Origin of the sequence: Herbaspirillum aquaticum, assembly GCF_002213425.1 — a bacterium.
GTDB classification, from domain to species: domain Bacteria; phylum Pseudomonadota; class Gammaproteobacteria; order Burkholderiales; family Burkholderiaceae_D; genus Herbaspirillum; species Herbaspirillum aquaticum.
In genome coordinates this window covers 172249-229156 of record NZ_NJGV01000007.1, presented here as the reverse complement: position 1 = coordinate 229156, position 56908 = coordinate 172249, and the positions used below count along the sequence as shown (strand labels likewise).

Genomic DNA, 56908 nt, shown 5'->3' with positions numbered 1-56908 from the left:
GCGCTTGGCCAGGGCCAGTCCGCTCAGTTCGGTGAAGAAGGCCGAGCTGAAGCTGATCTCCGAGAGCCGCTGTCCGATGTCGTGGCTGGAGGTGGGCGTGCCGGCGCGGCGACTGGGATGCAGCAGCACCACCATCACGTCGCGCGCGGCACAGGAATGCAGGAGCGGGAAAATCGGCGGGTTGGCGGTCAGGCCGCCATCCCAATAGGCTTCGCCATCGATCTCGATGGGCCGGTGCAGCGAAGGCAGGCAGGCCGAGGCCAGCAGCACTTCCACCGACAGATCGGGGTTGCGGAAGATCTTCAACGTGCCGGTGCTGACCTGGGTGGCCGCAATGAACAATTTCAGTTCACGCTGGGTGCGCAAGCGTTCGAAATCGACCTGCTCCACCAGGATATCGCGCAGCGGATTGATATCCAGCGGATTCAATTGCGTGGGCGAGAAGAAGCGCGTCATCGCCAGCAGTGCCTGCATGCCGGGCAGTGGTGCGGGGTTGGCGATGACGGGCGCGCCTTCGGCCGTCACATGGTCCATCGGCACGCCATTGGAGAGCGCAGTCCAGAAGCGCTCCAGCGCGGCGCGGGCACCGTCGCGGCCATCCTGCACGTAACCCTGGGCCATCACCGCCGCATTCATGGCCCCGGCCGAGGCACCGCTGATGCCTTCCAGGTCCAGCCGGCCATCCTCCAGCAAACGATCCAGCACGCCCCAGGTGAAGGCGCCATGCGAGCCCCCGCCTTGCAGGGCCAGACTGACGATCTTGTTCGACATGATGTCCTTTATCTTCACGTGCCGCGTGACAGGCCCGCACGATGAGGCCGGGCGCAGGAGCAGTGGCGCTGTCACGCCGGCGTCACCACTTCGGCTTATGCTGCACTGCACTATCATGGTATAACAGGAAGACGGCTGGAGATAGTGGCAGCTTGGACAGACATGTTGATTCCAGGAGGAAACATCCTGCCATCCAGCTCAGCCATTGTAACCATGTACTGACGTAACGACGGACACAGCAGAGGACACATGAAATCGATTTGCGTATATTGCGGTTCTTCCCCCGGCGCTTCCCCGGCCTATGCCGAGGCGGCGCGCAAGCTGGCCCAGGAGATGGTGAAGAACAACATCGCCCTGGTTTATGGCGGCGGCAATGTGGGCCTGATGGGCATCATCGCCAGTGAAGTCATGAAGCTGGGCGGCGAAGCCACCGGCGTCATCCCCAAAGCCTTGCTGGACAAGGAGCTGGGCCACGATGGCCTGACCCGCCTGCACATCGTCAAGGACATGCACGAACGCAAGGCCATGATGGCCGAGCTGTCCGATGGCTTCGTGGCCATGCCCGGCGGCATGGGCACCCTGGAAGAACTGTTCGAAGTGCTGACCTGGGCCCAGCTGGGCTTCCACTACAAGCCGATCAGCCTGTACAACGTGGACGGCTTCTACAACAACCTGATCGCCTTCGTCGACCACCTGGTCTCGCAGCGCTTCGTCAGCAGCGACCAGTCCGGGCTGATGATGCATGAGGCCGATCCGGTCAAGCTGATCGAACGCTTCCAGACTTTCAAGCCGACCTACAAGACCAAGTGGGCCGATCGGGAAGCGGTGGCCAACCTGGTGCCCTGACACCGGTTTTTTACACAAGCGTTCACCTGGCAGCACCAAGAACAACGCCCGTCCCTCTTGCGAGGCGACGGGCGTGTCGTTTTCTTCACTTCGGCTTGAAACCAGCGTAGATCAGGCCTCCAGCGCCTGGCGGAAATCAGCCACCAGGTCATCGGTATCTTCCAAGCCCACGGAGACACGAATCAACGATTCGGCGATGCCCATGCTGGCGCGGCGCTCGGCGCCCATCTCGTAGAAGATGGTGTGCGCCACCGGGATCACCAGCGTGCGGGTGTCGCCCAGGTTGCTGGCCGCCACGGCCAGGTTCAGGCGGTTGAGGTAATCGAAGCAGTCGATCCTGTCCTTCAGCTCGAATGACATGAGGCTGCCGAAGGAGCGGAACAGCTGCTTGCACAGGGCGTGCTGCGGATGCGACTCCAGCCCCGGATAGTAGACCGCCGCCACGCGCGGATCGGCTTCCAGCATCTGGGCCAGCGCCAGCGCATTCTTGCATTCACGTTCCTGGCGCAGGGCCATGGTCTCGGCGCCGACGGCGATGTGGTGTGCTGCTTCCGGACCCAGCGTCGCGCCGAAGTCGCGCAGCGCCTTGGCGCGGATCTGCGCCATGCCCCATTGCGGGGCCGGGTTCTTCTTGTAGCTGTCGGCAATGTGCGGGTAGCGCGTCCAGTCGTATTCACCGGTATCGGTCAGGGCCCCACCCAGGGCATTGCCGTGGCCGCCGATGGACTTGGTCAGCGAATTGACCACCAGGCCGGCCCCGACCGTCTTGGGACGGAACAGGTAGGGCGAGGTCATGGTGTTGTCCACCACGTAGAGGATGCCGCGCTCGCGGCACAGTTCGCCGATGCGCTTCAAATCCGCCACCTGGGTGCGCGGGTTGGCGATGGTTTCCACGAAGACCAGGCGGGTCTGCGGCGTGATGGCCGCTTCCACATTTTTCACATCGGTAGCATCCACCATGGAGACCTTGGCACCCTGCGCGCCCACCGTCATCCACAGGCTATTGGTATTACCGAACAGGAAAGCCGACGACACCACATGATCGCCCTCGCGCAGCAAGCCCTGGACGATGGCACCAATGGCGGCCATGCCGGTGGCAAAACAGATGGTGGACTTGCCTTCTTCCATCTTGGTGATCTTGTCTTCCAGCGCCGACACCGTCGGGTTGCCCTGGCGGCCATAGCGATAGCCGGGCTGCTTGCCCTGGAACACTTCGGCCAGCTGGCGCGCATCTTCGTAGCCGAAGGTCACGGAGGTGTGGATGGGCTTGTGCAGCGAGCCGTGTTCGATGCCCTTCTGGCGGTCGCTGTGGAGGATGGTGGTGGTGAAGCCGTAGGTCTTTTTATCGTTCATCGCGTAGTCGGAAAGGCAGAAGAAATGAGCAAGGCCGGCGTAGGGCCAAAGGCAAAATGATAAGCCAGATTCCCGCCGGCTGGTTCGCACGGCACATCAACGCAAAACGCCGGTGCCGCCAAAGCGGCCACCGGCGTCCTGGTCCAGCCTGGGGTCAGGCGGCGAAGATCAGTCCACGCGCGCCAGGTTCAGGTTCAGCTGGGAACGCACCACATCTTCCAGCGCCGGCTTGGGGTTCTTGCGGGCGTATTCGATGCGGTCCAGGTATTCCTGGGTGATGTCGCCGGTAATGTAATGACCGTCGAAGCAGGAGGCCTCGAATTGCTTCAGGGCCGGGTTGGCGTCGGAGATGGCACGCTTCAGGGCTTCCACGTCCTGGTACACCAGGGCATCGGCGGTGATCTCGCGGCAAACCTCTTCGTCGCTGCGGCCGAAGGCGATCAGTTCGTCACGGGTCGGCATGTCGATGCCGTACACGTTGGGGAACTTCACCGGCGGCGCGGCCGACGCGAAGATCACGTTCTTGGCACCCGACTCGCGGGCCATCTGCACGATTTCACGGCTGGTGGTGCCGCGCACGATGGAATCATCCACCAGCAGCACGTTCTTGCCCTTGAACTCGCTGCCGATGGCGTTGAGCTTCTGGCGCACCGACTTCTTGCGCAGCGCCTGGCCCGGCATGATGAAGGTGCGGCCGATGTAGCGGTTCTTGATGAAGCCTTCACGGTACTCGATGCCCAGCTTCAGGGCCAGTTCCATGGCCGCCGGACGCGAGGAATCGGGAATCGGCATGACCACGTCGATCTCGCCATGCTTGAACTGGCTGCGGATCTTGTCGGCCAGGAACTCGCCCATCTTCAGGCGGGTGGCGTAGACCGAGGCGCCATCGATGATGGAGTCCGGACGGGCCAGGTAGACGTATTCGAAGGCACAGGGGTTCAGCGTCGGGTTTTCGGCGCATTGCTGGTTGTACAGCTTGCCGTCGTTGTCGATGAAGATCGCTTCACCCGGGTTGACGTCGCGCAGGAAGCGGAAGCCCATGCCTTCCAGGGCCACCGATTCGCTGGCCATCATGTATTCGATGCCCTTGTCGCTCTCGTTGAAGCCCAGGCACATCGGCCGGATGCCGTACGGATCGCGGAAGCCCAGGAGGCCATAACCGGCGATCTGCGCTACCACGGCGTAGGAGCCGCGCACGCGCTTGTGGACCATGGCCACGGCCTTGAAGAGCGCCGCCGGATCGAGCGAGTAGCCGGTGGTGGCTTGCTGGATCTCGTGGGCCAGCACGTTCAACAGCACTTCGGTATCGGAATCGGTGTTGATGTGGCGGCGATCGTTCTTGAACATCTCGATCTTCAACTGTTCCGCATTGGTCAGGTTGCCGTTGTGCGCCAGGATGATGCCGAAGGGGGCATTGACGTAGAAGGGCTGCGCTTCTTCTTCCGAGGACGAGCTGCCTGCGGTCGGATAGCGCACCTGGCCGATGCCGGTGTTGCCGGGCAGCGAGCGCATGTTGCGGGTACGGAACACGTCGCGCACCAGGCCATTGGCCTTGTGCATCGAGAAACCGTTGCTGTGGTTGGTTGCGATCCCCGCCGCATCCTGGCCGCGGTGCTGCAGCAGCAGCAGCGCGTCATACAGCATCTGGTTGACGGGACTATGAGAGACGATACCGACGATGCCACACATGGTGGACTCCTAACGAAAAACGAAAACGAAAATGAACCACGACTGCCACGCCACTCCCGCGATCCGGAGGTCCCCGCCACGGGGCCGTCCATCCGCTCACACCGGAGTGGAAAAACTCACATGCTCGGCCAGCTTGCCCGGCAGGTAAGGCAGCACCGCTTCGGCGGCCTGCTCGACCCAGGGGCTGAAGCGTGCCTGCTTCCAGAAATCCTGCTGCGGAATGGCCGTGGTACCGCACAGCAAGGCCACCGCGACCACCAGCAACACCCCGCGCGCCACGCCAAAAATGCTGCCCAGCGTGCGATCGAGGAAACCCAGGCCGGTCGCCTTGACCAGCTCGCCCAGCGTCTTGGCCACCAGCGCCATCAACAGGCGCGTACCGATGAACAGCGCAATGAAGGCCACGATCAAGCGCGTCAGTTCACCCGGCACCACATCGGGCAACATCGTCGACAGCGCCTCGCCATAAGTATTGGCCACCACCAGCGCGACGATCCAGCCGGCCAGGGACAACACCTCGCGCACCAGTCCGCGCAGGGTGCCGATGATCACTGAACAAACAAGGATCAGCAGCACCAGGTAGTCAAATATCGTCACGATGACAACAATATGCGGCTATCTGTAGCCAAATTCAAGCAGGAACAATCGTGGCATTCAGGCCCAGCTTCTTGATTCGGCCGCCCATGCGCTCGGCTTCCTCGCGGCTGGCGAAGGGGCCCACGCGAATGCGCGTGCGCTCTCCTGCCTCGGTTGCGATCTTTTGCGTATACGAATGGATGCCGGCGGCGCTGAGCTTGTTGCGCAATTCATTGACCTTATCCTGGGTGGCCAGCGCAGCCACCTGGATGACGAACTTGCCGCCAGCAGCGGCCGGTTTCTTCTCCGCCGGGGCCGCAGCCGCACTGGCCGGCTTGCCCTCCAGAATCGCCAGCGCTCGCGCCGCATCGTCGTCGGCGGTGTGCGCAGGGGCCTTGGGCTTGGCAGCTTCCTTCTTCGGTTCTTCCTTGTGCTCGGCCACGGCCGGCTTCTTTTCCTCGGCCTTGTGCACCGGCTTTTCAACGGGCTTCTCGACCGGCTTTTCGGTCGGTTTTTCGCTCGCCTTCTCCACCACCTTGGGCGCCACCGCGGCCACCGGCGGCGTCACCGGCTGGGCCGGGGCAGCCGGTGTGGCTGCAGCCGGTTCAGGGGCGATGCTGGACGGCTCGACGATCTCTTCCTTCTGGTCCAGCGAGGCTTGCTTGGCATCGCGGCCACCCGGCTGGGCCGCATCGGCAGCCGGCTGGTCCTTGGACGGGATCTGGATGGCGATGTCGTCGTTGAGCGGCTTGGGCTCGGAATCGAGGATCATCGGCAACACGATCACCACCGCCAGTGCCAACGCGACGGCGCCGATCAGGCGGCGGCGGGCGCGTTTCTTTTCTGGCAACAGCGGATCGGCGGCGGCATCCTTGCCCGCCTTGCTGCGGCTGCTGCGGCCGGTGCCAGCGGCGCCGTTGGCTGCACTGCGGCTGCTACGGCTGCGGATGACGGAAGATTGCTCCTCGGAACGTGAACGGAAGGACCCTTGGTCAGCAGAAGAATCCTGCTTGTTTTTACGGAAAAACGAGAACAAGCCCATGCGGAGTCGTCTTGAATTGATCTGGAAATCGTGGAAAACCTGCCTGGCCACTCAGGCCCTGGCACCGCCGGGCAAAGGCGGCCGGCTCCGGAACGCGGGTTCGGGATCAGTGCAGACCGGGGCGGCGCGCCTGCATGACGCCGGCTACGGTCAGGAAGGACCCGAAAACCACAATTCTATCATTCTCCCCTGCTCTGCTTAATGCATTTGCATACGCCTCGGCCGGTGTAGTGAAGGTTTCTACGCTGCGCGCCGCGTCCCGCCTGAATTCCGGCTGCACGCCGGCGCCCAGCAGGGCTTCCTTGAGCTGTTGCGCGCTGGCCGCGCGCGGCAGCGGCAGATCGGTCACGCACCAGTGGTCGATCTTGTCCTTGAGGTGGCCGATGACGCCTTCGATGTCCTTGTCCAGCATGGAGCCGAACACCGCATAGGTATAAGGGTGGAAGCCCATGTTGTCCAGGTTCTGCGCCAGCGTGGCGGCCGCATGCGGATTGTGCGCCACATCCAGGATCACCAGCGGCTGGCCCGGCAGCACCTGGAAGCGGCCCGGCAGCTCCACCGTGGCCAGGCCCGTACGCACTTCCTGGGCACCCACGGGCAGCACTTCACGCAGGGCTTCCAGCGCGGCCAAGGCGGCCGAGGCGTTCAAGATCTGGTTGGCGCCGCGCAGGCTGGGATAGGCCAGCGAATTGCGGCGCATACCACGTCCGCCGTAGGCCCATTGCTGTTTGTCGCCCTGGTAATTGAAATCACGGCCCATCAGCCACAGGTCGGCGCCAATCTTCTCGGCGTGGGCAATGAGCGACTTGGGCGGCACCGGGTCGCCGCACACGGCCACCTTGCCGGGACGGAAGATGCCGGCCTTCTCGAAACCGATCTCTTCGCGGGTCTCGCCCAGGTATTCGGTGTGGTCGATGTCGATGCTGGTGACGATGGCCACATCGGCATCGATCACGTTGACCGCATCCAGGCGCCCGCCCAGGCCGACTTCCAGGATCACCACATCCTGCTTGGCATCGGCCAGCAGCTTCATGATCGCCAGGGTGGTGAATTCGAAATAGGTCAGCGAGATGTCGCCGCGCTGCGCTTCCACCGCTTCGAAGGCGGCAATCAGCTGGGCATCGCTGGCCATGTCGCCGGACAGGCGGGCACGTTCATTGAAATGCAGGAAATGCGGCTTGATGTACAGGCCCACGCGGTAACCGGCGCGCAACAGGATCGATTCCAGCATGGCACAGGTAGAACCCTTGCCATTGGTGCCGGCCACCATGATGACGGGGCAGTCGAAGCGGATGTCGAGCTTTTCCTTCACGGCCTGCACGCGGTCCAGGCCCATGTCGATCTGCTTGAAATGGCGTTGTTCCAGCAGGGCCAGCCATTCATTGAGGGTGGCGGGAGTCGGGGAGGCTTGGGAAGTCATGGCGCGTCTCGGTCGGTGAAGCGGCTGCTCGAAAAACGGATTACGGATTACGGATTACGGCTTGCGGATGTCGAAAAGACAAAGCCCGGATTTGCACTTCTGCAAATCCGGGCCTGAAGTATAGCGGCTAATCAGGAAACCGTTTCGGCGGACTGATTTTGCAGCAGGGCCAGCAGATGGGCGATTTCCTCGCGCATCTTGCGGCGGTCGACGATCATGTCGATGGCGCCCTTGGTAACCAGGAATTCAGCACGCTGGAAGCCTTCTGGCAGCTTCTCGCGCACCGTGTTCTCGATCACGCGCGGGCCGGCAAAGCCGATCAGTGCCTTGGGTTCGGCCATCACCACGTCGCCCATGAAGGCGAAGGATGCCGAAACGCCGCCCATGGTCGGGTCGGTCAGCACGCTGATGAAGGGCCGCTTCTTTTCCGACAGCTTGGTCAGCATGGCGGTGGTCTTGGCCATCTGCATCAGCGACAGCAGGCCTTCCTGCATGCGCGCACCGCCCGTGGCGGTGATGCAGATGAAGGGGACCTTCTGTTCCAATGCCGCCTGGGCACCGCGCGCAAAGCGCTCGCCGACCACGGAGCCCATGGAACCGCCCATGAATTCGAACTCGAAGCAGGCCACCACGACCGGCAGGGTCATGATGGCGCCGCCCATGACCACCATCGCGTCGGTTTCGCCGGTGGATTCCATGGCGTCCTTGAGGCGATCAGGGTACTTCTTGCTGTCCTTGAACTTCAGGGTATCGACCGGCAGGGCTTCCTGGCCGATCTCATAGCGGCCGCCTTCGTCGAGCAGGGCATCGAGACGAGCGCGGGCGCGGATGCGCATGTGGTGGCTGCACTTGGGGCAGACATGCAGGTTCGATTCCAGGTCGGTACGGTACAGCACGGCCTCGCAGGAGGGGCACTTGACCCACAAACCTTCCGGGATGGCTTTGCGGCTGGTGGAGCCGCGTTGAATCTGGGGTGGCAATAACTTCTCGAGCCAGCTCATAGAGACCTCATAGATGTTTCCGGTGGCGCGCATTGTACCAGAGCCCACCGGCGGCGGACGTAAAGCACGGTCATGCTTTCCTGATGGCAATAAACTGCCCGCTGCCGGCTTGCGCCATATCAAAAAACAAAGCCCCCGGACGCTGCCGGAGGCTCCTCATTGCACTCCCCTGCCCTGCCAGGCCGGGGCGCTGCCGTTCAGGCGTCCAGCGCCTGGCGGATATCGGTGACGAAGGCTTGCACTGCTTCGCAGGCCTTGTCGTGCGGGGTATTTTCCAGCTCGGCGATGATGCGGCTGCCGATCACGACGCCATCGGCCACGCTGCCGACGGTGCGGGCGGTAGCGCCATCCCGGATGCCGAAGCCCACCGCGATGGGCAGCTTCACGTGCTGGCGGATGGCGGCGATGCGCTCGGCCACTTCGGCCGTGTCGATATGGCCGGCGCCGGTGACGCCCTTCAACGAAACGTAATAGCAGAAGCCGCTGCTGACGGCCGCCACCTGGCGGATACGCTCTTCCGAGGAGGTCGGGGCCAGCAGGAAGATCGGGTCCATGCCCTGGGCCTGCATCTTTTGGGAGAATTCTTCACATTCCTCGGGCGGATAGTCCACCACGATGGTGCCATCCACGCCCGCTTCGCTGGCTGCGGCGATGAAGGCATCCACGCCAAAGCGTTCGATGGGGTTGGCATAGCCCATCAGCACGATGGGGGTGTGGCTGTTGGTCTTGCGGAATTCACGCACATAGCCCAGCACGTCGTGGGTGCTGATGCCGAATTTCAGGGCGCGTTCGCAGGCGCGCTGGATCACCGGGCCTTCGGCCATGGGGTCGGAGAACGGCACACCCAGTTCGAGGATGTCGACGCCGCCGGCCACCAGCGCATGCAGCAGCGGCACGGTCAGCTCGGGAGCCGGGTCGCCGGCGGTAATGAAGGTAATGAGGGCCTTGCGCTTCTGCTCGGCCAGTTGGGAGAAGGTGGTCTGGATTCTGGACATGATGAGATGAATTGTTTTGTCGAAACCACCGGCCGGCCCCGCAGGACCGGCCGGCACGTGCGCGCCGGCCTGGGGTCAGGCCTGGTGCTGTTGCACGGTATGCATGTCCTTGTCTCCACGGCCGGACAGGTTGACCAGGACGATCTGATCCTTGGGCAAGGTGGCCGCCAGCTTGGCCGCATGGGCCAGGGCATGGCTGGACTCCAGCGCCGGGATGATGCCTTCGATGCGGCAGCAGTTGTGGAAGGCTTCCAGCGCTTCGGCATCGGTGATGCAGGCATAGCTGGCGCGGGCGCTGTCCTTGAGCCAGGCGTGTTCCGGACCCACGCCCGGATAATCCAGGCCGGCCGAGACCGAATGGGTCTCGATGATCTGGCCGTTGGCATCCTGCAGCAGGTAGGTACGGTTGCCGTGCAGCACACCGGGCGAGCCCAGCGTCAGCGAGGCCGAGTGGCGGCCGGTCTCCAGGCCATCGCCTGCCGCTTCCACGCCGACCAGCTTGACGTCCGGATAGTCGATGTAGGGATAGAAGATGCCCATGGCGTTGGAACCGCCACCGACGCAAGCCACCACGTAGTCCGGCTGGCGCGAGGCGATTTCCGGCATCTGCTGGATGCACTCGTTGCCGATCACCGACTGGAAGTCGCGCACCATCATCGGATAGGGGTGCGGACCGGCGACGGTACCGATGATGTAGAAAGTGGTCTCGACGTTGGTGACCCAGTCGCGCATGGCTTCATTGAGCGCATCCTTCAAGGTCTTGGAACCGGATTCCACCGGCACCACCTTGGCGCCCAGCAGGTTCATGCGGTAGACGTTCTGCAGCTGGCGCTTCACGTCTTCGCTGCCCATGTAGACGATGCATTCCATGCCGAAGCGCGCACAGATGGTGGCGGTCGCCACACCGTGCTGGCCGGCCCCGGTCTCGGCGATGATGCGCTTCTTGCCCATGCGCTTGGCCAGCAAGGCCTGGCCGATCACGTTGTTGATCTTGTGGGCGCCGGTGTGGTTCAGGTCTTCCCGCTTGAAGTAGATCTGCGCGCCGCCGGCGATCTCGGACCAGCGCTTGGCGTGATACACGGGGCTGGGGCGGCCGACGAAATGCTTCAGTTCGGTGTGGAATTCGGCCAGGAACTGCTCATCGTGCTGATATTTCGCATAAGCGTCGCGCAGCTCGTTCAAGGCCAGGGTCAGCGTCTCGGAGACGAAGCTGCCGCCGTAGGGACCGAAGTGGCCACGGGCGTCGGGCAGGTTGTAATGGGCCGTCTGGTGCAGGGCGGCGGCGGGAATGGCTTGACGCTCGGCGAAACCGCCGAGGGGATTCAATTCTTTCATGGTGTTCCTCTGAAACTCTTTGGGGGTGCGCTACACGGGGGTAGCATCGGCCAGACGCACGGCCTGGATGAAGGCCTCTATCCTGGCGGCATCCTTGATGCCCTTGGCGGCTTCGACGCCACTGCTGATGTCGACCGCGTACGGGCGAACGCCTGCCACCGCCTCAGTGACGTTGTGTACGCTCAAGCCACCACTCAAAACGGCCCGAGGCGCGAGTTCTTTTGGAATGAGAGACCAATCGAAAACCTTTCCGCTGCCGCCATACTCCTCGACCAGGGTGTCGAGCAGCAGTCCGGTGAAAAACGGACTGGCGGAGCGATATGCCTGCTCGTATTCTAACAAATCCGCGGGCTGCGTCGAACTTCCTATTCTGGCCGCGCGCATGAAGGGTCTGACAACAGCACGGGCGATGGCGGCGCACTGCTCGGGCGTTTCGTCGCCATGGAACTGCAGCACCGTCAGGGGGGCCTCGGCCAGCACCTGCTGCACCTCTTCCAGGGTCGGATTGACGAACAGGCCGACGATGCTCACGAAGGGCGGCACCGCACGGGCCAGCTCGCCGGCACGATGCGGCGTCACGTAGCGCGGGCTCTTGGGATAGAACACCAGGCCCAGCGCATCGGCGCCAGCGGCCACGGTGGCACGGACATCCTCTTCACGGGTCAGGCCACAGATCTTGATGCGGGTACGAAAGCTCATGGAGATTGCCTCATGGGTGAATACTTCGACTGGTCAGCCTGCTGACGCACTTACAGCCAGGGCCAGGAACGCGCCTCCTGCGGCAGCGCCCAGCTATCCGGATAGTCGACCCGCGCCAGGTACAGGCCGTCAGGCATGAAGGTCGGCGCGGCGCGGCTGCGGTCGCGCAGGGCCAGCACCTCCCCCATCCATTCCGGCCCCTGCTTGCCGCTGCCGACCACGATCAAGGAACCGACGATGTTGCGCACCATGTGGTGCAGGAAGGCATTGGCCTTGAGGGTGAAGACGACCATGTCGCCGTGGCGGCGCACGGCGATGCTCTCCATCTTGCGTACCGGAGACTTGGCCTGGCATTCCACGGCGCGAAAGCTGGTGAAGTCATGTTCACCGATCAGGTGTTGCGCGGCCTGGTGCATGCGGTCCGCGTCCAGCGGGCGGAAGGTCCAGCCAGCTTTGCCGGCCAGCAGCGGCGAGCGCACCGCGTGGTTGTAGAGCACGTAGTGATAGGTCCGGGCGATGGCCGAAAAACGCGCATGGAAACCGAACTGCGCCAGGCTCTCGGCCCCTTCCCGCTCGGCCCCGTGCAACTCGGCCGCCTGGGCGGCGGCACTGGCACCGGCAATGGCCGCATCATCGACCCACGGCAGTTCGCAGGCCCAACGCACCGCGATCGTGGGCGGTAAAAACGCATTGGTGCCACGCACCCAGGAAAAGCTGTCGCGGGCAATGGCCGTATCGAAATGCACCACCTGCTCCAGCGCATGGACGCCCGAATCGGTGCGGCCAGCGCAGGTGGTGGCAATCGGCGTCGTGCTGAAGCGCTGCAGGGCCGCTTCCAGCTGGTCCTGCACGGTCTGGCGGTGCGGCTGGGTCTGCCAGCCCTGCCAGCTGGCGCCGTCATATTGCACGCCCAGCACCACGCGGCGCAGCCCCTGGGACGGGGAAGAAAGTTCTGTCATGGATATTCACTGCTTGTCGCCAACGGCCGGGGTCCTGCGCGAGCCTGCAGAAAGCTTCATACAGCCCGCACACCACGGTCTGGCGGCACGATAAAAACGAACGGGCAGCTCATGCGAGCTGCCCGCGAGATGAAGCTATTGTAATCGCTCCCTAGGCCGGGATCAGCCGAGGGCGGCGATCATGGCCTTGGCGCGCGCCACCTGGGCGTCGTTGCCGCCGCGCATCACCTCTTCCAGCAATTCGCGGGCGCCTTCCTTGTCGCCGATTTCTTCATAGGCGGCGGCCAGGTCCAGCTTGGTGGTCATCTCCTGCTCGAAGGCCGATTCCTCGTCCTCTTCCAGGATGTTCGCCGCCGACGGGGCCGGGGTGTCTTCCGGCAGGCTCAGGTCCAGGTCGGCCAGGGTCGTGGCAGCCGGCGCATCGTCAAGACTGTCCAGCAGCATCGAGGCCGAAGCCGCGCCGCTGGAAGCCGGCAGGATGGGCTCGTCCGCATCCGGCTTGGCGCCGTTTTCCAGATCCAGGTCGAAGTCGATGTCCTTGCCCAGATCCATCGCGGCTGCCGGCGCCGGGTTGGCGTCCGGCTGCACCTCGGCGGCCTTGAAATCGGACAGGTCGAATTCCATGCCCGGGGCTTCTTCAGGCTCAGGCTCCGGCTCGGCAGGCGTACCGCCATAGAGCGGATTGGTCGGATCGATGGAGAGGCCCAGCGCTGCGGCCTTGACCCAGGTCTCGTTGAGGCCGCCGCTGAGGGCATGCAGGTTCAACGCCACGCGGTTGAAATTGTCGACGTCGCCGCGCTTGGCGTAGATCTCCAGCAGCTTGGCATGCAGGGCCTGGCGCTCGGGCTGGGCCTGCAAGGCCAGCTTGAGGATGTCCTCGGCCTGTTCGTCACGGCCGTAGGCGATGTACATGTCAGCCTCGGCGATCGGATCGACCGGGGCCTCCTCCACCACGGCCGCTTCGGCCGGTGCCGCCACGGGCTCCACCGCCGGTTCGGCTTCGGGCTCGGGCTCGGGTTCAGGCTCGGCCACCGGGACGGCGGCGGCGACGACAGGCTCGGGGGAAGGGGCAGGCTCAGGCTCGATGGCAGGTTCAGCCGGTCCGTCCTCGGACTTCTTCTTGCGGCGGCGCATGGCCAGCACGCCACCACCGGCAGCCAGCAGGGCCACCAGGAGACCTGCTCCGGCGAGAATGTAGGGATTCTCCTTGACCTTGTCCATGAAACCGCCGGACTTGGCGGCTTTGTCCGCCGGTGCGGCCGGGGCCGCAGCCGGGGTGGCCGGTGCAGCCACGGGGGCCGGTGCGGCAGCAGGCGCGGGCTTGTCCTCCGGCTTGGTCTCGCCACCCTCGGCCGGCTTGTCGGCGGCAGCCGCCGCCATGGCAGGCGCTGCTGCCGGCTTGGCGGCCTCGGCCTCCTTCTGTTGCTGGGCGGTCAGGTCGGCGATGGTCTTGTTCTTCAGCTCCAGCAGTTTCTGGAGATTGTCGACGTTCTTTTCCAGGTCCTTGACGCGGTCATTGGCTTCGGCCAGGGCGCGCTCGCTGGCCGCCTTGTCTTCGGCCGCAGCGCCGGCATTGCCGGTCTTGCCACGGGTCTTGCTGGCGCGCGACAGCTCCAGGCGATCACGCGCATCCTGGGTGCCGGAGCGCTCCTCCACCCGCGCGGTGATCTTGCCACCGCCGCTCTGGCGGTTGCTGCCAGCCTTGCCGGCAGGCGCGTTGGCCACCTGGCCGGCCAGCTTGTTGCGATAGGCGTTGAAGTCCTGGGCTTGCGCCACCACCATGCCGCGTGCTTCGTCACGGTCAACCGCCGCAGCGGTTGGCTGATCCGGGATCGCCAGGATCTTGCCGGCGCGCAGGCGATTGATGTTGTTGCCCTGGAAAGCATCCGGATTGGCGCGGTAAAGCGCGATCAGCATCTGGTCCAGCGAAACATTGGCTTGCTGGTTGCGGGCGGCGATACCGGCCAGGGTGTCACCCTGCTTGACGCGGTAATCACCGCTCTTGCCAGCGGCCGGGGCCGCCGCCGGGGCTGCCGGTGCCGAACCGCTGCCCGAGGCGGCGGGTGCGGCCGGGGCGGCGGCCATGGCCTCCGGGCTGGCCGAGGCCGGGGTGTTTTCAGGAGCGGCTTGCTGGCGGCGGATCAATTCTTCGGCCAGTGCGGAAGGGGCCGCACGCTGCACGATGCTGGTGGCAGGCTCTTCGCCGCTGACCGGAATCGGGGCGCTGGGGGCAGCCGCGGCTGCCGGTGCGGCCTGCGCGGCAGGCGCCGCGGGTTCAGCCGCCGGAGCCGCTGGCGTCGCCGGAGCCGCGGGAGCCGCCTGTGCGGCGGCCGGTGCCGCCGCAGACGCCGCAGCCGTTTCCGGCGCAGCCGGTGCGGGTGCAGCAGCCGCAGCAGCCGCAGCAGGCGCGGCAGGCGCAGCGCTGGCAGCCGCTGCCGGCGCATTGCCCGGCGTCAGCGGCGCGACCTGGGCATTACGCGGGGTCTTGCTGTCCGGCGGGTCGAGCAGGAAGGTGTATTCACGCAACTGGCGCGATTCGCCGGAGCCCAGTTCCAGCAGCAGGTCGACGAAGGGATCGCTGACCGGCTGGGAAGAACTGATGCGGATGAAATGACGCCCCTGGCGCTGTTCCAGCACGATGGACAAGGAGCTCAGGACCGGGTTGTAGTCCATGTTGGCGCGGCGGAAAGCCTCGGCCGGCGCCAGGCGTGCCGTCAGCTTGCCTGCTTCGGCTGCGGCGACCGAGGTCACCTCGATTTCGGCCCGCAGCGGCTGTCCCAGTGCCGACAGCACGGTCAGCTTGCCCAGGGCGGCGGCTTGCGCCCCCAGCGGCAAGGCCATGGCCAGCGCAAGGGCGGCGCTCAGGGTCTTCATCTGGGATCGGGCAAGCTTCTTGTTGGTATTTACAGGCATGTTTTGTTTGGCTTAGAGAAACGTTCCGCTTCAAACCCGTCACGCTGGCCTTGGACCCGGTGCTGGCCCGGGAATGCCGTACAACTCCGTGAATGGGGCAAGTGCCGCGCGGCCTCTGGAGCCGGCCCGCGCCACTCCGGTACTGGCTTGCTGTTATCGCGCCTCTTCTTGCAGGCCAGCGGACCGGAGCAGATCCATTTCATCAAATCCAGCAGGCGCTCAACGAGAGCGCTGCCACTTGTTGGCTTTCATGAAATAGATTGGCTTTTCAACTTATCATCAAGAACTTACACCCGCAAGTGTACTTACTTTCTCAAGATGAGAAAAACCCGCCAGCTTCCACAGGGGTGGAAGCTGGCGGGCTATTGTTGCAGACTGACAACGCGAAAGGCAAGCCTTATTCGCATTGCAGCATCGCCTGCGGCCTGCTGGCCGGGATCGCTCCCGGCCTGCGGCATCACTCCAGGTTGCCCAGGATGATGCGCAGCATGCGGCGCAGCGGTTCGGCCGCGCCCCACAGCAGCTGGTCGCCGATGACGAAGGCGGAGATGTATTCCGGACCCTGGTTGAGCTTGCGCACACGGCCCACACCGATTTCCAGGCCGCCGGTGATGGACGCCGGGGTCAGTTCCTTGACCGTGATGGCACGGTCATTGGGCACCCACTTCACCCACTGGTTGCCGGCACGGATGATGGACTCGATCTCGGCCAGGGGCAGGTCGCGCTTCAACTTGATGGTCAGCGCCAGGCTGTGGCAGCGCATCGCGCCGATACGCACGCACAGGCCGTCCACCGGGATGATCTGCTCGTTGCCCAGGATCTTGTTGACTTCCGCCTGGCCCTTCCACTCTTCCTTGGACTGGCCGTTTTCCAGCTGGGCGTCGATCCAGGGGATCAGGCCGCCGGCCAGGGGCGCGCCGAAGAATTCGGTCGGCACGTCTTCACGGATGGTCTTGGCGACCTTGCGGTCGATGTCCAGGATGGCCGAGGACGGGGTTGCCAGCTCGTCGGCCACGGCCGCGTTGATGACGCCCATGCCCTTCAGCAGCTCGCGCATGTGGTTGGCGCCGCCGCCGGAAGCGGCCTGGTAGGTCATGGAGCTGACCCACTCGACCAGGCCTTCCTTGAACAGGCCGCCCACGCCCATCAACAGGATGGAGTTGGTGCAGTTGCCGCCGATGTAGTTCTTCACACCCTTGGCCAGCGCATCCTTGATGACGTTGTTGTTCACCGGATCGAGCACGATCACGGCATCATCCTTCATCCGCAGCGAGGAAGCGGCGTCGATCCAGTAGCCATCCCAGCCAGCGGCGCGCAGCTTGGGGAAGATCTCATTGGTGTAGTCGCCGCCCTGTGCGGTGATGATGATGTCGCATTTTTTCAGCTCTTCAATGCTGTTGGCGTCTTTCAGGGTCGTTGCCGTTTTGGCAAACGACGGCGCCTTGCCGCCCGCATTCGAAGTCGAGAAAAACACCGGTTCGATGTGATCGAAATCACCTTCGTCCTGCATGCGTTGCATCAGGACCGAACCCACCATTCCACGCCAGCCAACCAAACCAACCAGTTTCATCATCTTTCCCTATTTAGAACTTCCATGGTGAACAAATCAGATTGAACACAATTGCGCCGGACCATCCGGCATTTCAAGCACCCGGCCGCACCATTTGGGGCACGGCCAGGCGACGTTGATCTCAGGCGAGGGCCTTGACCACGGCTTCACCCATCTGCTGGGTGTTGACCTTGGTGCAGCCTTCTTCATAAATATCGGCGGTGCGCAGACCTTGCGCAAGCACTTTCTTCACGGCGTTCTCGATGCGGTCGGCCTGCTCGGCACGGTTCAAGGAGAAGCGCAGCATCATCGCCGCCGACAGGATGGTCGCCAGCGGATTGGCGATACCCTTGCCGGCGATGTCAGGGGCCGAACCGTGCGAAGGTTCATACAGGCCCTTGTTGTTGGCATCCAGCGAGGCCGAGGGCAGCATGCCGATCGAACCGGTCAGCATGGCCGCCGCGTCCGAGAGGATGTCGCCGAACATGTTGCCGGTGACGATGACGTCGAAGTTCTTCGGCGCCTTCACCAGCTGCATGGCGGCGTTGTCCACGTACATGTGCGACAGCTCGACGTCCGGGTACTCCTTGCCGACTTCGGTGACGATGTCTTTCCAGAACTGGAAGGTTTCCAGCACGTTGGCCTTGTCCACGCTGCACAGGCGCTTGCCGCGCTTGGCGGCGGCCTGGAAGGCGACGTGGGCGATGCGGCGGATTTCCGGTTCCGAATAGCGCATGGTATCAAATCCTTCACGCGCCCCCTTGAAAGGACCGTCCGGCGCCTCGCGCATGCCGCGCGGCTGGCCGAAATAGATGTCGCCGTTCAGTTCGCGCACGATCAGGATATCCAGGTTGGCCACCAGCTCAGGCTTCAGCGAAGAAGCACCGGTCAGTTCCGGATAGCAGATCGCCGGACGGAAGTTGGCGAACAGCTGCAGGTGCTTGCGCAGGCCCAGGATGGCTTGCTCGGGGCGCAGGGCGCGCTCCAGCTTGTCGTACTTCCAGTCGCCCACGGCACCGAAGAGGATGGCATCAGCTTCCTTGGCCAGCTTCAGGGTGCCGTCCGGCAGCGGGTGGCCGTGGGCCTCATAGCCGGCGCCGCCGACCGGGGCGGTTTCCATTTCGAACTTCTCGTCCAGGGCGTTGAGCACGCGGACGGCTTCATCGACGATCTCGGGACCGATGCCGTCACCCGGCAGGATAGCAATCTTCATGGCTTCTCTTTCTCAGTGTTTCCAGCGTTCTTGGAATAGTAACGACAAGGGCGGCCATCTGACCGCCCTTAGCTGTTGTCTCGACGATCCTCTTCAGATCGTGTTGCTCAGCCAGGGCTGTTCGTGCAGGTGTTTCTCTTCGTAGGCACGAATGGTGTCGGCTTTGCGTAGGGTCAGGCCAATGTCGTCGAAACCGTTCAGCAGGCAGTACTTGCGGAATTCGCTGATGTCGAACGGATAGACTTCGCTGCCATTGGTGGTGCTGACGACCTGCTTTTCCAGGTCGATGACCAGGCGATAACCCGGGAAGGCTTTGACCTCATTGAACAGGTGATCGACCTGTTGTTCAGTCAGGACGATGGGCAGCAGCCCGTTCTTGTAGCAGTTGTTGAAGAAGATGTCGGCGAAGCTAGGCGCGATCACGGCACGGAAGCCGTACTGGTCCAGCGCCCACGGCGCGTGTTCGCGCGAGGAGCCGCAGCCGAAGTTCTTGCGCGACAGCAGGATGGACGAACCCTGGTAGCGCTCCTGGTTGAGCACGAAATCGGGATTGAGCGAACGCTTGCTGTTGTCCATGCCCGGCTCGCCATGGTCCAGGTAACGCCATTCGTCGAACAGGTTGGGGCCGAAGCCGCTGCGCTTGATCGACTTCAGGAACTGCTTGGGGATGATCGCATCGGTATCGACGTTGGCGCGATCGAGCGGCGCCACCAGTCCTTCATGCACGATAAATTTATTCATGAGCTTGACCTCGGGTCGGCGGGGCGATTGCTCTGCCCTACCCTTCCTGTTTCCTGTTCAAAAACTGAAGCTGCGGCACGCTGGCCGCAGCCTTGCACTGTCTGATCCTGCTAATTTCTGCTTATTTCTTGCTGGCGTCCTGCATCTTCTCGCCGACCTTTTCGACATCCTTGCCGAAACCATTGACGGTATTGCAACCGGCCAGTGCACCCAGGGTGACGGCCAGCAGAACCAGAGCGGAGATTTTTTTCATGGTTGTTTTCTCTCGAAAAGATTCACAAGCAAGCGCTTACAGCGAACGCACATCCACGAAGTGACCGGCGATACCGGCTGCCGCCGCCATGGCCGGGCTCACCAGGTGAGTACGGCCACCGGCACCCTGGCGGCCCTCGAAGTTGCGGTTCGAGGTCGAGGCGCAGCGCTCGCCCGGTTCCAGGCGGTCGGCGTTCATGGCCAGGCACATGGAGCAGCCCGGTTCACGCCATTCGAAACCGGCATCGCGGAAGATCTTGTCCAGGCCTTCACGTTCGGCCTGTTCCTTGACCAGCCCCGAACCCGGCACCACCATCGCCAGCTTGACGTTGGAGGCGCGGAACTTGCCACGCACCACCTTGGCCGCTTCGCGCAGGTCTTCGATGCGGGAATTGGTACAGGAACCGATGAAGACCTTGTCGATGCGGATGTCTTCGATGGGGGTATTGGGCTTCAGGGCCATGTAGGCCAGGGCCTTTTCCATGCCGTCGCGCTTGGTCGGGTCCTTTTCCTTGTCGGGATCGGGGACGCGGGCGTCGATCGACACCACCATCTCGGGCGAGGTGCCCCAGGTGACCTGCGGCTTGATCTCGGCGGCGTTCAGGGTCACGACCAGGTCGAACTTGGCGCCCTGGTCCGAATGCAGGGTGCGCCAATACGACACGGCGCGCTCCCAGTGCGGGCCGGAGGGCGAGAAGGGACGGCCCTTCAGGTATTCCAGGGTGACGTCGTCGAAAGCCACCATGCCGGCGCGGGCGCCTGCTTCGATGGCCATGTTGCAGACCGTCATGCGGCCTTCCATGGACAGCGAGCGGATCGTCGAGCCAGCGAATTCGATGGCGTAGCCGGTACCGCCGGCGGTACCGATCTTGCCGATCACGGCCAGCACGATGTCCTTGGCGGTAACGCCAGCCGGCAGCGCACCGTCGACCTGCACCAGCATGGCCTTGGACTTGCGCGCCAGCAGGGTCTGCGTGGCCAGCACGTGTTCGACTTCGGAGGTGCCGATGCCATGGGCCAGCGCGGCAAACGCGCCGTGGGTGGAGGTGTGCGAATCGCCGCAGACCACCGTCATGCCCGGCAGCGTGGCGCCCTGCTCAGGGCCGATCACGTGCACGATGCCTTGACGCTTGTCGTTCATGCCGAAGTACGTCAGGCTGAATTCTTTTGCATTGCCGTCCAGCGTTTCGACCTGCAGGCGCGAGATCGGGTCGGCGATGCCTTGGGCGCGGTCGGTGGTGGGGACGTTGTGGTCCGCCACCATCAGGTTGGCCGAGTTCCGCCAGGGTTGGCGACCGGCTAGCTTGAGGCCTTCGAAGGCTTGCGGGCTGGTCACTTCATGGAGCAGGTGGCGGTCGATATACAGGATGGCGGTACCGTCATCTTCCGTATGAACGACGTGCGACTCCCAGAGTTTGTCGTAGAGCGTCTTGAGCATGTTGCGGTCCGGCGGAAACGAGAAAGGGGTGCTGAACGGGAAAAATAGCTTTTGATTATGCCATAAAGCGACAGGTCTGACCTCCCCGCCGTGTTTTCCGCCGCGTTGCAACAACAGAGAATAATGCTGCAAGGCAGCAGAAAAAGCGCAGGACGTGCGGCGCGCATGAAAAAGCCGGCATTTCTTCCGTGGCGGAAGAAATGCCGGCTTGCTCTTTCTGAACTTGCTGGAATCAGCGCTTGCGGGTCTGCTGGTAAAGCGGTTCAACGCGCTGGGCGTAGACCGTCAGGTCGGCGATGCGCTCGCTGCTGGAGGGGTGGGTGGACATGAACTTCATCGGCTCGTCACCGCCCAGGCTGGCCATCTTCTGCCACAGGGTGACGGCGGCCTTGGGGTCATAGCCGCCACGCGCCGCCAGTTCCACGCCGATGCGGTCGGCTTCAGTTTCATTGGCGCGCGAATTGGGCAAGCCCATCAGGCCCATGTACAGGTATTGGCCGCCCTGCTTGCCCACGTCGCCCAGGCCCAGCAGCGCCGCACCGATGGAGATGGCCGAATTGGCCACCACCTGCTGCGAAGCGCGCTCGCGGGCGTGCTCACGCAGGGCGTGGGCAATCTCGTGGCCCATCACGGCGGCCAGTTCATCGTCGGTGATCTTGAGCTTGTCGATCAGGCCGGTATAGACCGCAATCTTGCCACCGGGCATGCACCAGGCATTGGTCTCATCAGAACTCAGCACGTTGACTTCCCAGTTCCACTTCAGCGCATCCGGACGGAATACGCCGGTCTGCGGGATCAGGCGATTGGCGATGGCCCGCACGCGCTGCGCCTGGGCGGCATTGCGATTGAGCAGGCCTTTGCTCTTGGCCTCGGCCAGCACCTGGGCGTATTCCTTGGCGGAAGACGCTTCCATCTCGGCCGAAGACACCAGCATCTGCTGCTTGCGGTCGATGCCGACGGCGCCGCCTTGGGTGGTCTGGACGGTTTCGCAAGCCACCAGGCCCACCAGGGCTGCGGCCAGCAGACTGTTCTTGATGATAGGGTTGAGCACCATGCCCGCCTCCATTTGAGTAATTGATATTGATCTCGGGTCCGGTCTGCTGGCGTGCTTGCTGCCGCCAGTCAGCCGTGAGCCGCTTCGACCCGGCTCTTTGCAAATTGTTTCAGGCAAGAAAAAACCGGCGACCGCATGCGCGATGGCCGGCTTGCTGGCAGGGCTTGCCGACCGCTCAGCGCAAGGCTGGCGTCTCAACCTTCACATCGCCGCATTGTGCGCGATGACGCAGGGCGTGATCCATCAGCACAAGGGCCAGCATGGCTTCGGCAATGGGGGTGGCGCGAATGCCCACGCAGGGATCGTGGCGGCCGAAGGTTTCCACCGAGATCGGCTGGCCGTTCTTGTCGATGGACGGGCGCGGCGTGCGGATGCTGGAGGTCGGCTTGATGGCAATGGAAGCCGTGATGTCCTGCCCGGTCGAGATGCCGCCCAGGATGCCGCCGGCGTTGTTGCCGACGAAGCCTTCCGGGGTCAGCGCGTCACCGTGCTCGGAACCCTTCTGCGCCACCGAGCGGAAACCGGCACCGATCTCCACGCCCTTGACCGCATTGATGCCCATGAGCGCATAGGCGATCTCGGCATCGAGCTTGTCATAGAGCGGCTCGCCCAAACCCACCGGGACGTTCTGCGCCACCACGTCGATGCGCGCGCCGATGGAGTCGCCGTCCTTGCGCAGGGCATCCATGTACTCTTCCAGGCGCCCGATGATGCTGGCGTTGGCTGCGAAGAAGGGATTGTTGGGGACGTGTTCCCAGGATTCAAAGGGAATGGCGATCTCGCCCAGCTGGCTCATGCAGCCCTTGAAGGTGGTGCCGTATTTCTCGAACAGCCACTTCTTGGCGATGGCCGCCGCACCCACTACGGGGGCCGTCAGGCGCGCGGAGGAACGGCCGCCACCGCGCGGGTCGCGGATGCCGTACTTGTGCCAGTAGGTGTAGTCGGCATGGCCGGGGCGGAAGGTATCGAGGATGTTGCCGTAATCCTTGCTGCGCTGGTCCTGGTTGCGGATCAAGAGCGCAATCGGGGTGCCGGTGGTCTTGCCTTCGTAGACGCCGGAGAGGATCTCCACCGTATCCGGCTCCTGGCGCTGGGTCACGTGGCGCGAGGTGCCGGGACGGCGGCGGTCCAGTTCGGGCTGGATGTCGGCTTCGGAGAGCGTCATGCCCGGGGGGCAGCCATCGATCACGCAGCCGATGGCCGGGCCGTGGGATTCGCCGAAGGTGGTGACGGTGAAGAGCGTGCCGAAGGTATTGCCGGACATGATGGAATTCGCGCAAAAATTGGGGGAAACCGCGATTCTACCAGCCTCGGCGGCCGCCGACGAGCCGCGCCGGACGGCGCGCTCGCCCCGGCCGGCTTATTTCCAGTCGCCGCGCAGCGCCCTGACCTGCTCCTGCAGGCCCTCCGGGCTGACCGCTGCGGGCGCGATCGGCTCGCCCACCGCCAGTTCCAGGCGCGAGAACAGCCCGCGCTTGAAGGTGCGCGCCACCGGATTGCTGGGGTCGCGCGAGAACAGGCTGCCCCACAGCCCGCGCAGGGCCATGGGCAAGACCGGCACCGGGCTGCGGTCGATGATCTTCTGCACGCCGCCCTTGAAGGGGTTGATCTCGCCATCGCGGGTCAACTTGCCCTCCGGGGAGATGCACACCAGTTCCCCCTCGTGCAGGGCCTGGGCGATATCGACGAAGGCCTTTTCGGTCAGCCACGGGTCTTCCTTGACCGGCGCAATCGGGATGGCCCGCACATTGCGGAACAGCCAGGACATCACCGGAATCCTGAAAATCTGGTGATCCATCACGAAGCGCACCGGGCGCGGGCTGGCGGCCATGATGGCAATCGCATCCAGGTAGCTGACGTGATTGCACACCAGCACAGCCGGTCCCTCCTCAGGAATGGCCTGGCCGTTGATGATGCGCACCCGATAGAAGGTATGGATCAGGATCCAGGCCAGGAAGCGGATCAGGAACTCCGGCACCAGCGAGAAGATGTAGACCGCCACCACGCCATTCATGATGGCCGTGGCCAGGAAAATCTGCGGGATCGTCAGCCCGGCCTTGAGCAAGACCATGGCCACCAGGGCCGAGACCACCATGAAGAGCGCATTCATGATGTTCATCCCGGCAATGGTGCGCGAGACATGGGCCGGGTCGCAGCGGGTCTGGATGAGCGCGAACAGCGGCACGATGTACAAGCCGCCGAACAGGCCGATGCCCAGGCAATCGAACAGGATGCGCCAGCTGCCGCCCTGCGCCAGGAAGCCGCCCAGGTCCAGCATGGCCGACGGTGTGACATAGGCCTGGCTGGCGAAATACAGCTCCAGCCCGAACACCGACAAACCGATCGAACCGAAGGGCACCAGCCCGATTTCCACCTTGTGCCCGGAGAGCCGTTCGCACAGCAGCGAACCGGCACCGATGCCGACCGAGAACACCGCCAGCAGCAGCACAAAGACGCTGTGATCGCCATGCAGGTAGTTCTTCGCGTAGACGGGGAATTGCGCCAGCATGATGGCGCCATAGAACCAGAACCAGGAATTGCCCAGGAGCGACAGGAACACCGGCCGGTTGCGGCGCGAATAGCCGAGGTTGCGCACGGTCTCGGTGAAGGGATTCCAGTTCACCTTCAGCTCCGGCACCGGGGCCGGCGAGAGCGGAATGCGCAGGCTGGCCAGCCAGCCCAGCACGGCGATGCCGATGGTGATGCCGGCCACCAGGTGCAAGCCCCAGGGCTTGTGCACCACCAGCACCGCCCCCAGGATTTCCCCCAGCAGGATGCCGACGAAGGTGCCCATCTCGATCAGGCCATTGCCGCCGACCAGTTCCTCGCGCTTCAACTGCTGCGGCAGGTAGGCGTATTTCACCGGTCCGAACAGGGTGGAATGGATGCCCATGCCGATCACGGCGGCGATCAGCAGCCACAGGTGATGGGTCATCCAGCCATAGGCGGCGATGCCCATGATGGCGATTTCCAGCAGCTTCACGAAACGCGCCACCCTGCCCTTTTCCAGCTTGTCGGCCAGTTGGCCGGAGGTGGCCGAGAACAGGAAAAACGGCAGGATGAACAAACCCGGAATGAGGTTGTTGAGCAGGCCCGGATCCATGTCCGTCCACGACAGGGCGTCATAGGTGAGGATGGTCAGCAGCGCCGTCTTGAACACGTTGTCGTTGAGGGCGCCGAGGAACTGGGTCCAGAAGAAGGGAGCGAAGCGCCGTTGGGAGAAGAGCTTGAACTGGCTGTTCTTTTGCATGGGCAGTCAGGTTGAGGGAGCAAGCGCGCAGCCTACGCTGCACGGGTCAGGATTGGCAACAATACCAAAGGGCAAGAAAAATCGGGCAATAAAAAACCGCTCCAGCAGGAACGGTCATGACAACGCCGCCTGCACCCGGCAGGCGGACCAGTTTGAACAGGCCAAGCGTCAGCTATTGCCTTCGCGCTCTTCTTCCTCGGCCGGCCAGTCGCGGATGTAGGCCTTGAGCATCTTGTTCTCGAAGCCCTGCGCATCCAGCACCGCCTTGGCCACGTCGTAGAAGGACATCACGCCCAGCACGGTACGGGCTTCCATCACCGGCACGTAGCGCGCGTGCTTTTCCAGCATGATGCGGCGCACTTCGTTGAGGTCGGTATCCGGGGTGACGGTGATGGGCGCATCGTTCATGTGCTTGCGCACGGTCGAGCCGCCCAGCTCGCCACCGTTCTTGTGCAGCGTCAGCAGCACTTCACGGAAGGTCAGCATGCCGACCAGGTCGCCGTATTCCATGACGACCAGCGAGCCGATGTCTTTCTCGGCCATGGCGGCCACGGCCTCCTGAATCGGGGTATCCGGCGTGACGGTGAAGAGGATGTTGCCTTTGACCTTGAGGATTTCAGAGACTTTCATGATGTCGTCCTGGTTTGGTTATATGAAGCTGTTTTGACTGTAGGCGATGACGCCGGGAAAATCCAATTCATGGGGGCAACAGGATAACTGATCCTGACCGCAGCCGCTCTGGATGCCTCCTCCACGCCTCCTTTGCAGGAAAGAAAACACATGGTACGGGCAAGGGCGACATTTGGGCAACCCGCAAAGACGCTGCTGCGCAGTATTTCCATGCAGAATTTGCGTTTGCTAGATGAAGCTTGCTTCAGCACAAGGATTGCAAAGAAGCGCTGCGCTGACTACCCTGAAGAGGTCAGGACTCTCCGGAGAAGACCATGGCCGCTACCCTGCCCGAACGGCATTACGCCAGTTTCAGCGAGTTCTATCCGACCTACCTGAGCGAGCACGCGCACCGGGTCAACCGGCAGCTGCACTTCCTCGGGTCGACGCTGGCATTGTTGAGCCTGTTGCTGCTGCTGATCACGCACCAGTGGTGGTGGCTGGCCGTGGCCCTGTTCTGCGGCTACGGATTTGCCTGGGCCGGGCATTTCATGGTGGAGAAGAACCAGCCGGCCACCTTCCGCCATCCGCTCTATTCCTTCATGGGCGATTGGGTGATGTACTGGCAAATGCTCACGGGACAGGTCTCGTTTTAGAAACCTTCATATCGGGTCTGAAACCGCCTGAGCCGGGCCACGTCGGTGGCGGCTCAGCGTTCCCACAGGCGCCGGCGCGCCTCCAGCGGCACGGCAGCGTGCGGCATGGCGGCCACGGTGGCCGCGACTTCTTCCCCGGCCACCCGCCCGGCCTGGCAATACTGCGCCAGCGACTGTGCCAGCTCGGCGTTGATGGCATCCTCGACCCGCGCCACCAGCGCTTCTTCCTCCCCGGCCTGGGCCAATACCGCCGGGTCGAACACGAACAGGCGATACACCCGTGCCAGCTGGATGGTGTCGGGATTGGCCACCAGGGCCCAGCGATCCATGTCATCGGTGATGCGGCGGTTCCAGCCGCGCCGGCTGCGGCTGCCCGCATCGGGCTTGACCGAGGCCACCCAGCCCTCTTCGCTCATGCGTGACAGCAATTGCTGCAGTTCTCCCAGGCCCAGCTTGGTGGCGCGCCGTACCTCGTCCATGCTCACCACGGCCGACTCCACGCCCACGCGCGCCGCGTGCAGGAATTTCAGGACCTTGACCGCATCGATGAATTCCGCGCCCGGCGAAGGCACGTGCCACCAGCGCTCATAGCGCACCACTGGCAATGCTGCTGTCAACAGCGCGCCGAAGAGCGTGATCATCCACATCATGTAGATCCACACCAGGAAGATCGGCAGCACCGCCACCGTGCCATAGACCATGGTGTAGGTCGGGAATTGCAGGATGTAGGCCGCGAAGAGCCGCTTGGCGATTTCCAGCCCGATGCCGGCCAGCAGGCCGCCGGCGGCCGCATCGCGCCAGTCGACGGTCTGGTTGGGTACGGTGCTGTAGAGCAGCGTATAGGCCAGCGTGGAAAGCATCAGGGAAACCAGCGTGTAGAAGCTCGCGCCCAGCCACGGCAGGCTCTTGACGGCGCCGCCGGTGGCGGTGGAGAGGTACGAGGTCACGCTGATGGAAACCCCGATCAAGAGCGGACCCAGCGTGATGATGGCCCAGTACACCAGCACCCGCTGCACCAGCGGGCGGGACTTCTTGACGCGCCAGATCTGGTTGAACACGCTCTCGATGGTGGACATGGTCAGCACCGAGGTCAGGATCAAGAGCACCCCGCCCACGGCCGAGATGCGCGCCGACTTGGCGGCGAACTGGTTGAGGTAGCCCAGGATGGTGTTGGCCACGCCCTTGGGCATGAGGTTCTCGACGAAGTAGGCTTCCAGCGAGGCGCGGAAGGTCGAGAACAGCGGGAAGGCCGTAAACAGCGCCAGCGCGATGGTCAGCATCGGCACCAGCGAGAGGATGGTGGTGAAGGTCAGGCTGCCGGCCACTTGCGGCAGGCGGTCCTCGCGCAGTCGCCGGGCGGCGAAGCGCAACAGGTCGCTGAACTGCTCACGGGTCAGACCACGCATATGGGACAAGGAAAAACGCAAAGAAGACATCCGTTCGACTTCATCAGAGACGCGCATCCCGGGATGCATCGTCCCATCGGGGTTGAATCAGGCCGCCGCGCAGCAGGTGTGCCTGCAAGGCGCCGGACGGCAAGTTTGGCGATTATCGCCCAAGCGGGCGGCAAAATCCCGTAAAACTGCCCGACAGACCCAAAGTTTCTGCATCCTCTTGGGGCAGATGAAGAAAAAGCGGGGCCTCACCAGCTTTTCCTGCTGTCTGGGAGCAAAAAAACGGAAATATAATAAGTCACATGACGACCTCTTCGACCGCAACTTCCGTGCAGACTTCCTCCAACGCCACCCTCCTGGTGCTCTACTATTCGCGCCACGGCGCCACCCGCAAGCTGGCCGAACTGATCGCCCAGGGCGTGGAAAGCGTACCCGGCTGCGATGCGCGCCTGCGCACGGTGCCGGCGGTCTCCACCGTCACCGAAGCCGTGGAACCGGACGTGCCAAGCTCCGGCGCCCCCTATGTGGAAGCCAGCGACCTGGCCGAGTGCGACGGCCTGGCCCTGGGTTCGCCCACGCGCTTTGGCAACATGGCAGCGGCCATGAAATATTTCTGGGACGGCACCTCGCCGCAGTGGCTCTCCGGCGCCCTGGCGGGCAAGCCGGCCTGCGTCTTCACTTCCACCGGCAGCCTGCATGGCGGCCAGGAATCGACGCTCCTGAGCATGATGCTGCCGCTGCTGCACCACGGCATGCTCATCGTGGGCCTGCCGTATTCGCATCCCGAACTGATGAACACCTCCAGCGGCGGTACGCCTTATGGCGCCAGCCACTGGGCGGGCGTCAACGGCAACCAGCCGCTGTCGGACGACTCGCGTACGCTGGCCATCGCGCTGGGCAAACGGCTGGCAGAAAACGCCATCAAATTACGGAGACCATCATGAACAGCAGTGCGCGCTACTTCCACCTCGGAGCCAGTTCCAGCCTGATCGCCCTGATCCTGCTCTGCCTGGCGTGGGAACTGGTGCTGGCGCCACTGCGACCGGGCGGTTCGTGGATGGTGTTGAAAGTGGTACCGCTGCTGCTACCCCTGCGCGGGGTGTTGAAGCGCGATGTCTATACGCTGCAATGGTCCTCCATGCTGATCCTGGCCTACCTGGCCGAGGGCCTGGTGCGCGCCACCAGCGATAGCGTGCATGCCTCGGTGCTGCTGGCCTGGGTGGAAGTGGCGCTGACCACGCTGTACTTCGTCTGCGCGCTCTCCTACCTGCATCCCTTCAAGAAGGCCGCCAAGGAAATCGCCCGCCAGGCGATCCAGAAGGCCTCCCAGTAATCACTCATCGTCCCCATCCCGACCGGGCGCGCCACTGCACGTGGCGCGTTTCACTTTCATGACCGACTTCCTCGCTGCCTGCCGCGCCGCCATTGGCGCCGCCCATGTCCTCACCGATGCCGCCGACACCGCCGGCTACCTGACCGACCAGCGTGGTCGCTACACCGGCCGCGCCCTGGCTGTATTGCGCCCGGCCGATGCCGCCGAAGTGGCCACGCTGGTGCAACTGTGCGCGCGCCATGCCATCCCGCTGGTGCCGCAAGGCGGCAATACCGGCCTGGTGCTGGGCAGCGTGCCCGACCAGCAGGGCAATGCCGTGGTGCTCTCGCTGCGGCGCCTCAACCGCATCCGCGCGGTTGACCCGGTCAACAATACGATGACGGTGGAAGCCGGCTGCGTGCTGCAGCACCTGCAGGAGCAGGCGGCCGCAGTGGAACGCCTGTTCCCCCTTTCGCTGGCGGCCGAAGGCAGCTGCACCATCGGCGGCAATCTCTCCACCAATGCCGGCGGCACCGGCGTGCTGCGCTATGGCAATACGCGCGAGCTGTGCCTGGGGTTGGAAGTGGTGACGGCCGAAGGCGAGATCATTAGCAGCCTCAAGGGCTTGCGCAAGGACAATACCGGCTATGACCTGCGCGACCTCTTCATCGGGGCCGAGGGCACGCTGGGCATCATCACTGCGGCGGTCGTCAAACTCTTCCCGCAGCCGCGCGCGCAACTGACCGCACTGGTGGCGCTGCAGACCCCGGCCCAGGCGCTGCAGCTGCTGCAGCAGGCGCAAGCGCGCTGTGGTTCGGCCTTGACCGGTTTCGAGCTGATGTCGGATTTCTGCCTGCAACTGGTCTGCAAGCACTTCCCCGACCAGCGCCTGCCCTTCGCCCACGCCCATCCGCAATACGTGCTGCTGGAACTGTCGGACAACGAATCCGAAGACCACGCCCGCACGATCTTCGAAACCCTCATCGGCCAGGCGCTGGAACAGGGGCTGGCGCAAGACGCCGTCATCGCCGCCTCGCTGGCCCAGTCCAGGGCACTGTGGCGACTGCGTGAAAGCATCTCGATGGCGCAGGCGCACGAGGGCAAGAACATCAAGCACGACATCTCGGTGCCGATCTCGCGCATCGCCGAATTCATGGAAGTGACCGATAGCCTGGTGCAGCAGGCCGCACCGGGTTGCCGCATGGTCAGTTTCGGCCACCTGGGCGATGGCAACCTGCACTACAACGTCTCGCCCCCGGTGGGCGTGGCCGATGCCGATTTCCTGGCGCGCCAGGGCGACATTAACCGCGTGGTGCATGACAGTGTGGACCGCTTCGGCGGATCGATCTCGGCCGAGCATGGATTGGGCGCACTCAAGCGCGAAGAGATCCTGCGCTACAAGTCGCCGGTGGAATTGCGTCTGATGCGCGCCATCAAGCAGGCACTGGACCCGCAGCAACTGATGAATCCGGGCAAGGTGCTGTGACGCCGGTTTGAAGCGCGATTCAACAAAAAGGGACGGACGGTGAACCGAGCCGTCCGCCCCAACCTCCCCCTCAGGAGCCTGCCTGAAACGCTGGTCTTGCTCGCGTTTCCCTATGTCGTGATCTTTGCATCAAGCGCGCTGCTCCAATCCAAGGAATAGCAGGCGATGCCACGGCCAATTTGTGGATTCAGGCCGCCGTTTTGTGCTGCGCGGACGGCGCCTTCCCATCCGGCTGCTCGCGCATGGTCTGCAGGAACAGGTCCGGCGCCATCGGCCGCCCCATCAGATAGCCCTGCAGGGCATCGCACCCCACCGCGTGCAGGAACTGCTGCTGGCCCTCGGTCTCCACCCCTTCGGCCACGATGCGCAGGTTCAGCGTGCGGCCCAGGGCCACGATGGCCGAGACGATGGCGGCATCCTCGGTACCCTCGCTCAAGTCCCGCACGAAACCGCGGTCGATCTTCAATTCATTGGCCGGCAGGCGCTTGAGGTACAGCAGGCTGGAGTAGCCGGTACCGAAATCGTCGATGGAAATCTCCACGCCCAGGTCGGCGATCTGCTGCAACGTCGCGAGGCTCTGCTCGGTGTTGCTCATGGCGGTCGACTCGGTGACCTCCAGGGTCAGGCAGGACGGCGGCAGCTGGTGTTTCTCCAGCGCAGCACGCACCACATCCAGCAAGTGCGGATCGGCAAACTGTACCGGCGAGAGATTGACCGCGATCTTCCAGTGGGCATAGCCCAGGCTGAGCCACTCATGCATCTGGCGGCAGGCCTCCTCCAGCACCCAGGCACCGATGGGGATGATCAGGCCGGATCGCTCGGCCAGGCCGATGAATTCATCCGGTCCCACCAGCCCGCGCTGCGGATGCTGCCAGCGCAGCAGCGCCTCCGCTCCCAGCACCGTGTCGTCCGAGAAGCTGAACTTGGGCTGATACACCAGCCGGAACTGATTGCGCTCAAGGGCCACCCGCAGGTCCTGCAGCCACTGCAGCTGCTGATGGGCATTGGCATTCATGGACGGCTCGAAGAAGTTGTAGCCGTTGCGGCCGGCGCGCTTGGTGTGATACATGGCGGCGTCGGCATTGATGACCAGGTCATGGCGCGTGGCCCCGTCTTCCGGATAGATGGCGATACCGACGCTGGCCGAGACGCGCAACTCCTGCCCGGCCAGGCGGAACGGCTGGTTGACCACCTCCACCAGTTTCTCGGCCACCGGCATGGCGTCTTCCGGTGCGACCAGGTCGACCAGGATCACGAATTCGTCCCCCCCCAGGCGCGCCACCGTGTCGTGCGCCCGCATGGCCCCGAGCAGGCGCTGCGCGACCTCCACCAGCAGGCGGTCGCCGACATGATGGCCCAGCGAGTCATTGATGGCCTTGAAGTCGTCCAGGTCCATGAACATCAACGCGAAATGCCCGCGGTGACGGGACGCCTTGTTGATGGACTGGGTCAGGCGGTCCTCCAGCAGGGTGCGATTGGGCAGCTTGGTGAGCTGGTCGTGCAGCACCATCTGGGTCAATTCTTCATTGGCTTCGGCCAGCGACCGTGCCAGCTTGGCGGTACGCGACTCCAGCCGGGCGTCCAGCACGGAAGTGAGCAAGGCGATGGTCAGCACCGCCAGCGTGACCACGATGATCAGGATCGCCAGCCAGCCGGTGCCCACGCCCTCGCGCGCCGACAGGCAGACCGAGCCATTGGGAAAGGTCGCCGCCGCCATGCCGGTGTAGTGCATGCCGACGATGGCCACGCCCATCACCACCGAGGCGCCGGCGCGTGCGGCTTTCACGTGCGGCGTGTTCTTGCGCAGGCTGAAGGCGATCCACAGCGCCGCCGCCGAGGCCGCCACGGCGATCAGGATCGAGGCCAGGAACAACACCAGGTCGTAATCAATGCCGGGCTGCATGCGCATGGCCGCCATGCCGGTGTAATGCATGCCGGCAATACCGGTTCCCATCAGCAACGCACTGCCGAAGAGCCGGCGCAGCGGCAATTCGCTGCGCGTGACGATCCACAGCGCGAAGCCCGAGGTGGCCATGGCGATGAGCAGCGAGAGCGAGGTGATCCAGACGTCGTAGCCCAGCGCAATGGGCAGGCGGAACGCCAGCATGCCGATGAAGTGCATCGACCAGATGCCCACCCCCATGGCCACCGCCCCGCCGGTCAGCCAGAAACGCGCTGCGCGCGACTGCTGGCGGCTGGTGGTATTGATGCGCTCGGCCATATCCAGCGCCGTGAAGGACGCAAGAATGGCTACCAGCAGGGAAACGACAACCAGCAGCTTGTCGTAGGAGGCAATGAGCATGGCAATAAGGACGGCTAAATGAGCAAAGCTTGCAAGAGAGCTGGCTGGCCCATGCGTTGGCGCATCGGCAAGTCCCGCCCCGGCTAACAACTTGGCAACATGGATGAGTTGTCATCAAGCTTAGGGGGCGCGAGATTGTCACACAATCAGGGAATACCCGTTGTCAGATTGATATCCATGGTCGAAAAAACCACAAATCCCGCGTCAAAGAAGCAACATTTCACTGCCAAATGTCCCCCGAAAGCATCATCAGGCCAGAATTGCCTCGGTCAACGCCGTTCAATGGGCAGAAGGACAGAACGACAGAAGATATCGATGCTGTGGCAACTTTATGCTGCGCCGCCGATCTGTTGTGACTGCAGTGCAGGCATGGCAGCCCGGCATGCACACGGCGCCCTCCCCGGATGCCCTTCCCTCTGCACTGCACGGAACTGACTGCAAGACGACAACAAAACACAACAAATCGACAACAAGGAACCTATGCTGAGCTTATCCCGACTCCGCCCGCCCACGGAAAAAGATGGCCTGCCCGCGCGCCGGCGCCTGTCGCGCCGCGTGGCACTGGCCCTGTGCGGCGTGGCCGCGCCGCTGTGGCTGGCCGCCCCGGCCCATGCCGGTATTTCGATGGTGCAGCCGCCCAAGCGCATCGACGCCACCAAGCCACTGGAACTGACCCTGCTGGTGTCCGAGGACGAGCAAGCCCAGCGCACCTACCGCTTGCCCGCCACCTTGCTGGTGGCGGCCTCGGCCGACATGATCCCGCCCCAGCAGATCGCCCTGCAGCGCGTGGATGGCGAGGACAGCCTGACCCTGAAGCAGGGTGAATTCCGCAAGGTGCGCTATCGCGGCGAGCTGCCGCGCCGCCTGCGCGGCATGGTGCGTATCGAACCGATCGGCATGGATGCCTCGCCGGTGCTGGTGGCGGTGGTGCGCCCGGATCCGTCGCTGGGGCCCCTGCCGGAATCACCCGACCTGATCAACACGCCGCTGGCCGACTCCAGCAGCACGGTCGCCCCGGTCGCGCCCTCGGCCACGGTCTTTACGCCCGGCACCAATGCATCGCCCGTCGACAGCGCACCGGCGGCTGAGGACATCCTCTCCAACAATCGCCGGCTCTCCTTCAATGAGCCGATGTATTTCACGGTGGGCCACAACAATGGCGACACCAATGCGCGCTTCCAGCTCAGTTTCAAGTTCCGCGTATTCGTGCCGGACGATCCGCGCTCGCGCGGCCTGCTGGACAATCTCTACCTGGGCTACACCCAGTTCTCGCTGTGGGACCTGTCGGCCCCCTCGGCGCCCTTCCGCGATACCAGCTATCGTCCCAGCCTGTATTACTCCCTGCCTGACGTGGGCATACAGAACCGCGTCTTCAGCCGCATCGGCATCGCCACCGGCCTGGAGCACGAATCCAATGGCCGCGACGGTACCGCCTCGCGCAGCATCAATACCTACTTCATCGAGCCGACCTTCAACTTCGGCAACCTCAACGACTATCACTTCAAGGTCGCCCCCAAGGTCTATGCCTATCTCGGCCCCACCCGCGACAATCCGGACATCGGCGACTACCGCGGCCACATGGACCTGAAGCTGGCCTACGGCAAGCCCGATGGCGTGGAAGTCGCCACGATGCTGCGCAAGGGCAAGCTGGGCGGCAAGTACAGCGCCCAGACCCAGGTCACCTACCCGCTCTCGCGCCTGCTGCCGGGCACGGCCGGCTACCTGATGGCCAGCTACTTCTATGGCTACGGCGAGAGCCTGCTGACCTACAACCAGAAGGATCATCCGCAACTGCGCATCGGCTATGCGCTGTGGCGATGAGCGCGTGGCGCGTCACATGAAGCAAAACGGGGATGCACATGCATCCCCGTTTTTTTGACTGCAGCCGGAAGATGCGGACTCAGGCCACCGGCGTGCGCATGGTCACGAACTCTTCGGCGGAGGTCGGATGGATGCCGATGGTGGTATCGAACTGCGCCTTGGTGGCTCCGCATTGCAGCGCCACCGCAAAGCCCTGGATCACCTCGCCCGCATCGCCGCCGACCATGTGCACCCCGAGCACCTTGTCGGTCTGTGCATCGACCACAAGCTTCATGAAGGTGCGCTCGGTGTTGCGCGAGAGGGTGTTCTTGAGCGGCTTGAAGTCGGTCTTGAAGATTTTTACTTCACCATGGGTCTTTCGCGCCTGTTCTTCGGTCAGTCCCACGGTGCCCACATTGGGATGACTGAATACGGCTGTCGGAATGTTCTGGTAGGACATCACGCGCTCGCCCTTGCCGAACAGGCGCGCCACCACCACCATCGCTTCGGCCAGCGCCACGGGCGTCAGGGCCACGCGGTCGATCACGTCGCCCACGGCGTGAATCGATGGCACGTTGCTCTCGAAGTTGTCATTGACCACCACGGCGCCATTTTCCTTCAAGACGACACCGGCCTTCTCCAGGCCCAGCCCGCGCGTATTCGGTGTACGTCCGGTGGCAAACAGCACGCACTCGGCCGCCACGGTTTCGCCGTTGGTCAGGCGCACCTGCTTGACGCTGTCTTCACCGGCATGGGGCGCTTCGATGGCAGCAATGCTGGCATCGAAGACCAGGCGGATACCCTTCTTGGCCATTTCATCGGCCAGGTGGATGCCCAGGTCGGCATCCATGTTGCGCAACAGGCGCTCGCGGCGATACACCAGCGTCACGTCGCTGCCCAGGCCATTGAGGATGGACGCCAGCTCCACCGCGATATAGCCACCGCCCAGCACCACCGCGCGTTTCGGCAGGCCCTTGAGGTGGAAGAAATCGTCCGAAGTGATGCCCAGCTCGCTGCCCGGAATCTGCGGCTTGTCGGGATGGCCGCCAGTGGCCACCAGGATGTGGCGGGCGGTGAAGCGCTTGCCGTCGACATTGACGGTATGCGCATCTTCCACCGTCGCAAAGCCGCGATGCAGGCTCACGTTGGCACCATCGAGCAGGCGCTGGTAGATGCCGTTCAGGTGCGTGATCTCGCGGTCCTTGTTGGCGATCAGGGCGGACCAGTCGAAGGTGGGTGCGCTGTGCAGGGTCCAGCCGTAACCGGCGGCGTCGGCGAAATCCTCGTGGAAATGGGCGCTGTAGGACATCAGCTTCTTGGGGATGCAGCCGACGTTGACGCAGGTGCCGCCCAGATCGCCCTTCTCGGCCAGCCCGACGCGGGCCCCGGCCTGGCCGGCGAAGCGCGCTGCGCGCACGCCACCGGAACCGCCGCCGATGGTGAAGAGGTCGTAATCGTATTGGCTCATGGTTTCTCCAGAGAGTGGCCGCAGCCCCCTGGCTACGCCCATTGTTGGTCTTTGCGTCTTTGCGTTATGCGGGCGGAAGCGCGCTTTGCAAGTCCGCACGGCGCCGGCCATCGAGCGCCCGCATCACCAGCAGTACCGGTGCCAGCCCCACCAGCACGATGGACAGCGCCGGCAAGGCTGCCTCGCCCAGGCGCTCGTCGCGCGCCAGGTTGTGCGCGATCACGGCCAGGGTATCGGTATCGAAGGGACGCAGCAGCAAGGTCGCCGGCAACTCCTTGACCACATCGACGAACACCATCAGTGCCGCCACCGCCAGCGACCGCCACAACAGCGGCATGTGCAGGCGCCAGGCAATGACTGCGCGCGAACTGCCGAGCGTGCGCGCCGCTTCATCGAGGCTGGCCGGAATGCGCGTGTAGCCGGACTCCACCGACTGCACCGCAACCGCCGTGAAGCGTACCAGATACGCATAGATCACGCCGAGCGAGCTGGCCGTGAGCAGCACGCCCAGGCCGGCAGCCGGCCACAGCGCCTGCAGCCAGGCCACCGGCAGCAGGATGCCGACTGCGATGACCGAGCCGGGAATGGCATAACCCATGCCCGCCAGCCGCGCGGTCAGGCGCAGCACCAGCCCCTGCAGGCGCGGCAGGTGCGCGCCGCGCAGCGCGAAGCACAGGCCCAGCGCCAGCACGATGGCCGCCAGCGCCGCCATGCCGCCGAAGCGGAAACTGTTCCACACCCAGCCGGCATAGCGGGCCAGGTCGAAGGCGGGCATGGCGGCGTCGCCGCTGCCCCACTGCCCGGCCCACAATTGCAGCAGGATCGCCACCGGCAGCACGAACCCCAGCAGCACCGGCAAGCCGCATACCGCCCAGGCCGCCAGCGTCTGCGCGCCGGACAAGTGCGGCAGGCGCGCCTCGGCGCCCTCGCTGCCGCGCGCACCGCGTGTGGCGGCAAAGCGCATGCGGCCCTGCTCGCGCCGCTCCAGCCACAGCAAGACCGACACGAAAAGCAGCAGCAGCGAAGCGTACTGGGCGGCGCCGATGCGGTCATCCAATACCACCCAGGCCTTGTAGATGCCGGTGGTGAAGGTGGTCAGGCCGAAGTAGGCCGAGACACCGTAATCGGCCAGCGTCTCCATGAGCGCCAGCGCCGCCCCGGCCGCCAGTGCCGGACGCGCCAGCGGCAAGGCCACGCGGCGGATGCGTTCGGACAGCGGCGTGCCCAGCATGCGCGCGGCCTCCATCAGGTGCATGCCGCGCTCGGAGAGCGCATTGCGCGCCAGCAGGTAGGCATAGGGGTAGAGCGTGAAGACGAACATGCACACCGCCCCCGGCAAGCCGCGCACATCCATGCGCCAACCCGGGAACCAGCCGCGCAGCGTGCTCTGCACGGCGCCCGCATATTGCAGGAAATCGGTATAGGCATAGGCCGACACGTAGGCCGGCATGGCCATCGGCAAGAGCAGCGCCCAGGACAGCCAGCGCCGTCCGCGAAACTCGAACAGGCTCACCGTCACCGCCGCCGCGCCGCCGACGAGGACCACGCCCAGCGGCACCATTAGCGCCAGCCAGCCGGAGGTGGCCAGGTAGCCGGGCAACACGGTCTGCATCTGCTGGCGCAGGTTGTCGATGCCGGCCGCATCCAGCCCGAACCAGGCAGCGAGGATGCCGAAGAGCGGCAAGGCGATCAGGACAGCGAGCAAACCGATGATGTGCATAAACAGGAACGGCCAAATAAAGAATTGCCAAGGGAAGTCAGCGGTCCATGCGCTACACTGCGCACTCCGAGACAAACGCGAATTGTAACCATTTCATCGAGCCTGCCCATGTTTCTGGAAGTCGATCACGTCAGTATCCGTTATCCCCGCAGCGCCCAAGCTGCCGTCGATGCCGTCTCGCTGCGCCTGCAGCCGGGCGAACTGGGCGCCCTGATCGGTCCCTCCGGCAGCGGCAAGACCAGCCTGCTGCGTGCCGTGGCCGGCCTGGAACCGGCGCAATCAGGCCGTATCCGGTTAGACGGAACATTGCTGGAAGGCGATGGCGTGCGCGTGCCGGCCGAGGCGCGGCGCATCGGGATGGTGTTCCAGGATTTCGCGCTGTTTCCGCATCTGGATGTGGCGGCCAATATCGGCTTCGGTCTGCGCGGCATGGCGCGTGCGCAGCGGGAACAGATCGTCACGCAGATGCTGGCCCTGGTCGGCCTGCCCGAAGCGGGCAGCAAATTCCCGCACCAGCTGTCCGGCGGCCAGCAGCAGCGCATTGCCCTGGCGCGCGCGCTGGCGCCGCAGCCGCGCCTGCTGTTGCTGGATGAACCGTTTTCCAGCCTGGACGTGGAACTGCGCGAACGCCTGGCGCACGACGTGCGCGACATCCTCAAACGCACCGGCACCACCGCCCTGATGGTCACCCACGATCAGCTGGAAGCCTTTGCGGTGGCCGATGTGGTGGGCGTGATGCGGCACGGCCGATTGGAACAGTGGGATACGCCTTACGCGCTCTACCATCGTCCAGCCACCCGCTTTGCGGCGGATTTCATCGGACATGGGGTGTTGCTGCGCGGCGAGGTGCAAGCGGAAGCGGAGGCAAAGGTTCAAGGTGAGATCACCGTCCAGACCGCAGCAGGACTGTTGCGCGGCCTGCCGGTATCAGGCGGGAAGGAGGCACAGGCGGCGCAGGTCGATGTCTTGCTGCGGGCCGACGACGTCATGCACGACGACGCGTCCCCCTTCAAGGCGAGGGTGGTGCGCAAATCATTCCGGGGCGCGGAATTCCTCTACACCCTCCAACTGGAGAACGGCCAGCAACTCCTGTCGCTGGTGCCCTCGCATCACGATCATGCGGTCGGGGAATGGATAGGGATCAGCCTGGATGTGACGCATTTGGTGACGTTTGCGAACATGGAATCGTCATTGGCAGCGGCACCCTCTGCTGCTGCAGGCAGCGCCCCCGGGGCCACCGGCAAGCCGGGCTGATCGACGCCGGCCGCCCTCCCCAGCGCATCCACCACCAACCAGTCAAGCGCACGCCGCATCAGCCGCGCGCCTTCGACAGCACCACCAGCCAGCGGCGCAACAACAGGATTTCCACGTGGCCGGGCTCGATGCCCGCGCTGCACTCGATCACCGGATTGACCCGGTAACGGCGCACGTAGGTATCACGGCAGATGAAGATTTCGCGGCGACCCAGGCGGATGGCCAGCGAAGACGGGGTGGACGATGCAACAGCGAAGCGAGCGTCGGAAGCAAGATCAAAGTGGGTCATGGCAGCGATTCCTCTTCTTGTCGATAGGAGGCTTCACTTTAGCATAGTACTGTATGAATACACAGTATTTTTTATACAGTACTGGTTGCGCCATGGCGAGCATACAACAGCCTCCACCAGCCTGCCCTTGCCAGCCCGCGAGCGTGTGGCGCTCAGGCCACACCGGCCGCCAGCCGGGCCCGCACGAAGCCGATATGCTCCCGCAGCACGTAGAACTGGTCGGCAAAGGCCAGCGGCATCTTCATGCGATTGACCGCAATCTCGATCTCATCCAGGCGCTTGAGCATCTCGGCCTGCTCCTCCGGCGACTCGCGCGAGAGCCCGCGTTCCAGCGCGATCAGCTCGCCATACCAGCGGTAGATGCGCGAACGCACCCGCCAGCCATAGAGCATCGGCACCAGGCGAATGCCCGGGATCAACAGCAGGATCACCGGCAGCACGATCACCACCGCGCGGTCCACCAGGCTGGCCATCCAGAACGGCAAGGTGCGGTAGAAGAAGGTCTTGCCGGACTTGTAGTAGCGCGCCGCATCATCGCTGATCGGATATTCATGCTCCAGCGGGGCCGGGAATTCCCCGGCCTTCTGCATCACGTTGGCCTTGCCGTGCACCTCGCGGGCCGCTGCGATGAGCAGGTCCGAGAGCGCCGGGTGCAGGTCCTCGCGCGCCACCAGCTCGGCCGTGGGCGCGATCAACTGCGTATCGCGCGCCGGCAGGTTATGCGCCAGGTCGAACACGCCCATGGGCATCTTGAGGGTATTGAGGTAGCGGAAGCGCCGCACGTAGGCATCGGCCTGCGAGAAATCCAGCAGCCGGATGCCGGGCGCGCGCAAGAGCTTGCCCATGGTCGCCACCGAGACCGAATCACCCATCAGGAAGGCGGCATCGATCTTGCCGCTGGTCAGCGCCTGCGCGGCCTCATCGCCACCGATGTTCAACAGCTCGGTTTTGCCGCCCGGCTCCACGCCATTGGCTTTCAAGAGCGTGGCGGCCAAGACGCTGGAGCCACTGCCCTGCCCGCCGATGGCAATACGCTTGCCCGCCAGCTCCGACAACTGGCGCAGTGGCGGCACCGGGCGACCATCCTCACGCGGCGGCGGGACCCGGTAATACACCGACACCGGCACATAGGAGATGCTGCCCAGCGACACCAGCGGGCCCAGGGATTCGGCCGGAACTGCACCGGCCAGGCCACCCTGCACGAAACCGACATCGACGTTCTGGTCCGGATCAGCCAGGCGCTTCAGGTTGTCCAGCGAGCCCCCGGTCTCGACGATATCCAGCCGGATGCCGTCGCGCGCCAGCAGCGCCTTGTAGCGTTCGGCCACGCGCCAGAAATTGCTGTCCTTGGGACCGGCGGCAATGGTGATGGAAGACGGCGGCGCCGGCCGGATCAGCCAGATCACCAGCCACGCGCCGATCAGGATCAGCAGGATGATGGGACCGAAGCTGACGGCGAGATCGCGCCACGAGATGGCCACGAAGCGCGCCCGGATGCGGGTGGCCGAGGGCGCATAGGCGGAGAGTTTCTTGTCTTTGAGCATGCGCGCTATTCTAGCCGCGCATTCCGCCTTTGCATCGCCGCGCTTGTAACCCGATGTGACTCAATAGGTCTTGTACGGCAGGAACTTGCCCGACAGCATCACGTTGACGCGATCGCCATTGGGATCGGCCTGGCGCTGGATATCCATCTTGAAGTCGATGGCGCTCATGATGCCGTCGCCAAACTCCTCGTGGATCAGCTCCTTGATGGTGCTGCCATAGACACTGACGATCTCGTACCAGCGATAGATCAGCGGATCGGTCGGCACCGGGGTCGGCAGCGAGCCCTTGTAGGGCACGATCTGCAGCCACAGCGTTTCTTCATCGGTCAGTTCGAACAGCTCCTGGGCCGCCGCGGCCTGCTTGGCGGTCAGGGTCATCTGGCCCAGCATGGCGGCGGTAGTCCACTCCTTGCTCTGGCCGACGCGTTCGGCGATCTGGGCCCAGGTCATCTTCTTGCTGACCTTGGCGGTGACGATCTTCTGGGTGACTTGGTTGCGGTCCATGCGCTCTCTCCTTGTGGTGGACGAAAAATGAAAACCGATGACACTGTGTAGTGCGCGTCATCGATCCTGACGAAACGATGCTGCAAAACGACGATATAAACTGACGAAATGGCAGCTCACCCTGCCCCTCGCCTTCAGGCGGCCGCCTGCTCCAGCCCCGGCATGACGATGCGGGTCGGCAGGCGTGCCGCACCGCTGGCCTGCGCCGCCTGGATCTGGCGCGAACGATGCACCAGGAAATCAACCAGGTGATTGCGAATGCGATAGAACTGCGGATCGTGGTGCATGCCTTCGCGCGTGCGGTTCTTGGGCAGGGTATTGATGACCACCTCGGCGATGCAGGCCTGCGGGCCGTTGGACATGAGGAAGATCTTGTCGGCCAGCAGGATCGCTTCATCCACATCGTGGGTAATCATGAACACGGTCTGGTGCGTGGCCGCGCAGATCTTCAGCAACTCGTCCTGCACCACGCCACGGGTCAAGGCATCGAGCGCACCGAAGGGCTCATCCATGAGCAGCATCTTGGGCTCGATGGAGAAGGCGCGCGCAATGCCCACGCGCTGCTTCATGCCGCCCGAGAGCTCGGAGGGCTTTTTATGTTCAGCGCCCTTCAAGCCGACCATCTCGATGAAGCGGCGCGCATGCTCCTCGGCCTTGGCAAGCGGCCAGTCGGGCCAGCGCGAGCGCACTGCGAACACCACATTGCCCAGCACGCTGAACCAGGGCATGAGGGCGTGGCTCTGGAACACCACGCCACGATCCAGGCTCGGCCCCTTGACCTCGCGCTGGTCCATGATGACCACGCCCTCGCTGGCCGCCTCCAGCCCGGCCAGCACGTTGAGGATGGTGGTCTTGCCACAGCCCGAGTGCCCGATGACGCAGACGAACTCGCCGCGATCGATACCGAAGGAGACCTGCTCGAACACCGGCGGCGCACCCGCTGCATAACGCTTGCCCAGGCCCTGCACGCTCAGGAAATTGTGATCCATGCTGCTGCTCCCTTCATTCGACATAGGTGACCCACTTCTGCAGCCGCGCGAAGATCAGGTCCAGCACCATGCCGGTCACACCGATGACCAGGATGGCGAAGATCACGCTGGTCAGCGACAGGTTGTTCCATTCATTCCAGACGAAGTAGCCGATGCCGGTCCCGCCCACCAGCATCTCGGCGGCCACGATCACCAGCCAGGCGATGCCCATGGAGATGCGCATGCCGGTCAGGATGGTCGGTGCCGCCGCCGGCAGGATCACCAGGAAGGCGCGCCGCAGCGGTGCCACCTCCAGGGTCTTGGCCACGTTCAACCAGTCGCGCCGCACCGAGGCCACGCCGAAGGCGGTGTTCATCAGCATCGGCCAGACCGAGCAGATGAAGATCACGAACACACCCGACACCGAAGAGTCCTTGATGGTGTAGAGCGCCAGCGGCATCCAGGCCAGCGGGGAAATGGGCTTCAAGATCTGGATGAAGGGATTGAGCGCCCGCTGCATCAGCGGCGACATCCCCAGCAGGAAGCCCAGCGGCACCGCCACCACCGCCGCAATCGCAAACCCCAGCCCGACCCGGCCCAGCGAATAGGCCAGCTGGATGCCGATGCCCTTGTCATTGGGACCGTTGTCGTAGAAGGGATTGCTCAGTTCCTTGCGGATGGTCTCGCCCATCTGCGCCAGGCCCGGGAAGCCATCCCGCTTGGCCGCGCCGCTGCTCTTGCCCATCAGCTTGGCGTATTCGTCCTGGGCGGCACTGGCGGCGCTCTCCTTGGGCAGCGTGGCCAGGTGCCACACCATCAGCAGTGCGGCCAGCAGCAGCAGGGAAATGAGCGCGGCGCGCCAGCCGAGATGCTGGGCCGGCATCACGCGCTCCTCTTGATGGCGAAGCTGTTCACGTAGGCGTCGGCCTTGTTGGCATCGAACTCCTTGCCCATGATGGAATACTTGCGGTAGGCCCCCTCCGGCACCGGCTGGCCCAGCTCCTTCATGTGCTTCTTGGCCTCAGTCAGCAGCAGTACCTTTTCGGCGATGGCCTTGTAGTCGAGGTCGCCCTTGATGTAGCCCCAGCGCTTCATCTGCGTGAGGATCCACACCCCCATCGAATCCCAGGGCACCGGATCGAAATCGGCACGGCCCGGCACGTTCTTGACGTTGCCCAGGCCATCGGCGAAGCGGCCGGTGAGCACCTGCTCCACCACCGTCTCCGGCTGGTTCAGATAGGCCGGCGGCGAGATCACCTTGGCTACCAGCGAGCGGTTGGCCGGATCGCGCGCCATGGCCGCCGCGGTCAGCACGGCACGGAACAGCGCGGCGAAGGTATTGGGATTCTGCTTGATGAACTCTTCGGAGGTGCCGAAGGCGCAGCACGGGTGTCCGTCCCAGATCTCCTTGGAGAGGATATGAATGAAACCGACTTCGTCATAGACCGCGCGCTGGTTGAACGGGTCCGGCCCGAGGAAACCGTCGATGTTGCCGGCACGCAGGTTGGCCACCATCTCCGGCGGCGGCGTCACGCGGATCTGCACGTCGCGGTCCGGGTCCAGTCCGTGCTCGGCCAGGTAGTAGCGCAGCAGGAAATTGTGCATCGAATATTCGAAGGGGACGGCGAACTTGAAGCCCTTCCATTGTTTGGGATCGCGCTTGTCCTTGTGCTTGGCATGCAGCGTGATGGCCTGGCCGTTGATGTTCTGGATGGTGGCCACGCGCATCTGCGTGGCATTGCTGCCCACGCCCATGGACATGGCCATCGGCATGGGCGAGAGGAAGTGCGAGGCGTCGTGTTCCTTGTTGATCATCTTGTCGCGGATCAGCGCCCAGCCGGCCGTCTTGTTGAGCGACACGTTCAAGCCCTGCTTGCGATAGAAGCCCAGCGGATCGGCCATGATGAGCGGCGCCGCACAGGTGATGGCGATGAAGCCGATCTTGAGGTCCTTCTTTTCCAGCGCGCCATTCTTTTCCTGCGCCATGGCCTGCAGCGAGCCCAGCGGCAACACGCTGGCAATGGCCGCCCGTGCCGCATTCTTGCCCACCGCCCGCAGGAAATCACGGCGTTCGGCCACGCGCGGGAAGAGCGAACGCATCAGCGTCTCTTCCACCACGTCATTGGTCAGGGTTTCCACATCGCGGCCGCGCTGCAGGCGCTGCTGCTCGGCCAGCACATCGGCCTCGTGCTGCTGCTGGCTGCCGTGGCGGCCGCAGGAACAGCCCTGCCCGGCGCGTTCGGCATCATAGGTGTGGAACAGATTGGTCTCTGGTGCGTCCGGCATAAATCCCCCGTTTGGTGAGTGTCAGGTGAGTTGCTGCGTTCACCTGCACTACCTGCAAGGGATTTGCCAGCCCGCTGCATTACGTCATGGACGCACGACATCTTGTAGTGCTGCCACTACAAGCAACGTCGATCACATCGTCAGAATGACGAAAACGCGCTGCAAAATGACGACACCAGGAGAGAAATGCTCACACCGGCAACAACTGGTGCCGCACCGCATACATGGCGATACCCACATCATTGGAAGCGCCGGTCTTCTCCAGGATGCGGCTGCGGTAAGTGCTCACCGTATTGGGGCTCAGCTCCAGCTGGTCGGCGATTTCCTTGACGCTGCGCCCGGCGGCGATCAACTGGAAGACCTGGTATTCGCGGTGCGACAGGCTCTCATGCGCGGCACGCTGCGGGGCCGTGGCGCGCTGGGCCAGGCCGGAGGCCAGCGTCTCGGCCATCTGCGCGCTCACGTAAAGGCCACCGCCAGCGGCCTTGCGGATGGCTTCCACCAGTTGCTCGGGGTCAGTACTCTTGTTGAGATAACCCGCTGCGCCCAGCTTGTAGCAGCGGGCCGCGTATTGTTTCTCGGGATAGGTGGACAGCATCAGCACCGGCAGGCGCGGCATCTCCTGCTTGATCTGGCGCAGCACGTCCAGCCCGTCCTGCTGGGGGATGGCGATGTCCAGCAGCACCAGGTCGATCGCCTCGACCCGCGCACTGTGCAGCACCTCGGGGCCGCTGGCGCATTCGGCGGCAACCTCGATGTCGGGCGTGTCGGCCAGGATCTGCTTCAAGCCCTCGCGCACGATGCGATGGTCGTCGCAGAGCAGGATGCGGATGTTGTCGCCGGGGCGGCTCACGAGGCCTCCCGGCTGGCGTGATGGGGCAGGCGCAGGCAGACCAGCGTCCCCGGCCTGCCGTGCCCTGGTGCAAACCGCGCACCAGCAATGCTCAGTGCGCCACCGAAGTGCAAGGCGCGCTCGCGCATGCCCATCACCCCATAAGACGTGGCCGCTTCCTGCGCGGCGCGGGGCGTGCCCACGCCATCGTCTTCCACTTCCATGCGCAGTTCTGCCGGGGTGAGGTGGACCGCGATACGCACCTGCGTGGCCTGCGCGTGGCGCGCCACGTTGGAGAGCATTTCCTGGAAGATGCGAAACGCCGCCGTGGCCTTGGCGCCATCCGGCACGAAGGCTTCCGGCGCGATATCGAACTCGACCTCGCAGGGCAATTCGGTGGCTTCGGAGAATTCCTGCACCTGCCATTCCAGCGCGGCGATCAGGCCCTGGTGATCGAGGATGCTGGGGCGCAGGTCGGTGATGATGCGTCCCACGTTGTCGACCGCCGTTTCGATCAGGCGGCTCATGGCCTCGCACTTGCGGGCCACCGGATCGAGATCCGTGACGCGCTTGGCCATCCAGTTCACGTCCAGTTTCAGCGCGACCAGCAGGCTGCCCAGTTCGTCGTGGATTTCGCGGGCGATGCGGGTGCGCTCATCCTCGCGCACCGAATGCGCATGCGCCGACAATTGCCGCACCTGGCGCAGCGCAGCCGACAGCTCGCGGGTGCGCTCGGCCACGCGCACCTCCAGTTCGGCCTTGGCGCGCTGCAACTGTTCCTCGGCCTGGCGCCGCTTGGAGATATCGCTGAAGGCAATCACCGCCCCGCGCACCTGGCCGCCATCGATGATCTGGTAGGAAGAATATTCGGTCGCAAAGCAGCTGCCATCGGCGCGCCAGAACACTTCCTGGTCGACGCGGCAGGACTCGCCCTTGCGGAAGGCCTTCAGGATCGGGCACTCGGCCTCGGGGTAATGGCCGCCGTGCTCATGGCTGTGATGCACCAGTTCGTGCATGTTGTGGCCCAGCACGTCTGCCGGCGCATAACCCAGCATCGCCGCACCGGCGCGGTTGATGAAGGTGCAGCGCCCCTCGAGGTCGATACCGTAGATGCCCTCGCCGGTGGAGTCCAGCAGCAGTGCCAGCTTGTCGCGCAGCAGGCCGCCTGGCGGGGCCAGGGCGGCAGAAGCGGAAACGGGCAGGAAAGGATCGTGGCGCATGATCCCTTCCTGCCCGCAAGAGCCATGCCAGAACCGGCAGGGCGCGGCCTCGCAGGTTACGGCATGTACTGGCCGCCGTTGACGTCGATGATCTGTCCGGTCACGTAGCCCGACATCTGGTCCGAGGCGAGGTAGAGGAAAGCGCCGCTGCATTCGTCCGGCTCGCCGATGCGGCCCATGGGGATGGTCTTGCGGAAGCCCTCCAGCTGTTCCGGGGTGGTGAAGCGTTCCTGGAACGGCGTCATGATCACGCCCGGTGCCACCGCGTTGACGCGGATCTTGTCGGCCAGCAATTCCTTGGCCATGCCGCGCGTGATGGTACTGACGAAGCCCTTGGACGCCGCGTAGATCAGCGCACCAGGGCCGCCGCCATGGCGTGCTGCCACCGAGGTCACGTTGATGATGTTGCCGCCGCCCTGGCCGCGCATGACGGGAATGACCGCACGCGTGAAGGCTACCACCGAGCGGGCGTTGATGTTGATGATCTCGTCGAAGAGTTCATCGGTGACCGATTCCAGCGGGGCCCGCTTGACCAGTGCGCCGGCGTTGTTGATGAGTACGTCGATGCGGCCCATCTGTTCCACGGCCTTGGTGATGGCGGCGTTGATGGCCGCCGTATCGCGCACATCCGCGCCGATGGTGACGGCCTTGCTGCCGGCGGCGCGCACTTCTGCGGCTACGGCCTCTGCCTCTTCCTTCGAACTGTTGTAGTGGACCACCACGTGCGCGCCACGTGCTGCGAAGGCGCGCGCGGCGGCCGCGCCGATACCGGTGCTCGCACCGCTGATGAAGACGACTTTACCTGCCAGATCCAGCATGCTGTTCTCCTGCAATCGATTGATAAGGAAAGATCCTGCCTGTCCGGCTTGTAGAAATGCTGCATCAACAGGCGGCCCTGTGCGCCTTGCCGGTATCGCTTCTTGTAAGGGGCGCCGCAGGCCATGCTGCGGCTGTGCTGCCACGCCACCGTTGTGGAATGCTGCGGGACCAGCCCGGCAGCAACGGCGGCGCTTCCTGCGTTGGATGGTACGGACAGACTCAGTCGTGGACCGATTCGTTCTGGCTGCGTCCGGCGCTGCGATAGGCATCGCGCACCCGCAGCAGGTGATTGCGCATGGCCTCGGAAGCCTGGTGCGGATTGCGCGCCTTCAGGGCAGCCAGGATGTCGCGGTGGTCCTGCAGGCTGCGTTCCAGCGTGGAGGGGATGCGCGAGGTGATGGAACGGCTCTTCTTGCCCAGCATGTAGAGACTGCCGGCGACGCTTTGCAGGAAGGGATTGTTGCAGGCCTCGATGATGGCCTCGTGGAATTCCACATCCGCTGCCGAGAAGGCGGCCGGGTCCGACAGCAGCCGCGCCTCATCCTCCACGTTGCGCGCCAAACGCGCCAGTTCGGCGTCCTCGATATGGGTGGCGGCCAGTGCGGCCACGCCGGTTTCGATGATGAGACGGGCATCGAACAGCGCCTCGAGCGTGCCGGGGTTGAGATCGATGATCATTTCCAGCGGCTCCAGCAGCTCGCGCGTTTCCAGCGAACTGACGAAGGTGCCCTCGCCCTGGCGGATGCGCAGCAGGCCCAGCAATGCCAGCCCGCGAATGGCCTCGCGCACGGCAGGACGGCCCACGCCCAGCATGGCCGCCAGCTCGCGCTCGGGCGGCAGTTGCTGGTCGGGTTTCAATAGACCGCTGCGGATCATGGTCAGCAGCCGCTGGGCTACCTGCTCGGAAATGGATTTCTGGACGATGGGGTCGAAGGACATGCTCTCTGGGTATTTGCCTGTAGGGTGAATCGCTGCCGTCGCGGCAGTGCCGGCCTGGCCCGCCAGCCCGGCGATTGCGGGCGACAAAAGGTAAGACCAATCGGGGGTGAGGATAGGTATGGGGGAGGATTGTGTCAAGCGGCGGGAAAATTGGTGCGGTGCGCAAGAAAATTCGGCATGGGTCGCCGTTTCCGAACAAGCGCATTGGCCTGCGGGCATCTGGTAGGCTACGCAGCGCATTGCGCCAAGCCATCCACTTCACCGCCGAGCACTCATGAACCTGCGTTTCGTCGAGGCCTTCCACTGGGCCGCCTCGCTCAAGAGCATCACCCGCGCCGCCGAAAAGCTCCACATCACGCAATCGACCATGTCCAGCCGCATCGCCTCGCTGGAAGAAGAACTGGGCGTGGTGCTGCTGGATCGCCGCGAGAAACAGTTTCGCCTCACCGTGGCCGGGCAGCGCTTCCAGCGGCTGGCCGTGAAACTGCTCGACATGCAGCGCCAGATCCGCCAGGAACTCGGCGGCAACAGCGCCGGCCCGCTGCTGCTGCGCATCGGCAGCATCGAGTCGGTGGTGCACAGCTGGCTGCCCGCCTGGCTGCAGGAAATCCGCAGCCGCTATCCCGATTTCGCGCTGGAACTCACCGTGGAAACCTCCCCAGTGCTGACCGAGCAGATCCGGCGCGGCGCCCAGGACCTGGTCTTCACCTCCACCGTGGGCAGCGACACGGCGGTGCGCTCACGCCTGATGACGCCGATGGAAATGGTCTTCGTGGGCCACCGCGAACGCTTCGGTACGCGTTCGCATACGCTGGATGAACTGGCCGCGCACGACCTCATCACCTTCCAGCGCGGCTCGCAGCCGCACCAGGGAGTGCTGCAGCTGTGCCAGGAATGGGGCGTGATCGAACCGCGCGTGCATGCCATCTCTTCCATCTCCGCCATGGTGCAGCTGGTCGAAGGCGGCTTCGGTGTGGCCACCCTGCCGCGCGCCTCGGTGCGCGAACTCACGCGTCGTCTTCCCTTGCGCATCCTGCGCTGCGAGGCCACGCTCCCACCCTTGCAGATCCACGCCAGCTATCGCGAAGACCCCAGTTCCAGCCTGGCCGAACTCGTGCTCGATTCGGCATTGGAGCATGCTCGCCGCACACAAGGCAAAGGCCGCGCCACCGAAAAATGAGCCACTGGCACGGAAATCGCTACAGTGAAATTTCCGTTGTCCTCATCGAAAAAATCGATAACAAAAGATATAAATTTTTTGTTGGACGCTGTCCCGGCACGCTCCTAACATCGGCTCCATTCCAAGAAGGAGACCGCCATGCCAGAGACTGCCACCGCCTTGCCCGCCGTACCGATCCATCCCGCACCAGCGCCTGCGCTGTCGGCTGCCTCCAGCGCGCTCGATGTGCGGCTGGCGGCCCGCAGCGGCGCCTTCACCGGCCACACCAGCGGTGTTGCCAGTGCCCATGTGCAGGTCAACCTGGCGATCCTGCCAGCCGCGCTGGCCGATGATTTTCTCACCTTCTGCGAACGCAATCCCATCCCCTGTCCCTTGCTGGCGGTCTCCACGCCGGGCTCGCCCGCCCTGCCTGCACTGGGCCTGGACCTGGACGTGCGCAGCGACGTGCCGCGCTATCACCTGTGGCGTGACGGCGAACGCGTGGCCGAGGTGAACGACCTGCGCGCGGTGTGGCGCGACGACCTGGTCACGTTTGCGCTGGGCTGTTCCTTCTCCTTCGAACATGCGCTGCTGGCCGCCGGCATCCCGCTGCGCCACGTGAGCGAGGGGCGCAACGTGGCCATGTACCGCACCAATATTCCCACGCAGCCGGTGGGCGTGTTCCAGGGACCGACAGTCGTCTCGATGCGGCCGCTCAAGGCCGCCGATGCCATCCGCGCCATCCAGATCACCGCGCGCACGCCGCAGGTGCATGGCGCACCGATCCACATCGGCGACCCGGCCCTGATCGGCATTGCCGATATCCGCCAGCCCGACTATGGCGAAGCGGTGGACATCCACGCCGATGAGCTGCCGGTGTTCTGGGCCTGCGGGGTCACGCCGCAAGCCGCCATCGTCGCCGCCCGGCCCGAATTCTGCATCACCCATGCACCTGGCTACATGCTGGTGACCGACAAGCTCAACAGCGAACTGCTGCTCGACGCGCAGGCCTAGCGCCTGCTGCCGCCCTACCGTTTTTTCATCGATGGCCGCATGCTTCTTGCACGCGACCAGCGATGCCGCACGTCAGTGATTTACATACATTCATTACGGGGATCATCATGTGGCTGCAAGAGACAACGACATCCGAGCGACGCACGCTCACGGCAACCTTTACCGGCTATGCGGTGGATGGTTTTGATTACATGATCTACACCTTCCTCATCCCCACGCTCTTGGCCGCGTGGAGCATGAGCAAGGCCGAAGCGGGCTACATCGCCACCGGCGCCCTGCTGACCTCGGCCATCGGCGGCTGGGCCGCAGGCGTGCTGGCCGACCGCTATGGGCGAGTGCGCGTGCTGCAATGGACGGTGCTGTGGTTTGCGCTCTTCACCTTCCTCTCGGGCTTCACCACTTCCTTTGCTGAACTGTTCTTTACCCGTGCGATGCAGGGCTTCGGCATGGGTGGCGAATGGGCCGTGGGCTCGGTGCTGATCGCCGAGACCATCTCGGCCCGCCATCGCGGAAAGGCTTCTGGCCTGGTGCAGAGCAGCTGGGCGGTGGGCTGGGCGGCTTCGGCGCTGGCGTTCTGGGGCGTCTATGCGGTGCTGCCGCCGGAGACGGCGTGGAAGGTGCTGTTCTGGATCGGCGTGCTGCCGGCCCTGCTGACGCTCTACATCCGCCGCGCCATCAGCGAACCGGAGGTCTATCTGGCGACCCAGGCCCGGCTGCGCGAGAGCGGCCAGCGCGGCAACTTCCTGCGCATTTTCCATCGCGACCTGCTGCGCACGACGCTGCTGGCCAGCCTCCTGGCGACCGGCATGCAGGGTGCGTATTACTCGGTGACGACCTGGCTGCCGACCTTCCTGAAGACCGAACGCCACCTGTCGGTGCTGGGCACGAGTACCTATCTGCTGGTGCTGATCGGCGGGTCCTTCTGTGGCTACCTGACCTCGGCCTGGCTGTCGGACACCATCGGCCGCCGCCGCTGTTTCATGCTGTTTGCGGCCATGGGGATCGTGCTGGTGCTGAGCTATACGCAGCTGATCATTACCGATGCGTGGATGCTGGCGCTGGGCTTCGTGCTGGGGTTTTTCCTGTCGGGGATTTTTTCGGGGATGGGAGCTTATCTATCTGAACTGTTTCCCAGCGATGTGCGCGGTTCGGGACAAGGATTCTGCTACAACTTCGGGCGTGCGGTCGGGGCGATCTGCCCGGCGCTGGTGGGCTATCTCAGCAACAGCCTGCCGCTGGGGCAGACCATCGGGTGGATTGCGGCGGGGTGTTATGGGCTGGTGATCGTGGCTTGCCTGATCTTGCCGGAGACCCGGGGCAAGGAGCTGGAGGCGGTGGTGGCGGCGTAGTGATCCACCACCGTCCCGTTGAACAACGCAATGCTCACTTCACGCCGGATTCGTTTTCCATGCCGGCGTGAGCGTTATCGGCCAGCTCGCGCAAGTAAATGACAGGCACGGAATCGGTCAGCCAGACAGCGTTATCGGCGATATGGAACACGCTTCCCGCTGCGGCCATCTTCCTTGCATCGACCACAAGCACGACCGGCTTGCCATGCCGGCTGCCGACTTGCCTTGCCACCTCAGGACTGGCGGACAGATGCACATGCTGGCGGGATCCTGCATGCAGTCCGCGGGCGTGAATGGATTCCAGAAAGCGCGTCGCCGTACCGTGATACAGCACGTCCGGCGGCACGCTGGGTGGCAGTCCAAGCGCAATCTCGACGGAATGGCCTTGATTGGCGCGAATCCGTTGGCCATCGGGGCTCAGTGCAAAACGTTTCTTGTCGCTGCTCGCAACGATGGCTTCGACCAAGGGGCGGTCGAAGCTCAGACCATTGGCGTGAGCGTTGGCCAATCGAATCAGTTCATCTACGTCTGCCCAGCTGGCGGGATCCAGTTGAAGGCCGATCTCTTCGGGCTTGTGGCGGAGTACCAGGCTCAGGAATTTGCTGGAGGTCTCCATTGATTTTCGGTTGCTGTTCATTTTCAATCATGTGTTGGTGATGTCTGCCTACTGCAATGGCGGGCATTCAGGACATACGTGGCCACTGCTCCGTATCGCGATGGCTATTCAAACCTGCCGCAGCGAACCTGTCGACATGTTCGGAAACATTGACGCCGACCAGAGCCTCCACTCGGAGTGGTATCAATCAAGTCTTCCTCTGGCCGAAACGGTTTCTAGATGACTATTTTCTGAAATCGATCATCGTACGGCAACAGGTCATCATGCGGCTTGACGCACCTGATGAAGCAACGATTCGTCAGGTGCTCAATTCGCTCGTCGAGAGTCAGCTCCGGACAGGCCTCGAGGACCTCCTTCAATTCAGATCCTTTCGCGTGCTGCGTCTGCCGGATTTCTACGGCCCCGGCGTCGAAGCCAGCTTCCTGCACGGTGCGATCAAGGCTGCGGCACAGGGTGGCACAGCAGACATGATAGGGCCACTGGATCGTCCGCACGAGTTCGTCTTCGTGCCCGATGTCGGACCGGTCGTGGCCAGGCTGATCAGCACGCCTGCGGCCTTCGGCAGGATCTGGCACCTGGCCGGTGCCGGGGTGACGTCGCAACAGGCACTGGTGGAAGAAATGGAAAGGCAGACCGGACGCAAGCTGAAGAAGCGCGTGGCGGGAAAGACCATGCTGCGCATCGTCGGATTGTTCAATCCGATGATGCGCGAACTGGTGGAGATGCACTATCTGCAGACGCAGCCGGTGATCATGGATGATTCGGCGCTTCAGCAATTGATCGGGCCGATCAGCAAGACTTCCTATGCGGACGGTATCAGGATGGCACTGGCCAGCCAAGGAAGAACATCCGCTTGAGCAGGCGATGGGGCCGCACCGTCCTGACCATCATGCGCCGCCAACGCAATGGCCTCAGCTTCTGCAGGGTATCTGTGAAGATCGCTCCGCCCTCGGGATAATAATCATGACCGCAAGAATCAGTGATTCAGTCACGCATTTTGATACTCGTCTATCTCTGCTACGACTCTGGCATTTGAACGGACCGTGATCCCATTGCATATTTTTCGCCAACCTCAATCTGCCATGCAATGAACTCAGCAGCAATAAATCCATAGCGCTCCCGGAATGAAACGGTTTCGCGCCACATAAGCTCGGCGTAGGTCTGCATCAAGGTCGAAGCACGAACGAATTCTGATTGATCCAGATAGCGTTGAATGGCATTCAGCAGAACGGGGAAATCTGCATTCTCCTTCTTTCCCCCGAAAGAGAGTGTGAGCTCCTTTCTGGCAAGCCAGATCGGATCCTCCGCCAACAAGGGCGGTATTGACTCCCTCCCGCAAAGCCAGCGCAAGGCCTTCAACGGTCGCGTACCAAAACTGGGAGGAGAAATGATCGCGTGCAGTGCGGTCACGATGGCATCTTCGATACGACCAGCTCGAACGTATTGGGCCCACAGCAAAGACAGGGCATCGGTATATTCCGGCAAGATGGTTGTGGCGCGTTCCAGAAGTGCGATGGCGCCCTCAACCTGCTGCGCCTCTTTTGCAGCGACGAAGCAGGCGAAGGGAGAGTCGGGATCCTCCATTACTGTCGGTGGCTCCGGGTATTCCTCAGTAGCGGACTGAACCACGCGCAGAAACGCAGCAAGAGAAGAACCGACCGGTTGTATCGTCCAGGAATCGTGCCAGGTCTCAACGACGATGGGTTCCAGTGATTCGCGCCCAATCGGCCAATACAGACCGAAGGTGTCACCGTTACCCAATGCGTAGTCAGAAAAAGGAATGAAGCCCAACGGTGGGTAGGGCGTGCGATGGACCCAGTTGCTATCCAATGAAATCAAATTTAGCTGTTCTGGCCGGCGCATAGCAAGAGAGAGGCGTATTGGTGGTACTCCCGGCGCTTACCAACTCACCGAGCTTGACCATATTGAAATTAGAAGACTGTTTACACCTACTGGAGCCGCATTCACCCCGATTATTCTTTCTTGGCGCAACGTGATGACAAGATCGATCGTTCCAAAACGTCGCTGACTTTTCGAATCGCTTCCGGCGTACAGCTTTCTGCAGTGGGCGTTGGCGAGATCTTTGCCGGCTGACGTGTGAAGCTTCGGTAAGCGAAGACAACCATGATGGCCAACGCAATGACTGCGATGGCCAGATTGGCGCGTGGTTTCAAATCACGACTCCTCGTTGATACTTGAAAAAGGAGAATGATACCGTGCGCAATTTGCTTGCGCTCCTTCATATCAATTCAAATCCGGTTCACCGATCCCGCCCTTGGGCAAGCGCGAGCATTTCCGCCAGCATGTTACGCAATGCCTCGGCCTCCAGCGCAACCATGCCGGAAGCGGTCCGCCTCTCGCCTTGCCTGACATACCAGCCCACCATCTGATAACCCAGCGAATAACCCACCCATCGCGGCAACACTCCGGTCCCGAAGAACCAGGCCCCGTGATCATGATCGTCGCGACTCCACATCTGCTGCGCCAGCGCGATGGTCTCGCTCATGCTCAGAATATCCAGCGTTTCCCAGGGCTCCGGATCCCCACCCAGGAGCTCTTGTGCGAAGTGTCCCGCCAGCCCCTCCGACACCAGCGCCTCGCCCAATGTCGCCCCGTACCCGGGACCATCCCAGCGCGCGGCATGATGCAATTCGTGGGCGAACATGCGTTTCAGCGAAGACTGTGCATTGGCCAGCAGCGCGGGATGACCGGGATCGATGGTGAGGTGGATGAGCCCGGGGCGCGGGGCATATCCCAGCACCCCTTCTCCGGCACCACCTGTTTCCCGGTCTGTATGACCACATCCAGCGGCTGCAAGGGCAACAGCTGCGCAGCCTTGGCATGCGTCTGCAGCAGTGCATCGCTTATCCATGCGCACAAGGGCGTCAGGCTTGCACGCGCATCGAGAAAATGCAGATGGAGCGTCATGCGTTCCTCATGGCGACAGGATCGAGAGCCGGTGCGAGCCGGGCCGCATCCAACTCATCATCCCGCAACGCCGTCCGCGCAATGATGGTCCCGCGTGCAAGCAAGGCCCCGGGCGCGATCACCGCATTGGCGCCCACTCGGCAGCCATCGCCAAGTACGGCACCGAATTTGTTGACGCCCGTGCTGACCAGCTTGCCGTCGATGCGGACCCGCACCATCTTGTCATCACGCTCGTTGCGATGATTGCAGACGATGCTGCCTGCTTCCAGATTGACATGTCGGCCGACGACGGTATCCCCGACAAAATTGAAATGCGCCAGCCGTGCTTGTGCAAACAGGAAGGAGGATTTCAGTTCGCAACCCGGCCCGATGCTGCATCCCTCAGCGATCCAGCATCCGCCACGAAAGTAGGCATGCGCCCCGACGAACACGCCGGGCCCGACGATCAGCGGTCCCTTCAGCGTCACGCCCTGTTCAATCACCGCCGTGCGGTGTATGGCCACCTCGCCATCGATTCTGAACTGCGATGCATCGAGCGTCGGCAGCATCTGGCAGACGATGGCCTCGCTTTGCGCAGTCAGCTGCCAGGGAGCAAGGCTTGCCCACGGCGCAAGCGCGCTGTCTTCAATGGATACGATGAAATGAGAAAGATGCGCGGTAGTCATGATGCTCGGGCTGAACGATCGATGAGAAACCCCATACAAAACAGAAAATGTTTCCCCAACCGCAGAGAGCGACATTGAAGCACAGTCAGCTCGCCAGCGCCGCGCCTATCCCCAACGTCCTCTCAAAATGCCCCACCACCGCCCGCACCTTGGCCGAATGCTCCCGGCTGCGCTGCCACACGATATGCAGAGGCAAGCCCTGCGTCACATGCGCAGGCAGGATAGCCACCAGACTGCCCTCGCGCAAGGCCTGCTCCACCACCCAGGTCGCCAGTTGCGCAACGCCCAAACCCGCCTGCACCGCCGCTACCTGCGCCTCGGCCTGGCCGAGGATGATGCGCCCTTCCAAATGCTGCCGCACCACCGGCTGGTCGCCCTCCTTGATGAGCCACGGGCTGCTGCTGCCATCCGCGCGCGCATACAGCACCGCATCATGTGCCTGCAATTCCTGCAGCGTGCGCGGCTCGCCACGGCGAGCAAGGTAGGACGGCGCCGCGCAGAACACCAGTTCTTCATGACCGAGACAGGTGTAACCCAGCGTGGCCGGCCAGACATCGCCACCACCGATGCGGACCACCACATCAAGCCCCTCTTCCACCAGATCCACAAAACGATCCGTGAAGGACACCTGCGGCGTGACCTGCGGATGCTTCTCCGCAAAGGCCAGTAGCGAAGCCAT

Annotated in this window: 51 protein-coding genes and 1 pseudogene (2 of these 52 running past the window's edge); 11 read left to right on the top strand and 41 right to left on the bottom strand. The window is 63.7% G+C overall.

All coding sequences use genetic code 11. The features are described 5' to 3' along the window. A protein-coding gene (locus CEJ45_RS09875; RefSeq protein WP_088754958.1) for a patatin-like phospholipase family protein crosses the window boundary here: on the bottom strand, positions 1-771 show its 5' portion. The gene continues 246 nt to the left of window position 1, outside the view; 771 of the gene's 1017 nt are visible here — the first part of the coding sequence; the start codon lies at positions 769-771; its stop codon lies off the left edge, out of view. A 249-nt stretch (positions 772-1020) separates the two neighbouring features. Between CEJ45_RS09875 and CEJ45_RS09870 the strand changes: the two genes are divergently transcribed. Beyond that, the gene (locus CEJ45_RS09870) at positions 1021-1617 is read left to right on the top strand and encodes an LOG family protein (RefSeq protein WP_088754957.1); all 597 of its coding nucleotides are present in this window, start codon (positions 1021-1023) and stop codon (positions 1615-1617) included. A 111-nt stretch (positions 1618-1728) separates the two neighbouring features. Here the strand turns inward: CEJ45_RS09870 and CEJ45_RS09865 are convergent, their stop codons facing one another. From CEJ45_RS09865 to CEJ45_RS09770, 20 genes are all read right to left on the bottom strand, one after another. Beyond that, complete coding sequence (locus tag CEJ45_RS09865) at positions 1729-2970, bottom strand: cystathionine gamma-synthase family protein (protein ID WP_088754956.1); 1242 nt, start codon at positions 2968-2970, stop codon at positions 1729-1731. 168 nt (positions 2971-3138) lie between these two features. Beyond that, positions 3139-4659 carry an amidophosphoribosyltransferase gene (gene purF / locus CEJ45_RS09860; RefSeq protein ID WP_088754955.1) on the bottom strand — a complete coding sequence of 507 codons (1521 nt, stop codon included), beginning with the start codon at positions 4657-4659 and terminating at the stop codon, positions 3139-3141. 96 nt (positions 4660-4755) lie between these two features. Next, positions 4756-5256 (bottom strand): CvpA family protein, encoded by a 501-nt coding sequence (locus CEJ45_RS09855; RefSeq protein WP_088754954.1) that lies wholly within the window; start codon positions 5254-5256, stop codon positions 4756-4758. Positions 5257-5290: 34 nt separating this feature from the next. After that, positions 5291-6277 (bottom strand): SPOR domain-containing protein, encoded by a 987-nt coding sequence (locus tag CEJ45_RS09850; protein ID WP_088754953.1) that lies wholly within the window; start codon positions 6275-6277, stop codon positions 5291-5293. Between the two features lie 106 nt (positions 6278-6383). Beyond that, positions 6384-7697 (bottom strand): bifunctional tetrahydrofolate synthase/dihydrofolate synthase, encoded by a 1314-nt coding sequence (gene folC, locus CEJ45_RS09845; RefSeq protein ID WP_088754952.1) that lies wholly within the window; start codon positions 7695-7697, stop codon positions 6384-6386. Positions 7698-7828: 131 nt separating this feature from the next. After that, on the bottom strand, positions 7829-8698 hold the full coding sequence (accD, locus tag CEJ45_RS09840) for an acetyl-CoA carboxylase, carboxyltransferase subunit beta (RefSeq protein ID WP_088754951.1): 870 nt from the start codon (positions 8696-8698) through the stop codon (positions 7829-7831). 197 nt (positions 8699-8895) lie between these two features. Further along, the gene (gene trpA / locus CEJ45_RS09835; RefSeq protein ID WP_088754950.1) at positions 8896-9693 is read right to left on the bottom strand and encodes a tryptophan synthase subunit alpha; all 798 of its coding nucleotides are present in this window, start codon (positions 9691-9693) and stop codon (positions 8896-8898) included. Between the two features lie 75 nt (positions 9694-9768). Further along, positions 9769-11028 (bottom strand): tryptophan synthase subunit beta, encoded by a 1260-nt coding sequence (gene trpB, locus CEJ45_RS09830; protein WP_088754949.1) that lies wholly within the window; start codon positions 11026-11028, stop codon positions 9769-9771. A 30-nt stretch (positions 11029-11058) separates the two neighbouring features. Next, positions 11059-11727, bottom strand: coding sequence for a phosphoribosylanthranilate isomerase (locus tag CEJ45_RS09825; protein WP_088754948.1), 669 nt, complete (start codon positions 11725-11727; stop codon positions 11059-11061). Positions 11728-11777: 50 nt separating this feature from the next. Beyond that, the gene (locus CEJ45_RS09820) at positions 11778-12686 is read right to left on the bottom strand and encodes a tRNA pseudouridine synthase A (protein WP_088754947.1); all 909 of its coding nucleotides are present in this window, start codon (positions 12684-12686) and stop codon (positions 11778-11780) included. A 162-nt stretch (positions 12687-12848) separates the two neighbouring features. Then, positions 12849-15599, bottom strand: a complete 2751-nt coding sequence (locus CEJ45_RS09815) for a motility hub landmark protein FimV (protein ID WP_088754946.1) — start codon at positions 15597-15599, stop codon at positions 12849-12851. 457 nt (positions 15600-16056) lie between these two features. Beyond that, entirely contained in the window at positions 16057-17169 is a 1113-nt protein-coding gene (gene asd, locus CEJ45_RS09810; protein ID WP_088755000.1) for an aspartate-semialdehyde dehydrogenase, read from the bottom strand. A gap of 121 nt (positions 17170-17290) precedes the next feature. Then, on the bottom strand, positions 17291-18361 hold the full coding sequence (leuB, locus tag CEJ45_RS09805; protein WP_017452965.1) for a 3-isopropylmalate dehydrogenase: 1071 nt from the start codon (positions 18359-18361) through the stop codon (positions 17291-17293). A 93-nt stretch (positions 18362-18454) separates the two neighbouring features. Next, positions 18455-19102 (bottom strand): 3-isopropylmalate dehydratase small subunit, encoded by a 648-nt coding sequence (gene leuD, locus CEJ45_RS09800; protein WP_088754945.1) that lies wholly within the window; start codon positions 19100-19102, stop codon positions 18455-18457. A 121-nt stretch (positions 19103-19223) separates the two neighbouring features. Further along, on the bottom strand, positions 19224-19355 hold the full coding sequence (locus CEJ45_RS09795; protein ID WP_008330868.1) for an entericidin A/B family lipoprotein: 132 nt from the start codon (positions 19353-19355) through the stop codon (positions 19224-19226). Positions 19356-19391: 36 nt separating this feature from the next. Further along, the gene (gene leuC, locus CEJ45_RS09790) at positions 19392-20792 is read right to left on the bottom strand and encodes a 3-isopropylmalate dehydratase large subunit (RefSeq protein ID WP_088754944.1); all 1401 of its coding nucleotides are present in this window, start codon (positions 20790-20792) and stop codon (positions 19392-19394) included. Between the two features lie 232 nt (positions 20793-21024). Further along, on the bottom strand, positions 21025-21846 hold the full coding sequence (locus tag CEJ45_RS09785) for a M48 family metallopeptidase (RefSeq protein WP_186450089.1): 822 nt from the start codon (positions 21844-21846) through the stop codon (positions 21025-21027). A gap of 175 nt (positions 21847-22021) precedes the next feature. Next, the gene (gene aroC, locus CEJ45_RS09780; protein WP_088754942.1) at positions 22022-23110 is read right to left on the bottom strand and encodes a chorismate synthase; all 1089 of its coding nucleotides are present in this window, start codon (positions 23108-23110) and stop codon (positions 22022-22024) included. A gap of 96 nt (positions 23111-23206) precedes the next feature. Next, a complete protein-coding gene (locus CEJ45_RS09775) occupies positions 23207-25096 on the bottom strand; it encodes an MFS transporter (RefSeq protein ID WP_088754941.1) in 1890 nt (629 codons plus the stop codon). A 168-nt stretch (positions 25097-25264) separates the two neighbouring features. Then, positions 25265-25726, bottom strand: a complete 462-nt coding sequence (locus CEJ45_RS09770) for a CBS domain-containing protein (RefSeq protein WP_008330875.1) — start codon at positions 25724-25726, stop codon at positions 25265-25267. A gap of 314 nt (positions 25727-26040) precedes the next feature. Here CEJ45_RS09770 and CEJ45_RS09765 point away from each other — a divergent pair, with 314 nt between their 5' ends. Further along, complete coding sequence (locus CEJ45_RS09765) at positions 26041-26361, top strand: Mpo1-like protein (protein ID WP_088754940.1); 321 nt, start codon at positions 26041-26043, stop codon at positions 26359-26361. Between the two features lie 53 nt (positions 26362-26414). On the opposite strand, the gene CEJ45_RS09760 is transcribed toward CEJ45_RS09765, so the two are convergent. Next, entirely contained in the window at positions 26415-27767 is a 1353-nt protein-coding gene (locus CEJ45_RS09760) for a YihY family inner membrane protein (RefSeq protein ID WP_241517317.1), read from the bottom strand. Positions 27768-28057: 290 nt separating this feature from the next. On the opposite strand from CEJ45_RS09760, the gene wrbA reads away from it, so the two are divergent. The 3 genes from wrbA to CEJ45_RS09745 are packed head-to-tail and all read left to right on the top strand — an operon-like array spanning position 28058 to position 30553. After that, on the top strand, positions 28058-28699 hold the full coding sequence (gene wrbA, locus CEJ45_RS09755; RefSeq protein ID WP_088754938.1) for an NAD(P)H:quinone oxidoreductase: 642 nt from the start codon (positions 28058-28060) through the stop codon (positions 28697-28699). Then, complete coding sequence (locus CEJ45_RS09750) at positions 28696-29088, top strand: DUF2069 domain-containing protein (protein ID WP_088754937.1); 393 nt, start codon at positions 28696-28698, stop codon at positions 29086-29088. The genes wrbA and CEJ45_RS09750 overlap by 4 nt, the downstream gene beginning before the upstream one ends. A gap of 58 nt (positions 29089-29146) precedes the next feature. After that, the gene (locus CEJ45_RS09745; RefSeq protein ID WP_088754936.1) at positions 29147-30553 is read left to right on the top strand and encodes an FAD-binding oxidoreductase; all 1407 of its coding nucleotides are present in this window, start codon (positions 29147-29149) and stop codon (positions 30551-30553) included. 187 nt (positions 30554-30740) lie between these two features. Here the strand turns inward: CEJ45_RS09745 and CEJ45_RS09740 are convergent, their stop codons facing one another. After that, positions 30741-32855 (bottom strand): putative bifunctional diguanylate cyclase/phosphodiesterase, encoded by a 2115-nt coding sequence (locus CEJ45_RS09740; protein WP_088754935.1) that lies wholly within the window; start codon positions 32853-32855, stop codon positions 30741-30743. 480 nt (positions 32856-33335) lie between these two features. Between CEJ45_RS09740 and CEJ45_RS09735 the strand changes: the two genes are divergently transcribed. Then, entirely contained in the window at positions 33336-34676 is a 1341-nt protein-coding gene (locus tag CEJ45_RS09735; protein ID WP_241517316.1) for a phospholipase A, read from the top strand. Between the two features lie 79 nt (positions 34677-34755). Here CEJ45_RS09735 and gorA read toward each other — a convergent pair whose 3' ends face one another. Together gorA and CEJ45_RS09725 are read right to left on the bottom strand one after the other, a co-directional pair. Beyond that, positions 34756-36123, bottom strand: a complete 1368-nt coding sequence (gorA, locus tag CEJ45_RS09730) for a glutathione-disulfide reductase (RefSeq protein ID WP_088754934.1) — start codon at positions 36121-36123, stop codon at positions 34756-34758. A gap of 64 nt (positions 36124-36187) precedes the next feature. Next, on the bottom strand, positions 36188-37843 hold the full coding sequence (locus CEJ45_RS09725) for an ABC transporter permease (RefSeq protein WP_088754933.1): 1656 nt from the start codon (positions 37841-37843) through the stop codon (positions 36188-36190). Positions 37844-37951: 108 nt separating this feature from the next. Between CEJ45_RS09725 and CEJ45_RS09720 the strand changes: the two genes are divergently transcribed. After that, positions 37952-39097: an ABC transporter ATP-binding protein gene (locus CEJ45_RS09720; RefSeq protein WP_088754932.1), complete on the top strand. Its 1146-nt coding sequence runs from the start codon at positions 37952-37954 to the stop codon at positions 39095-39097. A 58-nt stretch (positions 39098-39155) separates the two neighbouring features. Here CEJ45_RS09720 and CEJ45_RS09715 read toward each other — a convergent pair whose 3' ends face one another. The 10 genes from CEJ45_RS09715 to CEJ45_RS09670 form a co-directional block, all read right to left on the bottom strand. Further along, positions 39156-39386, bottom strand: a complete 231-nt coding sequence (locus tag CEJ45_RS09715; RefSeq protein WP_008330905.1) for a hypothetical protein — start codon at positions 39384-39386, stop codon at positions 39156-39158. Between the two features lie 152 nt (positions 39387-39538). Next, positions 39539-40930 (bottom strand): TAXI family TRAP transporter solute-binding subunit, encoded by a 1392-nt coding sequence (locus tag CEJ45_RS09710; RefSeq protein WP_088754931.1) that lies wholly within the window; start codon positions 40928-40930, stop codon positions 39539-39541. A 60-nt stretch (positions 40931-40990) separates the two neighbouring features. Continuing rightward, positions 40991-41434, bottom strand: a complete 444-nt coding sequence (gene cynS, locus CEJ45_RS09705; protein ID WP_088754930.1) for a cyanase — start codon at positions 41432-41434, stop codon at positions 40991-40993. A 134-nt stretch (positions 41435-41568) separates the two neighbouring features. Then, positions 41569-42423 (bottom strand): ABC transporter ATP-binding protein, encoded by an 855-nt coding sequence (locus CEJ45_RS09700; RefSeq protein ID WP_088754929.1) that lies wholly within the window; start codon positions 42421-42423, stop codon positions 41569-41571. Positions 42424-42436: 13 nt separating this feature from the next. Beyond that, positions 42437-43285: a nitrate ABC transporter permease gene (gene ntrB, locus CEJ45_RS09695; protein WP_088754928.1), complete on the bottom strand. Its 849-nt coding sequence runs from the start codon at positions 43283-43285 to the stop codon at positions 42437-42439. Continuing rightward, the gene (locus CEJ45_RS09690; protein ID WP_088754927.1) at positions 43285-44688 is read right to left on the bottom strand and encodes a CmpA/NrtA family ABC transporter substrate-binding protein; all 1404 of its coding nucleotides are present in this window, start codon (positions 44686-44688) and stop codon (positions 43285-43287) included. The genes ntrB and CEJ45_RS09690 overlap by 1 nt, the downstream gene beginning before the upstream one ends. A 190-nt stretch (positions 44689-44878) precedes the next feature. Beyond that, positions 44879-45541, bottom strand: coding sequence for a response regulator (locus tag CEJ45_RS09685; RefSeq protein ID WP_121045044.1), 663 nt, complete (start codon positions 45539-45541; stop codon positions 44879-44881). After that, entirely contained in the window at positions 45538-46740 is a 1203-nt protein-coding gene (locus CEJ45_RS09680; RefSeq protein ID WP_088754926.1) for a sensor histidine kinase, read from the bottom strand. The genes CEJ45_RS09685 and CEJ45_RS09680 overlap by 4 nt, the downstream gene beginning before the upstream one ends. A 56-nt stretch (positions 46741-46796) precedes the next feature. Next, positions 46797-47558 carry an SDR family NAD(P)-dependent oxidoreductase gene (locus CEJ45_RS09675; RefSeq protein ID WP_088754925.1) on the bottom strand — a complete coding sequence of 254 codons (762 nt, stop codon included), beginning with the start codon at positions 47556-47558 and terminating at the stop codon, positions 46797-46799. 220 nt (positions 47559-47778) lie between these two features. Further along, on the bottom strand, positions 47779-48498 hold the full coding sequence (locus CEJ45_RS09670) for a FadR/GntR family transcriptional regulator (protein WP_088754924.1): 720 nt from the start codon (positions 48496-48498) through the stop codon (positions 47779-47781). Between the two features lie 274 nt (positions 48499-48772). Here CEJ45_RS09670 and CEJ45_RS09665 point away from each other — a divergent pair, with 274 nt between their 5' ends. The 3 genes from CEJ45_RS09665 to CEJ45_RS09655 all read left to right on the top strand — a co-directional run bounded on the left by CEJ45_RS09665 (position 48773) and on the right by CEJ45_RS09655 (position 52020). Next, a complete protein-coding gene (locus tag CEJ45_RS09665) occupies positions 48773-49678 on the top strand; it encodes a LysR family transcriptional regulator (RefSeq protein ID WP_088754923.1) in 906 nt (301 codons plus the stop codon). 138 nt (positions 49679-49816) lie between these two features. Next, a complete protein-coding gene (locus CEJ45_RS09660; RefSeq protein ID WP_088754922.1) occupies positions 49817-50671 on the top strand; it encodes a putative hydro-lyase in 855 nt (284 codons plus the stop codon). Between the two features lie 107 nt (positions 50672-50778). Next, complete coding sequence (locus CEJ45_RS09655; RefSeq protein ID WP_088754921.1) at positions 50779-52020, top strand: MFS transporter; 1242 nt, start codon at positions 50779-50781, stop codon at positions 52018-52020. Positions 52021-52054: 34 nt separating this feature from the next. On the opposite strand, the gene CEJ45_RS09650 is transcribed toward CEJ45_RS09655, so the two are convergent. Continuing rightward, complete coding sequence (locus tag CEJ45_RS09650) at positions 52055-52657, bottom strand: RNA 2'-phosphotransferase (protein ID WP_206601742.1); 603 nt, start codon at positions 52655-52657, stop codon at positions 52055-52057. A 317-nt stretch (positions 52658-52974) separates the two neighbouring features. On the opposite strand from CEJ45_RS09650, the pseudogene CEJ45_RS09645 reads away from it, so the two are divergent. Next, positions 52975-53493 (top strand): annotated as a pseudogene (locus CEJ45_RS09645) (Rossmann-fold NAD(P)-binding domain-containing protein); the annotation flags it as partial. 160 nt (positions 53494-53653) lie between these two features. Here CEJ45_RS09645 and CEJ45_RS09640 read toward each other — a convergent pair. The 5 genes from CEJ45_RS09640 to CEJ45_RS09625 form a co-directional block, all read right to left on the bottom strand. Continuing rightward, positions 53654-54475 carry a tetratricopeptide repeat protein gene (locus tag CEJ45_RS09640; RefSeq protein WP_141106984.1) on the bottom strand — a complete coding sequence of 274 codons (822 nt, stop codon included), beginning with the start codon at positions 54473-54475 and terminating at the stop codon, positions 53654-53656. 134 nt (positions 54476-54609) lie between these two features. Then, positions 54610-54879: an entry exclusion lipoprotein TrbK gene (gene trbK, locus CEJ45_RS24525; RefSeq protein WP_141106983.1), complete on the bottom strand. Its 270-nt coding sequence runs from the start codon at positions 54877-54879 to the stop codon at positions 54610-54612. 17 nt (positions 54880-54896) lie between these two features. Next, positions 54897-55397, bottom strand: a complete 501-nt coding sequence (locus tag CEJ45_RS09635; protein WP_206601741.1) for a DUF2268 domain-containing putative Zn-dependent protease — start codon at positions 55395-55397, stop codon at positions 54897-54899. A gap of 163 nt (positions 55398-55560) precedes the next feature. Then, positions 55561-56229, bottom strand: coding sequence for an LbetaH domain-containing protein (locus CEJ45_RS09630; protein ID WP_088754918.1), 669 nt, complete (start codon positions 56227-56229; stop codon positions 55561-55563). Between the two features lie 85 nt (positions 56230-56314). Beyond that, a protein-coding gene (locus CEJ45_RS09625; RefSeq protein ID WP_088754917.1) for a LysR family transcriptional regulator crosses the window boundary here: on the bottom strand, positions 56315-56908 show its 3' portion. 330 nt of this gene lie beyond the right edge of the window; only the last 594 of its 924 coding nucleotides appear in the window; its start codon lies beyond the right edge, outside the window; its stop codon occupies positions 56315-56317.

Excerpts from the sequence above, each read along its gene's own strand:
- CEJ45_RS09870 (WP_088754957.1), top strand. The coding sequence starts at position 1,021 with ATGAAATCGATTTGCGTATATTGCGGTTCTTCCCCCGGCGCTTCCCCG.
- CEJ45_RS09865 (WP_088754956.1), bottom strand. The coding sequence starts at position 2,970 with ATGAACGATAAAAAGACCTACGGCTTCACCACCACCATCCTCCACAGC.
- purF (WP_088754955.1), bottom strand. The coding sequence starts at position 4,659 with ATGTGTGGCATCGTCGGTATCGTCTCTCATAGTCCCGTCAACCAGATG.
- CEJ45_RS09850 (WP_088754953.1), bottom strand. The coding sequence starts at position 6,277 with ATGGGCTTGTTCTCGTTTTTCCGTAAAAACAAGCAGGATTCTTCTGCT.
- folC (WP_088754952.1), bottom strand. The coding sequence starts at position 7,697 with ATGACTTCCCAAGCCTCCCCGACTCCCGCCACCCTCAATGAATGGCTG.
- accD (WP_088754951.1), bottom strand. The coding sequence starts at position 8,698 with ATGAGCTGGCTCGAGAAGTTATTGCCACCCCAGATTCAACGCGGCTCC.
- trpA (WP_088754950.1), bottom strand. The coding sequence starts at position 9,693 with ATGTCCAGAATCCAGACCACCTTCTCCCAACTGGCCGAGCAGAAGCGC.
- trpB (WP_088754949.1), bottom strand. The coding sequence starts at position 11,028 with ATGAAAGAATTGAATCCCCTCGGCGGTTTCGCCGAGCGTCAAGCCATT.
- CEJ45_RS09825 (WP_088754948.1), bottom strand. The coding sequence starts at position 11,727 with ATGAGCTTTCGTACCCGCATCAAGATCTGTGGCCTGACCCGTGAAGAG.
- CEJ45_RS09820 (WP_088754947.1), bottom strand. The coding sequence starts at position 12,686 with ATGACAGAACTTTCTTCCCCGTCCCAGGGGCTGCGCCGCGTGGTGCTG.
- CEJ45_RS09815 (WP_088754946.1), bottom strand. The coding sequence starts at position 15,599 with ATGCCTGTAAATACCAACAAGAAGCTTGCCCGATCCCAGATGAAGACC.
- asd (WP_088755000.1), bottom strand. The coding sequence starts at position 17,169 with ATGAAACTGGTTGGTTTGGTTGGCTGGCGTGGAATGGTGGGTTCGGTC.
- leuB (WP_017452965.1), bottom strand. The coding sequence starts at position 18,361 with ATGAAGATTGCTATCCTGCCGGGTGACGGCATCGGTCCCGAGATCGTC.
- leuD (WP_088754945.1), bottom strand. The coding sequence starts at position 19,102 with ATGAATAAATTTATCGTGCATGAAGGACTGGTGGCGCCGCTCGATCGC.
- CEJ45_RS09795 (WP_008330868.1), bottom strand. The coding sequence starts at position 19,355 with ATGAAAAAAATCTCCGCTCTGGTTCTGCTGGCCGTCACCCTGGGTGCA.
- leuC (WP_088754944.1), bottom strand. The coding sequence starts at position 20,792 with ATGCTCAAGACGCTCTACGACAAACTCTGGGAGTCGCACGTCGTTCAT.
- CEJ45_RS09785 (WP_186450089.1), bottom strand. The coding sequence starts at position 21,846 with ATGGTGCTCAACCCTATCATCAAGAACAGTCTGCTGGCCGCAGCCCTG.
- aroC (WP_088754942.1), bottom strand. The coding sequence starts at position 23,110 with ATGTCCGGCAATACCTTCGGCACGCTCTTCACCGTCACCACCTTCGGC.
- CEJ45_RS09775 (WP_088754941.1), bottom strand. The coding sequence starts at position 25,096 with ATGCAAAAGAACAGCCAGTTCAAGCTCTTCTCCCAACGGCGCTTCGCT.
- CEJ45_RS09770 (WP_008330875.1), bottom strand. The coding sequence starts at position 25,726 with ATGAAAGTCTCTGAAATCCTCAAGGTCAAAGGCAACATCCTCTTCACC.
- CEJ45_RS09765 (WP_088754940.1), top strand. The coding sequence starts at position 26,041 with ATGGCCGCTACCCTGCCCGAACGGCATTACGCCAGTTTCAGCGAGTTC.
- CEJ45_RS09760 (WP_241517317.1), bottom strand. The coding sequence starts at position 27,767 with ATGCGTGGTCTGACCCGTGAGCAGTTCAGCGACCTGTTGCGCTTCGCC.
- wrbA (WP_088754938.1), top strand. The coding sequence starts at position 28,058 with ATGACGACCTCTTCGACCGCAACTTCCGTGCAGACTTCCTCCAACGCC.
- CEJ45_RS09750 (WP_088754937.1), top strand. The coding sequence starts at position 28,696 with ATGAACAGCAGTGCGCGCTACTTCCACCTCGGAGCCAGTTCCAGCCTG.
- CEJ45_RS09745 (WP_088754936.1), top strand. The coding sequence starts at position 29,147 with ATGACCGACTTCCTCGCTGCCTGCCGCGCCGCCATTGGCGCCGCCCAT.
- CEJ45_RS09740 (WP_088754935.1), bottom strand. The coding sequence starts at position 32,855 with ATGCTCATTGCCTCCTACGACAAGCTGCTGGTTGTCGTTTCCCTGCTG.
- CEJ45_RS09735 (WP_241517316.1), top strand. The coding sequence starts at position 33,336 with ATGCTGAGCTTATCCCGACTCCGCCCGCCCACGGAAAAAGATGGCCTG.
- gorA (WP_088754934.1), bottom strand. The coding sequence starts at position 36,123 with ATGAGCCAATACGATTACGACCTCTTCACCATCGGCGGCGGTTCCGGT.
- CEJ45_RS09725 (WP_088754933.1), bottom strand. The coding sequence starts at position 37,843 with ATGCACATCATCGGTTTGCTCGCTGTCCTGATCGCCTTGCCGCTCTTC.
- CEJ45_RS09720 (WP_088754932.1), top strand. The coding sequence starts at position 37,952 with ATGTTTCTGGAAGTCGATCACGTCAGTATCCGTTATCCCCGCAGCGCC.
- CEJ45_RS09715 (WP_008330905.1), bottom strand. The coding sequence starts at position 39,386 with ATGACCCACTTTGATCTTGCTTCCGACGCTCGCTTCGCTGTTGCATCG.
- CEJ45_RS09710 (WP_088754931.1), bottom strand. The coding sequence starts at position 40,930 with ATGCTCAAAGACAAGAAACTCTCCGCCTATGCGCCCTCGGCCACCCGC.
- cynS (WP_088754930.1), bottom strand. The coding sequence starts at position 41,434 with ATGGACCGCAACCAAGTCACCCAGAAGATCGTCACCGCCAAGGTCAGC.
- CEJ45_RS09700 (WP_088754929.1), bottom strand. The coding sequence starts at position 42,423 with ATGGATCACAATTTCCTGAGCGTGCAGGGCCTGGGCAAGCGTTATGCA.
- ntrB (WP_088754928.1), bottom strand. The coding sequence starts at position 43,285 with ATGCCGGCCCAGCATCTCGGCTGGCGCGCCGCGCTCATTTCCCTGCTG.
- CEJ45_RS09690 (WP_088754927.1), bottom strand. The coding sequence starts at position 44,688 with ATGCCGGACGCACCAGAGACCAATCTGTTCCACACCTATGATGCCGAA.
- CEJ45_RS09680 (WP_088754926.1), bottom strand. The coding sequence starts at position 46,740 with ATGCGCCACGATCCTTTCCTGCCCGTTTCCGCTTCTGCCGCCCTGGCC.
- CEJ45_RS09675 (WP_088754925.1), bottom strand. The coding sequence starts at position 47,558 with ATGCTGGATCTGGCAGGTAAAGTCGTCTTCATCAGCGGTGCGAGCACC.
- CEJ45_RS09670 (WP_088754924.1), bottom strand. The coding sequence starts at position 48,498 with ATGTCCTTCGACCCCATCGTCCAGAAATCCATTTCCGAGCAGGTAGCC.
- CEJ45_RS09665 (WP_088754923.1), top strand. The coding sequence starts at position 48,773 with ATGAACCTGCGTTTCGTCGAGGCCTTCCACTGGGCCGCCTCGCTCAAG.
- CEJ45_RS09660 (WP_088754922.1), top strand. The coding sequence starts at position 49,817 with ATGCCAGAGACTGCCACCGCCTTGCCCGCCGTACCGATCCATCCCGCA.
- CEJ45_RS09655 (WP_088754921.1), top strand. The coding sequence starts at position 50,779 with ATGTGGCTGCAAGAGACAACGACATCCGAGCGACGCACGCTCACGGCA.
- CEJ45_RS09650 (WP_206601742.1), bottom strand. The coding sequence starts at position 52,657 with ATGAACAGCAACCGAAAATCAATGGAGACCTCCAGCAAATTCCTGAGC.
- trbK (WP_141106983.1), bottom strand. The coding sequence starts at position 54,879 with ATGAAGGAGCGCAAGCAAATTGCGCACGGTATCATTCTCCTTTTTCAA.
- CEJ45_RS09630 (WP_088754918.1), bottom strand. The coding sequence starts at position 56,229 with ATGACTACCGCGCATCTTTCTCATTTCATCGTATCCATTGAAGACAGC.